This is a genomic window from Mycobacterium sp. E183 (assembly GCF_001667735.1).
In the GTDB taxonomy this organism is placed as follows: domain Bacteria; phylum Actinomycetota; class Actinomycetes; order Mycobacteriales; family Mycobacteriaceae; genus Mycobacterium.
Map to the genome: position 1 here is coordinate 1 of NZ_LZJN01000187.1, position 57,671 is coordinate 57,671.

Annotated in this window: 55 protein-coding genes and 1 pseudogene; 40 read left to right on the forward strand and 16 right to left on the reverse strand. The window is 69.8% G+C overall.

Annotation, left to right across the window (positions count from 1 at the left end; genetic code table 11):
- Positions 1-165: 165 nt before the first annotated feature.
- Entirely contained in the window at positions 166-927 is a 762-nt protein-coding gene (locus tag A5691_RS22350) for a hypothetical protein (RefSeq protein ID WP_067751451.1), read from the reverse strand.
- Between the two features lie 114 nt (positions 928-1,041).
- Between A5691_RS22350 and A5691_RS28830 the strand changes: the two are divergent.
- Positions 1,042-1,200, forward strand: a pseudogene (locus A5691_RS28830) (TetR/AcrR family transcriptional regulator); the annotation flags it as partial.
- Positions 1,201-1,641 carry a TetR/AcrR family transcriptional regulator gene (locus tag A5691_RS22355; RefSeq protein WP_231980956.1) on the forward strand — a complete coding sequence of 147 codons (441 nt, stop codon included), beginning with the start codon at positions 1,201-1,203 and terminating at the stop codon, positions 1,639-1,641.
- Positions 1,642-1,688: 47 nt separating this feature from the next.
- On the opposite strand, the gene A5691_RS22360 is transcribed toward A5691_RS22355, so the two are convergent.
- From A5691_RS22360 to A5691_RS22370, 3 genes are all read right to left on the reverse strand, one after another.
- Entirely contained in the window at positions 1,689-4,373 is a 2,685-nt protein-coding gene (locus A5691_RS22360; RefSeq protein WP_068015416.1) for a circularly permuted type 2 ATP-grasp protein, read from the reverse strand.
- Positions 4,373-7,705 carry a DUF2126 domain-containing protein gene (locus A5691_RS22365; RefSeq protein WP_067780813.1) on the reverse strand — a complete coding sequence of 1,111 codons (3,333 nt, stop codon included), beginning with the start codon at positions 7,703-7,705 and terminating at the stop codon, positions 4,373-4,375. Before A5691_RS22365 ends, A5691_RS22360 begins: the two co-directional genes overlap by 1 nt.
- A gap of 89 nt (positions 7,706-7,794) precedes the next feature.
- Positions 7,795-8,793, reverse strand: a complete 999-nt coding sequence (locus tag A5691_RS22370) for a hypothetical protein (protein WP_068266790.1) — start codon at positions 8,791-8,793, stop codon at positions 7,795-7,797.
- A 91-nt stretch (positions 8,794-8,884) separates the two neighbouring features.
- Here A5691_RS22370 and A5691_RS22375 point away from each other — a divergent pair, with 91 nt between their 5' ends.
- Both A5691_RS22375 and A5691_RS22380 read left to right on the forward strand, forming a co-directional pair.
- The gene (locus A5691_RS22375; RefSeq protein ID WP_067784187.1) at positions 8,885-10,237 is read left to right on the forward strand and encodes a replication-associated recombination protein A; all 1,353 of its coding nucleotides are present in this window, start codon (positions 8,885-8,887) and stop codon (positions 10,235-10,237) included.
- Positions 10,234-10,569, forward strand: coding sequence for a hypothetical protein (locus tag A5691_RS22380; protein WP_067752775.1), 336 nt, complete (start codon positions 10,234-10,236; stop codon positions 10,567-10,569). Before A5691_RS22375 ends, A5691_RS22380 begins: the two co-directional genes overlap by 4 nt.
- 82 nt (positions 10,570-10,651) lie before the next feature.
- On the opposite strand, the gene A5691_RS22385 is transcribed toward A5691_RS22380, so the two are convergent.
- Positions 10,652-11,275: a hypothetical protein gene (locus tag A5691_RS22385; protein ID WP_067752779.1), complete on the reverse strand. Its 624-nt coding sequence runs from the start codon at positions 11,273-11,275 to the stop codon at positions 10,652-10,654.
- 170 nt (positions 11,276-11,445) lie between these two features.
- Between A5691_RS22385 and A5691_RS22390 the strand changes: the two genes are divergently transcribed.
- The 10 genes from A5691_RS22390 to aroQ all read left to right on the forward strand — a co-directional run bounded on the left by A5691_RS22390 (position 11,446) and on the right by aroQ (position 21,009).
- The gene (locus tag A5691_RS22390) at positions 11,446-11,835 is read left to right on the forward strand and encodes a secondary thiamine-phosphate synthase enzyme YjbQ (protein WP_197499176.1); all 390 of its coding nucleotides are present in this window, start codon (positions 11,446-11,448) and stop codon (positions 11,833-11,835) included.
- Between the two features lie 111 nt (positions 11,836-11,946).
- Complete coding sequence (alaS, locus tag A5691_RS22395) at positions 11,947-14,640, forward strand: alanine--tRNA ligase (protein WP_068266792.1); 2,694 nt, start codon at positions 11,947-11,949, stop codon at positions 14,638-14,640.
- The gene (ruvX, locus tag A5691_RS22400; RefSeq protein WP_067752787.1) at positions 14,641-15,150 is read left to right on the forward strand and encodes a Holliday junction resolvase RuvX; all 510 of its coding nucleotides are present in this window, start codon (positions 14,641-14,643) and stop codon (positions 15,148-15,150) included. It abuts the gene before it with no gap.
- Positions 15,143-16,384 (forward strand): endolytic transglycosylase MltG, encoded by a 1,242-nt coding sequence (gene mltG / locus A5691_RS22405; protein WP_067752790.1) that lies wholly within the window; start codon positions 15,143-15,145, stop codon positions 16,382-16,384. The genes ruvX and mltG overlap by 8 nt, the downstream gene beginning before the upstream one ends.
- Complete coding sequence (locus A5691_RS22410) at positions 16,371-17,180, forward strand: shikimate dehydrogenase (RefSeq protein WP_369807410.1); 810 nt, start codon at positions 16,371-16,373, stop codon at positions 17,178-17,180. The genes mltG and A5691_RS22410 overlap by 14 nt, the downstream gene beginning before the upstream one ends.
- Positions 17,181-17,290: 110 nt before the next feature.
- Positions 17,291-17,710, forward strand: coding sequence for an A24 family peptidase (locus A5691_RS22415; protein ID WP_067752803.1), 420 nt, complete (start codon positions 17,291-17,293; stop codon positions 17,708-17,710).
- Between the two features lie 32 nt (positions 17,711-17,742).
- Positions 17,743-18,948 carry a chorismate synthase gene (gene aroC, locus A5691_RS22420; RefSeq protein ID WP_067752806.1) on the forward strand — a complete coding sequence of 402 codons (1,206 nt, stop codon included), beginning with the start codon at positions 17,743-17,745 and terminating at the stop codon, positions 18,946-18,948.
- Complete coding sequence (locus A5691_RS22425) at positions 18,948-19,484, forward strand: shikimate kinase (protein WP_068017943.1); 537 nt, start codon at positions 18,948-18,950, stop codon at positions 19,482-19,484. The genes aroC and A5691_RS22425 overlap by 1 nt, the downstream gene beginning before the upstream one ends.
- Positions 19,481-20,572 carry a 3-dehydroquinate synthase gene (aroB, locus tag A5691_RS22430; RefSeq protein WP_067784198.1) on the forward strand — a complete coding sequence of 364 codons (1,092 nt, stop codon included), beginning with the start codon at positions 19,481-19,483 and terminating at the stop codon, positions 20,570-20,572. Before A5691_RS22425 ends, aroB begins: the two co-directional genes overlap by 4 nt.
- A complete protein-coding gene (gene aroQ, locus A5691_RS22435) occupies positions 20,569-21,009 on the forward strand; it encodes a type II 3-dehydroquinate dehydratase (RefSeq protein WP_067752822.1) in 441 nt (146 codons plus the stop codon). The genes aroB and aroQ overlap by 4 nt, the downstream gene beginning before the upstream one ends.
- On the opposite strand, the gene A5691_RS22440 is transcribed toward aroQ, so the two are convergent.
- A complete protein-coding gene (locus tag A5691_RS22440; protein ID WP_067784200.1) occupies positions 21,006-21,689 on the reverse strand; it encodes a B-4DMT family transporter in 684 nt (227 codons plus the stop codon). The genes aroQ and A5691_RS22440 overlap by 4 nt on opposite strands.
- A 33-nt stretch (positions 21,690-21,722) precedes the next feature.
- Here A5691_RS22440 and A5691_RS22445 point away from each other — a divergent pair, with 33 nt between their 5' ends.
- From A5691_RS22445 to A5691_RS22470, 6 genes are all read left to right on the forward strand, one after another.
- Positions 21,723-22,841 carry a Xaa-Pro peptidase family protein gene (locus A5691_RS22445; protein ID WP_067784202.1) on the forward strand — a complete coding sequence of 373 codons (1,119 nt, stop codon included), beginning with the start codon at positions 21,723-21,725 and terminating at the stop codon, positions 22,839-22,841.
- A 50-nt stretch (positions 22,842-22,891) separates the two neighbouring features.
- A complete protein-coding gene (locus A5691_RS22450) occupies positions 22,892-23,113 on the forward strand; it encodes a hypothetical protein (protein WP_067752831.1) in 222 nt (73 codons plus the stop codon).
- A 139-nt stretch (positions 23,114-23,252) separates the two neighbouring features.
- Positions 23,253-23,816: an elongation factor P gene (gene efp, locus A5691_RS22455; RefSeq protein ID WP_067282552.1), complete on the forward strand. Its 564-nt coding sequence runs from the start codon at positions 23,253-23,255 to the stop codon at positions 23,814-23,816.
- Positions 23,813-24,310: a transcription antitermination factor NusB gene (gene nusB, locus A5691_RS22460; RefSeq protein ID WP_068017946.1), complete on the forward strand. Its 498-nt coding sequence runs from the start codon at positions 23,813-23,815 to the stop codon at positions 24,308-24,310. The genes efp and nusB overlap by 4 nt, the downstream gene beginning before the upstream one ends.
- On the forward strand, positions 24,307-24,711 hold the full coding sequence (locus A5691_RS22465; RefSeq protein WP_067752838.1) for an antitermination protein NusB: 405 nt from the start codon (positions 24,307-24,309) through the stop codon (positions 24,709-24,711). Before nusB ends, A5691_RS22465 begins: the two co-directional genes overlap by 4 nt.
- A gap of 68 nt (positions 24,712-24,779) precedes the next feature.
- Positions 24,780-27,632 (forward strand): aminotransferase class I/II-fold pyridoxal phosphate-dependent enzyme, encoded by a 2,853-nt coding sequence (locus A5691_RS22470; protein ID WP_068017949.1) that lies wholly within the window; start codon positions 24,780-24,782, stop codon positions 27,630-27,632.
- A 1-nt stretch (position 27,633) separates the two neighbouring features.
- Here the strand turns inward: A5691_RS22470 and A5691_RS22475 are convergent, their stop codons facing one another.
- Positions 27,634-27,903, reverse strand: a complete 270-nt coding sequence (locus A5691_RS22475; protein ID WP_068017951.1) for a hypothetical protein — start codon at positions 27,901-27,903, stop codon at positions 27,634-27,636.
- Between the two features lie 46 nt (positions 27,904-27,949).
- Positions 27,950-28,726, reverse strand: coding sequence for a hypothetical protein (locus A5691_RS22480; protein ID WP_067784049.1), 777 nt, complete (start codon positions 28,724-28,726; stop codon positions 27,950-27,952).
- A 296-nt stretch (positions 28,727-29,022) separates the two neighbouring features.
- On the opposite strand from A5691_RS22480, the gene A5691_RS22485 reads away from it, so the two are divergent.
- The 7 genes from A5691_RS22485 (at position 29,023) to A5691_RS22515 (ending at position 37,134) form a co-directional block, all read left to right on the forward strand.
- Entirely contained in the window at positions 29,023-30,279 is a 1,257-nt protein-coding gene (locus A5691_RS22485) for an MFS transporter (protein ID WP_067886995.1), read from the forward strand.
- Between the two features lie 191 nt (positions 30,280-30,470).
- Positions 30,471-31,205, forward strand: a complete 735-nt coding sequence (locus tag A5691_RS22490; RefSeq protein WP_067784051.1) for a GntR family transcriptional regulator — start codon at positions 30,471-30,473, stop codon at positions 31,203-31,205.
- Entirely contained in the window at positions 31,202-31,432 is a 231-nt protein-coding gene (locus tag A5691_RS22495; RefSeq protein ID WP_067752861.1) for a ferredoxin family protein, read from the forward strand. Before A5691_RS22490 ends, A5691_RS22495 begins: the two co-directional genes overlap by 4 nt.
- Positions 31,433-31,446: 14 nt before the next feature.
- Entirely contained in the window at positions 31,447-32,835 is a 1,389-nt protein-coding gene (locus A5691_RS22500) for an ABC transporter substrate-binding protein (RefSeq protein WP_067886982.1), read from the forward strand.
- Positions 32,832-33,689 carry an ABC transporter permease gene (locus A5691_RS22505; protein ID WP_067886984.1) on the forward strand — a complete coding sequence of 286 codons (858 nt, stop codon included), beginning with the start codon at positions 32,832-32,834 and terminating at the stop codon, positions 33,687-33,689. The genes A5691_RS22500 and A5691_RS22505 overlap by 4 nt, the downstream gene beginning before the upstream one ends.
- Entirely contained in the window at positions 33,686-34,438 is a 753-nt protein-coding gene (locus A5691_RS22510; protein WP_067752871.1) for an ABC transporter ATP-binding protein, read from the forward strand. The genes A5691_RS22505 and A5691_RS22510 overlap by 4 nt, the downstream gene beginning before the upstream one ends.
- Positions 34,435-37,134 (forward strand): fumarate reductase/succinate dehydrogenase flavoprotein subunit, encoded by a 2,700-nt coding sequence (locus A5691_RS22515; RefSeq protein ID WP_068017953.1) that lies wholly within the window; start codon positions 34,435-34,437, stop codon positions 37,132-37,134. Before A5691_RS22510 ends, A5691_RS22515 begins: the two co-directional genes overlap by 4 nt.
- A 64-nt stretch (positions 37,135-37,198) precedes the next feature.
- Here the strand turns inward: A5691_RS22515 and A5691_RS22520 are convergent, their stop codons facing one another.
- The 4 genes from A5691_RS22520 to A5691_RS22535 form a co-directional block, all read right to left on the reverse strand.
- Complete coding sequence (locus A5691_RS22520; RefSeq protein WP_067752877.1) at positions 37,199-37,738, reverse strand: GNAT family N-acetyltransferase; 540 nt, start codon at positions 37,736-37,738, stop codon at positions 37,199-37,201.
- 1 nt (position 37,739) lies between these two features.
- The gene (locus tag A5691_RS22525; protein WP_068017956.1) at positions 37,740-38,945 is read right to left on the reverse strand and encodes a serine hydrolase; all 1,206 of its coding nucleotides are present in this window, start codon (positions 38,943-38,945) and stop codon (positions 37,740-37,742) included.
- A gap of 4 nt (positions 38,946-38,949) precedes the next feature.
- A complete protein-coding gene (locus A5691_RS22530; RefSeq protein ID WP_067752883.1) occupies positions 38,950-39,315 on the reverse strand; it encodes an STAS domain-containing protein in 366 nt (121 codons plus the stop codon).
- A gap of 79 nt (positions 39,316-39,394) precedes the next feature.
- On the reverse strand, positions 39,395-40,027 hold the full coding sequence (locus A5691_RS22535) for a class I SAM-dependent methyltransferase (protein ID WP_082950454.1): 633 nt from the start codon (positions 40,025-40,027) through the stop codon (positions 39,395-39,397).
- Positions 40,028-40,230: 203 nt separating this feature from the next.
- On the opposite strand from A5691_RS22535, the gene A5691_RS22540 reads away from it, so the two are divergent.
- The 8 genes from A5691_RS22540 (at position 40,231) to pyrF (ending at position 49,684) form a co-directional block, all read left to right on the forward strand.
- Positions 40,231-40,662 (forward strand): cellulose-binding domain-containing protein, encoded by a 432-nt coding sequence (locus tag A5691_RS22540; RefSeq protein ID WP_067752889.1) that lies wholly within the window; start codon positions 40,231-40,233, stop codon positions 40,660-40,662.
- A 293-nt stretch (positions 40,663-40,955) separates the two neighbouring features.
- Positions 40,956-41,528 carry a bifunctional pyr operon transcriptional regulator/uracil phosphoribosyltransferase PyrR gene (gene pyrR, locus A5691_RS22545; RefSeq protein WP_067752892.1) on the forward strand — a complete coding sequence of 191 codons (573 nt, stop codon included), beginning with the start codon at positions 40,956-40,958 and terminating at the stop codon, positions 41,526-41,528.
- Positions 41,525-42,481: an aspartate carbamoyltransferase catalytic subunit gene (locus A5691_RS22550; protein WP_067752895.1), complete on the forward strand. Its 957-nt coding sequence runs from the start codon at positions 41,525-41,527 to the stop codon at positions 42,479-42,481. Before pyrR ends, A5691_RS22550 begins: the two co-directional genes overlap by 4 nt.
- Positions 42,478-43,770 carry a dihydroorotase gene (locus A5691_RS22555; RefSeq protein WP_068017961.1) on the forward strand — a complete coding sequence of 431 codons (1,293 nt, stop codon included), beginning with the start codon at positions 42,478-42,480 and terminating at the stop codon, positions 43,768-43,770. The genes A5691_RS22550 and A5691_RS22555 overlap by 4 nt, the downstream gene beginning before the upstream one ends.
- Entirely contained in the window at positions 43,767-44,276 is a 510-nt protein-coding gene (locus A5691_RS22560; RefSeq protein ID WP_067753082.1) for a transporter, read from the forward strand. The genes A5691_RS22555 and A5691_RS22560 overlap by 4 nt, the downstream gene beginning before the upstream one ends.
- Positions 44,273-45,403 (forward strand): glutamine-hydrolyzing carbamoyl-phosphate synthase small subunit, encoded by a 1,131-nt coding sequence (gene carA / locus A5691_RS22565; RefSeq protein ID WP_067783398.1) that lies wholly within the window; start codon positions 44,273-44,275, stop codon positions 45,401-45,403. Before A5691_RS22560 ends, carA begins: the two co-directional genes overlap by 4 nt.
- Positions 45,404-45,494: 91 nt before the next feature.
- Positions 45,495-48,860, forward strand: a complete 3,366-nt coding sequence (gene carB / locus A5691_RS22570) for a carbamoyl-phosphate synthase large subunit (protein WP_067753085.1) — start codon at positions 45,495-45,497, stop codon at positions 48,858-48,860.
- Positions 48,857-49,684: an orotidine-5'-phosphate decarboxylase gene (pyrF, locus tag A5691_RS22575; protein WP_067752904.1), complete on the forward strand. Its 828-nt coding sequence runs from the start codon at positions 48,857-48,859 to the stop codon at positions 49,682-49,684. Before carB ends, pyrF begins: the two co-directional genes overlap by 4 nt.
- A 14-nt stretch (positions 49,685-49,698) precedes the next feature.
- Here pyrF and A5691_RS22580 read toward each other — a convergent pair whose 3' ends face one another.
- The gene (locus A5691_RS22580) at positions 49,699-50,121 is read right to left on the reverse strand and encodes a molybdopterin-binding protein (RefSeq protein WP_067752906.1); all 423 of its coding nucleotides are present in this window, start codon (positions 50,119-50,121) and stop codon (positions 49,699-49,701) included.
- Positions 50,122-50,585: 464 nt separating this feature from the next.
- Between A5691_RS22580 and mihF the strand changes: the two genes are divergently transcribed.
- The 5 genes from mihF (at position 50,586) to metK (ending at position 54,588) form a co-directional block, all read left to right on the forward strand.
- Positions 50,586-50,900 (forward strand): integration host factor, actinobacterial type, encoded by a 315-nt coding sequence (gene mihF, locus A5691_RS22585; RefSeq protein WP_007171927.1) that lies wholly within the window; start codon positions 50,586-50,588, stop codon positions 50,898-50,900.
- Between the two features lie 48 nt (positions 50,901-50,948).
- On the forward strand, positions 50,949-51,620 hold the full coding sequence (gmk, locus tag A5691_RS22590; RefSeq protein WP_156675676.1) for a guanylate kinase: 672 nt from the start codon (positions 50,949-50,951) through the stop codon (positions 51,618-51,620).
- 65 nt (positions 51,621-51,685) lie between these two features.
- Positions 51,686-52,012 carry a DNA-directed RNA polymerase subunit omega gene (gene rpoZ / locus A5691_RS22595; RefSeq protein WP_067752911.1) on the forward strand — a complete coding sequence of 109 codons (327 nt, stop codon included), beginning with the start codon at positions 51,686-51,688 and terminating at the stop codon, positions 52,010-52,012.
- 20 nt (positions 52,013-52,032) lie between these two features.
- Positions 52,033-53,280: a bifunctional phosphopantothenoylcysteine decarboxylase/phosphopantothenate--cysteine ligase CoaBC gene (coaBC, locus tag A5691_RS22600; RefSeq protein WP_067783404.1), complete on the forward strand. Its 1,248-nt coding sequence runs from the start codon at positions 52,033-52,035 to the stop codon at positions 53,278-53,280.
- A 96-nt stretch (positions 53,281-53,376) separates the two neighbouring features.
- Positions 53,377-54,588 (forward strand): methionine adenosyltransferase, encoded by a 1,212-nt coding sequence (metK, locus tag A5691_RS22605; RefSeq protein ID WP_067752917.1) that lies wholly within the window; start codon positions 53,377-53,379, stop codon positions 54,586-54,588.
- On the opposite strand, the gene A5691_RS22610 is transcribed toward metK, so the two are convergent.
- From A5691_RS22610 to A5691_RS22620, 3 genes are read right to left on the reverse strand one after another with little or no spacing between them, the layout of a single operon-like run.
- On the reverse strand, positions 54,581-55,144 hold the full coding sequence (locus A5691_RS22610) for a pyridoxamine 5'-phosphate oxidase family protein (RefSeq protein WP_067752920.1): 564 nt from the start codon (positions 55,142-55,144) through the stop codon (positions 54,581-54,583). The genes metK and A5691_RS22610 overlap by 8 nt on opposite strands.
- 55 nt (positions 55,145-55,199) lie before the next feature.
- Complete coding sequence (locus tag A5691_RS22615) at positions 55,200-56,693, reverse strand: NAD(P)/FAD-dependent oxidoreductase (RefSeq protein ID WP_068017970.1); 1,494 nt, start codon at positions 56,691-56,693, stop codon at positions 55,200-55,202.
- A gap of 9 nt (positions 56,694-56,702) precedes the next feature.
- The gene (locus A5691_RS22620) at positions 56,703-57,668 is read right to left on the reverse strand and encodes an alpha/beta hydrolase (protein ID WP_067752927.1); all 966 of its coding nucleotides are present in this window, start codon (positions 57,666-57,668) and stop codon (positions 56,703-56,705) included.
- Positions 57,669-57,671 lie beyond the last annotated feature (3 nt).

Here is a 57,671-nt window from a genome sequence, read left to right on the forward strand (position 1 = left end):
CCCCACCTCGACCGCGGCCAACCCCGCACCAACACCTACCACCACCCCGAACGCTTCCTCCGCGACACCGACGACGACGAACCCGTTTGACGTAACGACCCGTTTCGCCCGGCTCCGCCGCGCTCGCGATCGCTGGATTTTAGTTAGGTCGACCCGTCAAGCGAGCTAAAACTTCACGGCAAGATCCTGGCGAGCCAACCTGCGAACACCCCAGAAGTAGGTGACGAGTGGCATGGTGCACCACAAGAGGTTCAGAACCACGAACTTGACCCACATCTCGGCTGGGCTTGTCATGCTTTGCAGATTGTTAGCGATCTCCACCCCGAAGTAGACCGCAGGCAGCGTGACCTCAACGATCATCCCACCCATGATGAATGACAGCTGAATGCTGGTGAAGCGCTTACCATTCCGGAAGAACTGCACCATGGCATACGCCTCGAAGAGTCCAATGAAGAAGGCGATCCACTCAAGGACGACGATGAGCGGGTCGCCGTTCAGGTACCGCGCGTCGCCTCCGAGCAAGATGGGTGACCACATGTACGTCCACAGCGCGCCATGCTGCACGCCGTTTCTGATCTGATCGAAGAACAGGAGCCACGGCAGTTCCCAGATGAATCGTGGAATCAGGGCGATGAAGACCCAGACGATCACCATCGCGCCTAAACGGTCCCACTTCGTGCGGTCACGTTGACCTGGAAGCGGAAGCCACGGGAGCGCAAGGGCCGTCGAGAAACAGCCCACGACGAAGACGACCAACGTGGTGGACGCGACGACGTGGGACACCCCAGCATGGAATTCGAGGTACCAGAAGACGATCTGGATGACGAAGAAGAACGCCAGGACGCCCAAGAGCGACTTTTGCAGTGACGAGAGTCCGCCCTCGGCCGGGTAAGCGTTCGTGTTGTCGGCGCTGATCGTCTGAGACATGAGGTGGGCTTTCGGGTGAGGTAAGCTGAACGCCGAAAGCATGGCATACGCCATGTTTTAATCGCAAGGCTACTGACCTAGGGTGCTGTGAATGAGCCAGCGCGGATCACAGACATGACTGGGCGCAGACGAACCGCCCCGCGCCGTCCGAGCACCGGGCGACAGCAGCGCGGGGACCGGACCCGCGAGTTACTCATCGACGAAACGGTTCGGTGCATTCGCGAGGAAGGCTTCTCCGCGGCTAGTGCCCGGCACATCATTGAGCGCGCCGGCGTGAGTTGGGGTGTCATTCAACATCACTTCGGGGACCGCGATGGTCTGCTAACTGCGGTGATCGAAGATGCCGTTGACCGTCTCGTCGCCTCGCTGGAGGTGTTGGCCGGTGAGCAGGTCATGGACACCCAAGACCTGGTGCGGGCAGCATGGGACGCCTTCGCCAATCCAAAGGCCATGGCGGGGTTGGAGATTCTCATCGCAACCAAGGACTTGCGTGACGGCCTTGATGAGCACCACTTGAAGCGTCTCGGCGCGGCCCTAGCGGCATTGATCACACGTTTGAATACCGGGGCCAACCGTGAACATGCCGTTGCGTTGGGCCTGCTGCTGTGGACAACACCGGTGGCGATGATGATTGCCGAGATGTTCGCCACGCCTCCGCTACGCCCAACGGATGCCCAAAAGGCGGTTGCCGATCTAATCGATGCGCATCGCTGAGCGCGGATCTGACGACGAACCCGTGTGACGCAATGAACCGCGTCGCCTTAGGCTGGCATCACCCGGCGTACGTCGGGGCCCCACAGCGGCTGCACGGCGGGCAGCGCCAGCTGCGTGGTGGTGATGACCTCGGCCAGCTCGCGCAACTGCGTGTGCACCGAATCGAGTAGCTCGGCCAGCTCCGTGCGCAGCCCGTCCTCGCTGACCTCTTCCAGCTCGGCGGGATGCGAGCGGCGCAACAGGGTGCCGATCTCGTCCACCAGCCGCTCCGGCCGCGACGATCCCGATGCACCCGGCAGGTCTTTGAGGTTGGCCCGCAGCCGCTCGACCTGGTACAGCAACGAGCGCGGGTTCTGCGCGTCGAACAGCATCAGCTCGGCCACGGCGGCGACGCTCACCTTGCCCACGGTGCGGCGTCGGTAGATCACCGAGGACTCGCACGCCACCAGCGTCGCCTCGATGATCGTCTGCTCGGCGATGGCGCCGCGGACGGCGGTCAGCGTCGCCCGCAGCAGCGCGGTCAGCCACAGGCCGCGTTCGATGCGCTTGCCGATGTCCATCATCGACCAGCCCACGTCGCGCACCATCGACTCACCGGCCACACCCGCAAGGGTCAGCATCCCGGCCAGCGTCTGCACCTGAGCCGACGCGAGGAGCGCGTCGGCTTCGGCGAGCGAGTCCGGCGGCTCGCGACGCTGCGCCAGCGCTCGTTCCACCCCGGCCAGCACCATCCAGGTGTCGTTCGACATCTGGTCTCGCACCGCCCTGGCGGCCAGCGCCAGACCTTCCACCGACTGCACCAGGGACCCGGGGCGATCGGGGTCCACGGTCAACGACCACAACGTCGAGGGCGCGACTGCGATCATTTCGGCTGCGTCCCTGGCACTCTCGTCGGTCCAGTCGTCGGCGCTCGTGTCGGTCCCGGTGATCAGGCCCAGCGCGGCCATCAGCACCGGCACACACGCGCTCTCCTCGGTGTGCTGCTGATGCCGGTACACGTGGAACCTGTCGCGGGCGACCAGCAGCAGCCGCGCCATGTTCTCCGCGCGCTCGCCGTAGCGGCCGATCCAGAACAGGTCGGACAGCACGCGCGGCGAGCTGACGCCCCAGGTACCGGCCGCGGACTTCGCCGGTGGCGGCGGGGACGGCAGACTCACCGCCTCGGCCCGCGCACGCTCCGTCGGGCGGACCCAGACATCCTTAGCGGCAACGGTTTCCAGCGTGTACGCGGCGGGACCGGGTGCCAGCACGTAGCCGACCCCGCCAATCATGGGGGCGTACCCGCTGCGCTGGGCGACGTTGAACAACCGGATCCCGACGCCGGCCGACGACAACACCCCGGCGTGGTCGGTGGGCGCCGACGAGAACTGTGGCAGCTCCTGGCCGATCCACTGCCACGGCATCTTCTCGATCCGGCCGGCCAGTTGTGTCAGCTGATACGACGAAAGCGTCGGCCCGACAAGGGCTTTCCCGCCGACGGTAGACTTCACCAAAAGCGACGACAGGTTCGCCAGCAGGTGCGAGCGTTCGCTGGCGATGCCGCCCCAATAGACCGGCGCGGTGTGCAGCAGCGGGGCCTCGGACAGCAGGCGCTCGGACAGCTGGGGCAGAAACCGCAGCAGCCCGGGGTTTTCCAGGATGCCGCTGCCAAACGTGTTGACCACGGTCACCGTCCCGCGGTGGCACGCCTCCACCAGACCGGCCACCCCGAGCCGGGAGTCGGCGCGCAGATCCAGCGGGTCGGCGTAATCGGCGTCCACCCGACGCAGGACGACGTCGACCCGTTTCAAGGTGCCCAGCGAGCGCATCCACAATTTGCCGTCGCGCACCACCAGGTCCGCGCTCTCCACCAACGGGAAACCCAGGAGCGTGGCCAGATACGCCTGATCGAAGGCGGTTTCGGAAAAGATACCCGGGCTGAGCACCACCACCACGGGATCCTGGGCAACGTCGGGCGCGGCATCGATCAGCGCCAGCCGCAAGGCCTGGGCGAACGGCGTCGTCGGTCGCGGTGCGATCCGCTCGTAGAGGTCGGGGACCGAGTGCGCGACGACGCGCCGGTCGGCCAGCGCGTAGCCGGCGCCGGACGGCGCCTGCGTCCAGTCGGCGTTGACCTGAAAGGCTCCGTCCGGCAGCCGGCTGACGTCACAGGCGTGCAGGAAAAGCTGGTGATGCCCGGGTATTTCGATGCCGTTGGCGGCCCGCACGTAGCCCGGATGGGCGAACAGCAGCTCCGGCGGCAGCACGCCCTCGGTGAGCAGGCTGCGCGATCCGTACAGGTCGGCGAGCACGGCGTCGAGCAGGCGGGACCGCTGCACCAGACCGGCCTCCAGCAACTCCCATTCCGCGGCGGACAGCACGATCGGCAGCGTGTCGAGGATCCACGGCCGAGGCTCCAGGCCGTGCCCGCCGGGTTCGACGTCGGTGTAAGTGATGCCGTCGCTGTCGATCAGGCTGCGCACCACCGACCGCAGCCGGTCCAGCCCCGCCCGGCCGCGCTCGGCGATGGTGTCGGCCAGCTCCGCCCAGGCCGGTCGGACGTTCCCGTCCTGATCGACGAATTCGTCGTAACCGGCGGCGGGGCCGTGCCGCAGATCGAACAGCGCCTCCTGGGCGCGTGCGGCGCGATACCCGGCAAGCAGGCGGTCCGCGTCTTCGTAGCGGTCCTCGTGGCGCCCGCCAGCGGCCGCCGGGGGTGCACCGGTGCCGAATGTCATGTCCGCAAACGCCATTACTGCTGAACGGTACGCACGCGGCGCAGGTCTAGGATGCCCGGCGCGCCGATGTCGGTGAAGATGCGTGCCTGCTTTTCCCGGATGTCCGACAAGTCGAGCTTGCCGGGGGTGAAGCCGGTGGCCTCGAACCGGCGGGCGCGGCGCGCCTCGGCCTCGACGGCGTTGACGGGCGGTTCGTCGTAGGCCCGCCCGCCGGGGTGCGCGACGTGATAGGTGCACCCGCCGCGCGACGTGCCCGTCGTCAGGTCGATCAGCTCGAACTGCAGGGGGACGTCGGTGCTGATCGTCGGGTGCAGCGCGCTGGGCGGCTGCCACGCCTTGAACCGGACCCCGCCTACGTGGATGTCGGGGTTGTCGGTGGCCAGCAGCGGCACCGGGTAGCCGTTGACCGTCACCACGTAACGGTGGCGGTCCGCGCCGATGATCCGGATCTGGATGCGCTCGACCGACGAGTCGACGTAGCGGGCGGTGCCGCTGGCCGTGGCCTCCTCGCCGAGGGTGTTCCACGGTTCGATCGCCCCGCGCAACTCGATCTCGACGCCGTCGAACACCGCGGTGCCGATGCGCGGGAAGCGGAACTCGGTGAACGGGTCCAGCCAGCTGGTCTCGAACGCGATGCCGTCCGCGCGCAGGTCGGCGGCGACATCGGCGATGTCGTGAATCAGGAAGTGCGGCAACAGGTATCGCCCATGTAGGTTGGCGCCGTGGCGGATCAGCGGGGCGCGCAGCGGCTCGTCCCAGAACCACGCCACCAGCGAGCGCACCAGCAGCGATTGCACCATCGCCATGCGCAGATGCGGGGGCATCTCGAACCCGCGCAACTCCAGCAGGCCGAGCCGGCCGCGGGGGCTGTCGGGGCTGTAGAGCTTGTCGATGCAGAATTCGGCGCGGTGGGTGTTGCCGGTGATATCGGTCAGCAGGTGGCGCAACGCGCGGTCGATCACCCACGGCCGGGGGGCGTTGCCCCCGAAAGGTCCGGAGAGCCGGGTGATTTCGGCGAACGCGATCTCGAGCTCGTAGAGGGCCTCGGCGCGGCCCTCGTCGACGCGTGGTGCCTGTGAGGTGGTGCCGACGAACCGGCCGGCGAACAAATAGGACAGCGACGGGTGTCGTTGCCAGTACGTCAGCAGCGAGACCAACAGGTCCGGGCGCCGCAGCAGGGGCGAGTCCGCGGGGGTGACGCCGCCCAGCGTGATGTGGTTGCCGCCGCCGGTGCCGCCGTGGGTGCCGTCGACGTCGAACGACTCGGTGGACAGCCGGGCCAATCGCGCTTGCTCGTAGAGGGTTTCGAGCTGCTGGCTCTGTTCGGCGAAGCTGGCGGTGGGCGCGACGTTGACCTCGATGACGCCGGGGTCCGGGGTGATCGTGGTCGACCTCAGCCGGGGGTCCGGCGGGGGATCGTAGCCCTCGATCACGACCGGGCAGTCAGCCTTGGCCGCGGCGGCCTCGACGCGGGCGATGAGGTCGACGAAGTGTTCCAGTGCCTCGGTGGGCGGCATGAAAAGGTAGAGCAGCCCGTCGCGCACCTCGGCGACCATCGCGGTGGGCGGGGCGGTGTCGGAGTCGTCCACCACCGCCTGGTCCGATTCCGTCGTCAGCGCGTCGCCGGCGGCGTGGGGATCGGCGTCGAACGACGGGCGCGGCGGGCGCCAGCTGATCGCGTCCAGGGGCAGGCGCAGACCCGCCGGAGAATCGCCGTGCAGCAGCACGATTCGGCCCCGGCGCAGCCGCCAGTCCGCGCTGGCCCACCCGGCGCCGTCGTCGCGGCGGTGCAGCGGCAGCACGAAAGCCGCCGGGGCCGTTACGGATTCGTCGAGGCGGCCCAGCAGCGCCGCGCGACCGGCGGGGGTGTCCTCCTCGAGGTCGTCGGCCGGGTCCACCGGGTCGCCCTGCGGTTGCCGGACTTTTTCCGCCAGCCGGTGCAGCGGGTCCTCGTAGGCGGGCCGCACCTGCGAAAGTGGCAGCCCCAGCCCGTCGGCGAGGCCGGCGAGCACCTGGCGGGCGGCCTCACCGTCGACTGCTTCCGGCCGGTCCCCCCACGGGTCGGCCAACAGCGCGCCGTCGTTCCACAGCGGCCGCCCGTCGGTGCGCCAGTAGAGCGCAATCTGCCAGCGCGGCAACGGTTCGCCCGGATACCAACGGCCCTGCCCGCGCTGGATCAACCCGTTCGGCGCCCACACCTCCTTGAGGCGCGCGGCCAGGTCGGAGGCGCGCTGCCGCTTGTGCGGCCCGTCGGCGGCGGTGGTCCACTCCTTGGCGACCTGATTGTCCACCGAGACGAAGGTCGGCTCACCGCCGATGGTCAGCCGCACGTCGGCGGCGGCCAGCCGTTCGTCCACGCGCCGGCCGACGTCGCAGATCGTCTGCCACGCCTCGTCGGTGTAGGGCAGCGTGACGCGGGGGTCCTCGTGGATGCGGGTGACGGTGTTGGAGAACTCCAGCACGGATTCGCAGGGCTCGGTGCCGCCGCTGATGGGTGCCGCGGACGCCGGGTGCGGCGTGGCGGCCAGCGGGATGTGGCCCTCGCCGGCGAACAGCCCCGACGTCGGGTCCAGCCCGATCCAGCCCGCGCCCGGGATGTACACCTCGGTCCAGGCGTGCAGGTCGGTGAAGTCGGCGGCGGGGCCCGACGGCCCGTCGAGCGCCTCCACGTCCGAGGCGAGCTGCACCAGATATCCCGACACGAAGCGGGCGGCCAGGCCGAGCTGGCGCAGAATCGACACCAGCAGCCACGCGGAGTCGCGGCACGAGCCCACCCCGGTGCGCAGCGTGTAATCAGGTGTCTGGACACCGGGTTCCATCCGCAGGCTGTAGGCGACGTCGGCGTTGACCGCGTGGTTGAGCGCGACCAGCAAGTCGATGGTGCGCGTGCCCTCGTCCACCGAGAAGTTCTCCACCCACGCCCGCGTGAGCTCACCCGGCCCCGATCCCTCGCCCGCTTCGTCGACGGGGCGCAGGTAGGGCTCCAGGTCGTCGGCCAGATCCTTGGGATAGGTCAGCCCGGCCCGTCCGGTGGAGGGGGCCCAGGTCTCGGCCCAGTCCTCGATGAAGAAGTCGAACGGGTTGATCACCTTGAGGTCGGCGATGAGTCCCACCGTGATGGTCAGCCGGCGCATCGGATTCGGAAAAACAAGCCGCGCAAGGAAATTGCCTACCACGTCCTGCTGCCAGTTGATGAAGTGCTCTTCCGGCTCGATGCGCAGCGAGTAGGCCTCGAGGGGCGTGCGGCAATGGGGCGCCGGTCGCAGCCGAACGACGTGCGGGAACACCCGGACCGGCCGGTCAAAGGTGTAGCTGGTGCGGTGCTCCAGCGCGACTTTGATGCTCATAACAAGGTGATTGCATCACAAGCGCCACAAGGCCGCAGCGCACCACAGCCGCGGCTAACAGCGCCGTAACTTCGGGCGTGGCTTTGAGGTCAGACCTGCTGCGGCCCGGGCGGCGGGCCCGGCTGGTAGCCCGCTTGCGGCACGGGAACAACCTGGCCGCCGGTCAGCTTGCGGTAGGCGTAGGTCAGGATCAGCGCGTCGAGCGGCGCCGTCACCAGCAGGCCGACCCCGCACGCCAGCGCCCCGGCGAAGATCAGGGCCATCACCACCAGCCACACCAGCAGCGCGTTGGCGAAATTCGACCCCACCAGCGAGAAGCTGGAGGTGAAGCCCTTGATCGCCGACTCCGAACGATCGACGACGAACAGGATGGTGAACTGCACGAACAGGCTCAGCACCAGGCCCGGAACGAAGCACAACGAGTAGCCGATCGAGGTGAGGACACCGACGATCAGCGCGGCCAGGAATGCCATCCCCAGGTTGCGGGGCCTGAAGAACGACGCGATGGTCACCGGCCGCCCGTCGGCGATGTCCAGGCAGCCGGACAGGAAGCCGGCCTGGGCGAACGCGGTGACCAGGTAGGTCAGCAGGGTGCCGATGATGAAGACGACCAGGGCGGCGCCGGTGAGGTTGGTCGTGAAATAAAAGCCGTAGTCGTCACTGGTCGCCGTGTTCGGCGACATGTTCTGGCCCGCGATGTTCACCCCGGTGGCCACGCCGAACAACAGGCCGTACACCAGCGCCGGCACGATCAACACCAGCGCGTTCTTGGTGAACGTGTTCCAAGCCCAGCTGAAGGCGTCACCGACGCTGAACCCCGGGGCGGCGGGTGCCCCATAGCCGGGCTGGGGGTAGCCGCCGTACCCCGGCGGGGGCGCGCCATAGCTGGGCGGCGGGCCGTAGCCGGGCGGCGGGGTGCCGTAGCCCGGGGGCGGGCCGTAGCCGGGTGATTGCGGGGGAGGTACGCCGTAGCCGGGTGATTGCGGGGGAGGCGCGCCGTAACCGGGCGGGGGCGGATAGCCCGGAGGGTTGTGCTCGCTGCCGTACGGGTCGGCCGGGGTGCCTGGATATTCGGGAGGCTGGCTCATGTCCGTCCTAGCTGTTGACTCAACCTGTGGGCACGCGCACACGGGAACTTAGCAAAGATGTCGGGGCGGCGCCCGGATTCGTTTTCGTGGTATGCCTGATGCCGTGTCCGACGGTCTTTTTGACCTGCCCGGCGCGGCGCCGACGAGCGATCACGGCCTGGGCGTGTCGGCCGGTGCGCCGCTGGCCGTGCGCATGCGGCCGGCCTCGTTGGACGAGGTGGTCGGCCAGGAGCACCTGCTGGCGCCCGGGTCGCCGCTGCGCCGCCTGGTCGAGGGATCCGGCGTGGCGTCGGCCATCCTCTACGGCCCGCCCGGCAGCGGCAAGACGACGCTGGCCGCGCTGATCTCCCAGGCGACCGGTCGCCGGTTCGAGGCGCTGTCGGCGCTGTCGGCCGGGGTCAAAGACGTGCGCGCCGTCATCGACCAGGCGCGGCAGGCGTTGTTGCGCGGCGAGCAGACGGTGCTGTTCATCGACGAGGTGCACCGCTTCTCCAAGACCCAGCAGGACGCCCTGCTGTCCGCCGTGGAGAACCGGGTGGTGCTGCTGGTGGCCGCGACCACCGAGAACCCGTCGTTCTCGGTCGTGGCGCCGCTGCTGTCCCGCTCGCTGATCCTGCAGCTGCGCCCGCTCAGCGCCGACGACATCCGCGCCGTGGTACAGCGGGCGATCGACGATCCGCGCGGACTGGACGGCCGGGTCGCGGTGACGCCCGAGGCCGTCGACCTGCTGGTGCGGCTGGCCGCCGGCGACGCCCGGCGGGCGCTGACCGCGCTGGAGGTCGCGGCCGAAGCCACCGAGTCGGTGAGCGTCGAGACCATCGAGCAGTCGCTGGACAAGGCCGCGGTGCGCTACGACCGGGACGGCGACCAGCACTACGACGTCATCAGCGCCTTCATCAAGTCGGTGCGGGGCTCGGACGTCGACGCGGCGCTGCACTACCTGGCCCGCATGCTCGTCGCGGGGGAGGACCCGCGGTTCCTCGCGCGGCGGCTGATGATCCTGGCCAGCGAGGACATCGGCATGGCCGACCCCAGCGCGCTGCAGATCGCGGTGGCGGCCGCGCAGACCGTGCAGCTGATCGGCATGCCCGAGGCGCAGCTGACGCTGGCCCACGCCACCATCCACCTGGCCACCGCGCCCAAGTCGAACTCCGTGACCACCGCGCTCGCCGCGGCGATGGACGACATCAAGGCGGGCAAGGCGGGCCTGGTGCCGCCCCACCTGCGCGACGGGCACTATTCCGGCGCGGCGGCGCTGGGACACGCGCAGGGGTATCGGTATTCGCACAACGATCCCGACGGTGTCCTGGCCCAGCAATATCCGCCGGACGAGTTGGTGGACGTGGACTACTACCGGCCGACCGGCCGCGGCGGTGAGCGGGAGATGGCCGGGCGGCTGGAGCGGTTGCGGGCGATCATCCGGGGAAAGCGGGGGCGGTCATGAAAACCTTCACCGACGACGAGATGGGCCGGCTGCTGGCCACCACCCAGCCCTACAGCGTCGTCATCCTCAAGCAGGGGCCGCGGTTCGGCGACGAGACGACACCGGGGACCGTCTGGGAGCACGGGCGGCGCAACTTCGGGCTGCGCGACGACGGCGTCATGCCCATCGTGTTGCCGGTCACCGACGGCTCCGAGGTCTGCGGGATCGCGGTGTTCGCGGCCTCGGTCGACGACACCGCCGCGATCATGGCCGACGACCCGGGTGTGGCCGCGGGCGTCTTCACCTTCGAGGTGCATCCCTGCCGGGGATTCCCGGGCGACGCGCTGCCCTGAACGCATCGAGCGTCACGCTGGCGTGACACTGGTCGGCAGCCGCCACGCTGGCGTGACACTCGGCGAAAGAAGCGTGCTAGCGCTAGACCAGCTCGGGCACCCGCAGGTGGGCGATCGCCAGCTCGAATTCGGCGACGTCGATCACCTCGGCGCCCAGCTCCCGGACGCGCCTGCTCCGCAATTCGTTCGCCCGGTCGCTGTTGCGGGCCATCGCGTCCATCGAGTCGAACGTCGAGCACGACACCGCCCGACGGCACGCCGGATGGTCGACCAGCAGGCTGGCGCTGCAGAACCCGTCGAGCTCCTCGAGCTCCGGCAGCACCGACGAGCGGTAGAAGTCCAGGGACCGGGTGAGCTGGTCCGGCACCACCTTGAGCCAGGTGGCCCGCACGCAGGCACCCTGCCGCGACGGATGGTCGCGGTGCAGCAAAGCGATGTCCCACTCCTCGACCCGCGCGCTGCCGTCGAACATCAGCGCGGCCTGATCGCGAATCGGGGCGACCCGTTCGGCGCTGGCGCGCATCGCGTCGATGCTGTCCCACGAGCTGGTGGCGATGCAGGTCCCGGACTGCCGGTCGACCAACAGCGACAGCCCGACACACCCCTCGATCTCGGTGAGGGCGGGCATGACAACATCGCGAACGTGCGCGATCCCGATGTCGACCGACAAGGGTTGCGCCTGGATGGTGGTGGAGCGTGCGTACACGGCCGACCTCCTCTGTAGGGCTTATATCCAAGGAGCCCGTGGCGCCACCGGCCCCACCAGTTACCTTCCTCCTGCCCAATGCGCCCCGCAATGCCCAAATGTGGTCGCGCTCACAATCGATTGGCTGCCCGCAACGTGTGCGCCGTAGGCTGGTTCGGATGCATACCGACGTGCTGGACGTGGACACAACACGACGCCGCATCGTCGATCTGACCGAGGCGGTGCGGGGCTTCTGCTGGTCGAGGGGCGACGGGTTGTGCAACGTGTTCGTCCCGCACGCCACCGCGGGCGTCGCCATCATCGAAACGGGGGCCGGCTCCGACGAAGACCTGCTCGACACGCTGGAACGGCTGCTGCCGCGCGACGACCGGTATCGGCACTCGCACGGCTCGCCGGGCCACGGCGCGGATCACGTGATGCCGGCGCTGGTCGCGCCGTCGGTGACCGTGCCGGTCTCCGGGGGCGAGCCGATGCTGGGCACCTGGCAAAGCATCGTGCTGGTCGATTTGAACCGGGACAACCCACAACGCTCGGTGCGGCTGAGCTTTCTGGAGGGTTAGCGGCCCGGTAGCCAGCTACTCCAGCGAATACGCTGGAATAGACGTTCACGCGACAAAGCAACACGCGACAAAGCAACACGCGACAAAGCAAAAGGAAGAAGCGGACTCAAAGTGCAGACACACGAGATCAGGAAGCGGTTTCTTGATCATTTCGTGAAGGCGGGCCACACCGAGGTGCCGAGCGCATCGGTGATCCTCGACGACCCCAACCTGCTGTTCGTCAACGCGGGCATGGTCCAGTTCGTGCCGTACTTCCTGGGAGCGCGCACGCCGCCGTACTCGACGGCCACCAGCATCCAAAAGTGCATCCGCACGCCCGACATCGACGAGGTGGGCATCACCACCCGCCACAACACCTTCTTTCAGATGGCCGGCAACTTCTCGTTCGGCGATTACTTCAAGCGCCGCGCCATCGAGCTGGCGTGGACTCTGCTGACCAACGGGTTGTCCGAGGGCGGCTACGGCCTGGATCCCGAAAGGATCTGGACGACGGTCTATTTCGACGACGACGAGGCCGTGCAGCTGTGGCAGGAGATCGCCGGGCTGCCGGCCGAGCGGATCCAGCGCCGCGGCATGGAAGACAACTACTGGTCCATGGGCATCCCCGGCCCGTGTGGCCCGTCGTCGGAGATCTACTACGACCGCGGCGAAGAGTTCGGGGTCGGTGGCGGCCCGGTGGCCAACGAAGACCGCTACATCGAGATCTGGAACCTCGTGTTCATGCAGAACGAACGCGGCGAGGGCACTTCCAAGACCGACTTCGAAATCCTCGGCCCGTTGCCCCGCAAGAACATTGACACCGGCATGGGCGTCGAGCGGGTCGCGTTCATCCTGCAGGGCGTGCACAACGTGTACGAGACCGACCTGCTGCGGCCCGTCATCGACGCGGTGGCCGCCCGCGCGCCGCGCGGATATGACGTGGGCAACCACTCCGACGATGTGCGCTACCGGGTGATCGCCGACCACAGCCGCACCGCGGCGATCCTGATCGGCGACGGCGTCACGCCCGGCAACGACGGTCGCGGCTACGTGCTGCGCCGGCTGCTGCGCCGGGTGATCCGTTCGGCCAAGCTGCTCGACATCGACGGGCCCATCGTCGGCGAGTTGATGACCACCGTGCGCGACGCGATGGGGCCGTCGTATCCCGAACTGGTCGCCGACTTCGACCGGATCAGGCGCATCGCCGTCGCCGAGGAGACCGCGTTCAACCGCACGCTGGCGGCCGGTTCCAAGCTGTTCGACGAGGTCGCCGGCACCACCAAAGAGGCTGGGGCCAAAGCGATCTCGGGCTCGGACGCTTTCACGCTGCACGACACCTACGGCTTCCCGATCGAGCTGACCCTGGAGATGGCCGCCGAGGCGGGCCTGCAGGTCGACGAGATCGGCTTCCGGGAACTGATGGCCGAGCAGCGCCGGCGCGCGAAGGCGGACGCCGCCGCTCGCAAGCACGCCCACGCCGACCTGAGCGCCTATCGGGAGCTGGTCGACGCCGGCCCGACGGAATTCACCGGCTTCGACGAATTGTCCTCCGAGGCAAAGATTCTGGGCATCTTCGTGGACGGCAAGCGGGTCCCGGTCGTCACGCACGGCGCCGAGGGCGCGCAGCAAGTCGAACTGGTGCTGGACCGCACGCCGCTCTACGCCGAGTCCGGCGGGCAGATCGCCGACGAGGGCACCATCAGCGGGACCGGCGCAGGCGCGAGCGCCCGCGCGGCGGTCACCGACGTGCAGAAGATCGCGAAAACCCTGTGGGTGCATCGGGTCAACGTCGAATCCGGGGAGTTCGTGGAGGGCGACACCGTGGTCGCCGCGGTCGATCCGGAATGGCGCCGGGGCGCCACCCAGGGCCACTCGGGCACCCACATGGTGCATGCCGCGCTGCGACAGGTGCTGGGCCCCAACGCCGTTCAGGCGGGATCGCTGAATCGCCCCGGCTACCTGCGGTTCGACTTCAACTGGCAGGGTCCGCTGTCCGACGAGCAGCGCACCCAGGTCGAAGAGGTCACCAACCAGGCCGTCCAGGCCGACTTCGAGGTGCACACGTTCACCGAGCAGCTGGAGAAGGCCAAGGCGATGGGCGCAATGGCGATGTTCGGCGAGGCCTACCCGGACGAGGTGCGGGTGGTCGAGATCGGCGGGCCGTTCTCGCTCGAGCTCTGCGGCGGGACCCACGTGCACAACTCCGCTCAGATCGGGCCGGTGACCATCCTGGGCGAATCGTCGGTCGGCTCCGGCGTGCGCCGGGTGGAGGCCTACGTCGGGCTGGACTCCTTCCGCCACCTGGCCAAGGAGCGCGCGCTGATGGCGGGGCTGGCCTCGTCGCTGAAGGTGCCGTCCGACGAGGTGCCCGCCCGGGTGGCCGGACTGGTGGAGCGGCTCAAGGCGGCCGAGAAGGAACTCGAACGCGCACGGCTGGCGAGCGCGCGCGCCGCCGCGACCAACGCGGCGGCCGGCGCGGAGCGTATCGGTAACGTCCGTGTGGTGGCGCAACGCATGTCGGTGGGGATGACGGCCGGCGACCTGCGCTCCCTGGTGGGCGACATCCGCGGCAAGCTGGGCAGCGACCCCGCCGTGGTGGCGCTGATCTCCGAGGGCGAGGGGGGCAGTGTGCCGTACGCGGTCGCCGCCAACCCCGCCGCCCAGGACCTCGGGCTCCGCGCCAACGACCTGATCAAGCAGCTCGCCGCGACGGTCGACGGCCGCGGCGGAGGCAAGCCGGACCTGGCGCAGGGTTCCGGAAAGGACCCCAGCCGCATCGACGCGGCGCTGGAGGCGGTCCGCTCCGAGATAGCGCGGGTCGGCTGAGTGGTCCCCGCACAGCATCGCGTGCCCGACCGGCCCGGCGACCCTGACCAGGATCCCGGCCGGGGGCGGCGGCTCGGCATCGACGTCGGCAGCGTGCGCATCGGCGTCGCCAGCAGCGACCCCGACGGCATCCTGGCCACCCCGGTGGAAACCGTGCGCCGTGACCGCTCCGGCAAGCACGTGCGCCGACTGGCCGAGCTGGCCGCCGAACTCGGCGCGGTCGAGGTGGTCGTCGGGCTGCCACGCACGCTGGCCGACCGCACCGGCCCGTCGGCGATCGACGCGATGGAGCTGGCCGACACGCTGGCCCAGCGGATCGCCCCCACGCCCGTGCGCCTGGCCGACGAGCGCCTGACCACCGTGAGCGCGCAGCGCTCGCTGCGCGCGGCCGGCGTCCGCGCCCGCGAACAGCGGGCCGTGATCGACCAGGCGGCCGCGGTGGCCATCCTGCAGAGCTGGCTCGACCAGCGCCGCGCCGCCCTGACGGCGGGGGAGCCCGCCGATGGTTGACAGCGCACGACGGCAACGCGCCGAGCCCGAGGCGGTCGGCACGTCGCGGAAGCGCAGCCGCGTCGCCCGGAACCGGGCCGAACGGGGCCGACGCCAGCGGCGGTTCGCCGGCAAGATCGTGCTCGCGGTCGTCGCCGTCGTCGTGCTGGTGGCCGTGTTCGTCGGCGCCAAGCTGTGGCACACGGTGTTCGGAGCCGGCGACGACTACGCCGGAAATGGCAAGCAGGACATCGTGATTCAGATCAAGGACGGTGACTCGACCACCAACGTCGGGGAGACGCTGCAGCACGAGCAGGTGGTCAAGACCGTCCGGGCATTCGTCAACGCCGCGCACGGCAACAGCAAGATCTCCTCGATCCAGCCCGGCTTCTACCGAATGCGCACCGAGATCCCGGCGGCCGACGCCGTCGCACGGCTGGCCGATCCGAACAGCCGGGTGGGCCGGCTGGTCATCCCGGAGGGCCGTCAGCTCGACGACACCACCGACATGAAGACCAACGTGGTGACCCCGGGGATCCTGACGCTGATCTCCCGCGCCACGTGCGTGACCCTCGACGGCAACCAGCACTGCGTCGCGGTGGAGGAGCTGCGGGCGGCGGCGACCAACAGCGCGCCCGCCGCGCTCGCGGTGCCGCCGTGGGCCGTCGAACCCTTCACCGAGCTCGGCAAGGACCATCGCCGGATCGAGGGGCTGATCGCGCCGGGAACCTTCAACGTGGACCCGTCCGCCTCTGCCGAGACCATCCTGTCGAGCCTGATCAGCGCCGGGGGCGTCGAGTACATGAAGTCCGGGTTGGTGGACACCGCCCAGTCCATGGGCCTGTCGCCGTACGACATCCTGGTGGTGGCCTCGCTGGTGGAGCAGGAATCCAAGTCGCAGGACTTCGCGAAGGTCGCGCAGGTGATCTACAACCGCCTGCACGCCCACCACACGCTGGAATTCGACTCGACGGTCAACTACCCGCTGGATCGCCGGGAGGTGGCCACCACCGACGCCGACCGCGCCCAGAAGACGCCGTGGAACACCTACGTGTCGCAGGGGCTGCCCGCGACGGCGATCTGTTCGCCGGGCGTCGACGCGCTGCGCGCCGCCGAGCATCCCGAGCCCGGCGACTGGCTGTACTTCGTCACCATCGACGCCCAGGGGACGACGCTGTTCACCAAGGATTATCAGCAGCATCTGGCCAACATCGAGCTGGCTAAGCGCAACGGTGTCCTCGATAGCGCGCGCTGAGGGCGGACCCCGGAAAGCGGCGGTGCTCGGCAAGCCGATCGCCCACTCGAAGTCCCCGCAGCTGCACCTGGCCGCCTACCGGGCGCTGGGCCTGCTGGACTGGACCTACGACCGCATCGAATGTGACGGCGAGCGGCTGCCGGCCGTCGTCGGCGGCTTCGGGCCCGAGTGGGTCGGGGTGTCGGTCACCATGCCGGGCAAGTTCGCGGCGCTGCGCTTCGCCGACGAGCGCACCGAGCGGGCCGAACGGGTGGGGTCGGCCAACACCCTGGTCCGCACGCCCGCCGGCTGGCGGGCCGACAACACCGACATCGACGGCGTCGCGGGGGCGCTTTCGTCGGCCACCGGGCCCGCGCTGGTGTGCGGGTCGGGCGGCACCGCGCCGGCGGCCGTCCTGGGCCTGGCGCAGCTGGGCGTCCCCGCCATCACCGTCGTCGCGCGCAACCCCGACAAGGCCGCCCGGCTGGTGGAGTTGGGCACCGGAATCGGGGTCCGGACGCGGTTCGTGAACATCGACGACGACGGCCTAGGGACCGCGGTGGCCGCCGCCGAGGTGCTGGTCAGCACGATCCCCGCCGACGTCGCGGCGCGGTACGCGGGCACCCTCGCCGCGATCCCGGTCCTGCTGGACGCCGTCTACGACCCGTGGCCCACGCCGCTGGCCGCCGCGGTGGCCGCCGCCGGCGGCCGCGTGATCAGCGGCCTGCAGATGTTGTTGCACCAGGCGTTCACCCAGGTCGAGCTATTCACAGGGCAACCGGCGCCGCGAGAGGCCATGGCCGCCGCTCTGGGCTAACGTCCCGCACGTCGGATGCCCCAGGTCAACAACCGAGCGTGGGGCCTAGGGACGACATCGCCACCGTTTTCGTACCTAGCCCCACACTCGCGGCGCACACAGGAGAACCCATGCGGCTTGGAGCGGTTGTGGCGGTGCTCGCGTGGCTGTTGCTGCTGAGCGGCTGCGACGTCCGCGAGCGCCGGTTGCCGAACGTGCTCACGCTGCCCGGGGCCGGGGTGATCCTGCTGACGGCAGCGGTGGCCGGGCGCGGCTGGGCCGCGCTGGCCGGCGCGACGGCGCTGACCGCGATCTATCTGCTGGTGCACTCGCTCGCCCCGGCCGGGATGGGCGCCGGGGACGTCAAGCTGGCGATCGGCCTCGGGGCGCTGGCGGGCTGTTTCGGGGTCGGGACGTGGTTCCTGGCCGCGCTGGCCGCGCCGCTGCTGACGACGGTGTTCGCGGCGCTGTGCGGCGCGCGGGCGGTGCCCCATGGCCCGTCGATGTGCCTGGCCACCGCCACCGCGATCGGCCTGTTTCTCGGGATTTAAGCCCGCGCCGGACCCCATGGGAGAATGGCCGGGTGTTGCGTTGGATCACCGCCGGGGAGTCGCATGGCCGTGCGTTGGTGGCCATGCTCGAGGGCATGGTCGCCGGCGTGGAGGTCACCTCCACCGATATCGCCGACCAATTGGCCCGCCGCCGGCTCGGGTACGGGCGCGGCGCGCGGATGAAGTTCGAGCGCGACGCGGTGACCGTGCTGTCCGGGGTCCGCCACGGCATCACGCTGGGCGGCCCCATCGCCATCGAGATCGGCAACACCGAGTGGCCCAAATGGGAGACCGTGATGGCCGCCGACCCGGTGGACCCGGCGGAGCTGGCCAACATCGCGCGCAACGAACCGCTCACCCGCCCGCGGCCCGGGCACGCCGACTACGCCGGCATGCTCAAGTACGGCTTCGACGACGCCCGCCCGGTCCTGGAGCGCGCCAGCGCCCGGGAGACCGCCGCCCGCGTCGCGGTGGGCACGGTCGCGCGGTCCTTCCTGCGCCAGGCGCTCGGCGTCGACGTGCTCTCCCACGTCATCGCGATCGGCCCGTCGGCGCCCTACGACGGCCCCCCGCCCCGCCCCGAAGACCTGCCCGCGATCGACGACAGCCCCGTGCGCGCGTATGACGAGGAGGCTGAGAAGTCCATGATCGCCGAGATCGAGGCGGCCAAGAAGGACGGCGACACCCTCGGCGGCGTGGTCGAGGTGGTGGCGACAGGCCTGCCGGTGGGCCTGGGCTCGTTCACCAGCGGCGACAACCGGCTGGACAGCCAGCTCGCCGCCGCGGTGATGGGCATCCAGGCCATCAAGGGCGTGGAGATCGGCGACGGCTTCGAGACGGCGCGCCGCCGCGGCAGCCGCGCGCACGACGAGATGTATCCCGGCCCCGACGGCGTGGTCCGCTCGACGAATCGCGCCGGTGGGCTGGAGGGCGGCATGACCAACGGCCAGCCGCTGCGGGTGCGGGCCGCGATGAAGCCGATCTCCACCGTGCCGCGCGCGCTGGCCACCGTCGACATGGCGACCGGCGACGAGGCCGTCGCCATCCACCAGCGCTCGGACGTGTGCGCGGTGCCCGCCGCGGGGGTGGTGGTCGAGGCCATGGTGGCGCTGGTGCTCGCCCGCGCGGCGCTGGAGAAGTTCGGCGGCGACTCGCTCACCGAAACCCGGCGCAACATCGAGGCGTATCAGCGCGCGGTCGCCGACCGGGAAGCGCCGGCCGCCCGGGGGACCGCTTGATGGCGCCCAGGGCGGTACTCGTCGGGCTGCCGGGTTCGGGCAAGTCCACCATCGGGCGGCGCCTGGCCAAGGCGCTCGGCGTCGAGTTCCTCGACACCGACGCGGCGATCGAGCAGCGGACCGGGCGCAGCATCGCCGACATCTTCGCCACGGACGGCGAGCAGGAGTTCCGCCGCATCGAGGAGGACGCGGTGCGTGCCGCGTTGGCCGACCATGACGGCGTGGTGTCGCTCGGCGGCGGCGCGGTCACCAGCCCCGGGGTCTGCGAGGCGCTCGCCGGCCACACGGTCATCTACCTGGAGATCAGCGCCGGCGAAGGCGTGCGGCGCACCGGCGGCGGCGCAGTGCGCCCTCTGCTCGCCGGCCCCGACCGCGCCGAGAAGTTCAAAGCGCTGATGGCCAAACGGGCCCCGCTGTACCGCCGTGTCTCGACGATCCGCGTCGACACCAACCGCCGCAACCCCGGGGCGGTGGTGCGCTACATCGTGTCCCGGCTGCAGACGCCGGAGAACGCTCACGCGGAGGCCACCACATGACCGCGCCCGTCACCGTCGAGGTGGCCGTCGAACCGCCCTACCCGGTGGTCATCGGCACCGACCTGGGCGACCGGCTGGTCGAACTGCTCTGCGACCGGCACCGGGTGGCGGTCGTACACCAACCGGTGCTGGCGCACACCGCGGAAGCGATCCGAAGCCGCTTGGCGGACAAGGGCGTTGACGCCCATCGCATCGAAATCCCGGACGCCGAGGCCGGCAAGGACCTACCGGTCGTCGGATTCCTCTGGGAAGTGTTCGGCCGCATCGGCATTGACCGCAAAGACGCGGTGGTGAGCCTGGGCGGCGGCGCCGCCACCGACGTCGCCGGGTTCGCGGCGGCCACCTGGCTGCGCGGCGTCGACGTGGTCCACATTCCCACCACGCTGCTGGGCATGGTCGACGCGGCCGTCGGCGGCAAGACCGGCATCAACACCGACGCGGGCAAGAACCTGGTGGGCGCGTTTCACCAGCCGCTGGCGGTGCTGGTCGACCTGGCGACCCTGGAAACGTTGCCGCACAACGAACTCGTCGCCGGGATGGCCGAGGTCGTCAAGGCCGGGTTCATCGCCGACCCGGTGATCCTCGACCTCATCGAGGCCGACCCGCAAGCCGCCGTGGACCCGACCGGTGACGTGCTGCCGGAACTGGTCCGACGCTCGATCGCCGTCAAGGCGAACGTGGTCGCCGCCGACGAGAAAGAGTCGGAGCTGCGCGAAATCCTCAACTACGGCCACACCTTGGCGCATGCGATCGAACGCAGGGAACGCTACGAGTGGCGCCACGGCGCCGCGGTGTCCGTGGGCCTGGTCTTCGCCGCGGAGCTGGCCCGCCTCGCCGGGCGCCTCGACGACGCCACCGCGCAACGCCACCGCACCGTCCTTTCGGCGCTGGGCCTGCCGGTCGCCTACGACGCCGACGCGCTGCCGCAGCTGCTGGAATACATGGCCCAGGACAAGAAGTCGCGGGCCGGTGTGCTCAGGTTCGTGGTCCTCGACGGGCTGGCGAAGCCGGGGCGGCTGGCCGGGCCCGACCCGTCGCTGCTGGCGGCCGCGTACGCGGGGCTGTCGGAGGAAGAAGGGGCCCGATGACCACCACCGTCAACGTCATCAACGGCCCGAACCTGGGCCGGCTGGGCCGCCGCGAGCCCGACGTCTACGGCGACACCACGCACGACGAACTGACCGCGCTCATCGAGCGGGAGGCCACCGCTCTCGGGTTGAAAGCTGTTGTGCGCCAAAGTGATAGCGAAGGGCAGCTGCTGGACTGGATCCATGCGGCCGCCGATGCCGGCGAACCGGTGATCCTCAACGCCGGCGGCCTCACCCACACATCGGTGGCCCTGCGCGACGCGTGCGCGGAGCTGCGAGCGCCCCTGATCGAGGTGCACATCTCCAATGTGCATGCCCGCGAGGAGTTTCGGCGCCACTCGTACCTCAGCCCCGTCGCGACCGGGGTGATCGTCGGGCTGGGAATTCAGGGCTACCTGCTCGCCCTGCGCTACCTGGCGGACGCCGCCAAGGCCTAGTCCTTCTTGGGTTCCTTGCCCGGCTTCGTGGCGTCGTCACCGCCGTCGGTGCGGATCACCTCGGTCTTCGGCTCGTGGTCGGCCGCGGTGTGGATCGTCTCGGTCGGCTCGTCACGCTCGGCCGTGGCGACCGAAGCGGTCCGCTCCTCGTGCTGGGCGCCCGCGGTGGGAATCTCACCGGTCGGCGCGTCGTCACCGCGCACCGCGGAGAACACGTCGGTGTCGGCGCGCTCCTCGTCCGCTCCCTTCTGCCGGGGCGGGGGATTGCGGTCCACCCGCCAACGGCCGATGGTCACGCCGATGATCCCCGGCAGGAACACGCAAAGGGCGGTGAACGCCGCGAACGTCGTCACCTCGTTGATCAGCCCACCCGTGTAGAGGCCGTTGTACACCAGCGAGATGAGCCAGGACACGGCCCCGCTGAGGATGCCGGCCACCAGGCCGGCCAGCAGCCACGTCATCGCCAGGTCGCGCCGCCGGTCCGGGTCGGGGTTCGCGATGGCGTCGGCCCGGCCGTCGACCACCCCCCATACGGCCACGCCGATGACGAACAGCAGGAGCAGCACCACGCTGAACAGCCCGGCCTGCGTCTGCCACGCGTTGATCAACGCGCCTTGAACCAAGCGAACGACAACCATCGCCGCGGCGTAGACCAATCCGCGCAGCATCCAGGACCTCATGGGCAATCAGCGTAGCGAGTACCGTCAAGGGTCGTGACACATTCTCAGCGTCGGGACAACCTGAAAGCGCAACTCGGTGCCAGTGGACTGGACGCGATGCTGGTCAGCGACCTGAACAACGTGCGCTACCTGTCGGGGTTCACCGGATCGAACGGCGCGTTGCTGGTCTTCGCCGACGATCGCGGCCCCGTGCTGGCCACCGACGGCCGGTACCGCACCCAGGCCGCCGAACAGGCGCCGGGGCTCGAGATCGCCATCGAACGTGCCCTCGGGCGCTATCTGGTCGGCCGCGCCGCCGCGGACGGGGTTTCGAAGCTGGGCTTCGAGAGCAATGTGGTGACCGTCGACGCCTTCGACGCCCTGACCAGCGAACTCGGCGAGCGCAGCGCGGCCACCGAGCTGATGCGCGCCGCCGGGACCGTCGAGGCGCTGCGGGAGATCAAGGACGACGGCGAGGTGGCGCTGCTGCGGCTGGCCTGTGAGGCGGCCGACGCCGCGCTCGCCGATCTGATCGAGCGCGGCGGCCTGCGGCCGGGCCGAACCGAACGCGAGGTGAGCCGGGACCTGGAGGCGCTGATGCTCGACCACGGCGCCGACGCGATCTCGTTCGAGACCATCGTGGCCGCCGGGCCGAATTCGGCGATCCCGCATCACCGCCCCACCGATGCGGTGCTGGCCACCGGTGACTTCGTCAAGATCGATTTCGGCGCGCTGGTGGCCGGCTATCACTCCGATATGACCCGCACGTTCGTGCTCGGCAAGGCCGCCGACTGGCAGCTGGAGATCTACCAGCTGGTCGCCGATGCCCAGCGGGCCGGCCGCGAGGCGCTGCGGCCGGGCGCGAGCCTGCGCGACATCGACGGCGCGGCGCGTCAGCTGATCGTCGACGCGGGCTACGGCGAGCAGTTCGGCCACGGCCTGGGTCACGGCGTGGGGCTGCAGATTCACGAGGCACCGGGAATCGGCGCCACGTCCACCGGCACCCTGTTGGCGGGTTCGGTGGTGACCGTCGAGCCCGGCGTCTACCTGCCGGGCCGCGGCGGCGTGCGCATCGAGGACACCCTGGTCGTGCCCCACGAGGAGGCGGCGGCCCGCGGGCACGCGCCGGAACTGCTGACCCGGTTCCCCAAGGAGTTGGCGGTCCTCAGCTAGGTCACGTGCGCCCTGTGGCCGGCGGGCGCCCCGGGGTAAAGTCGGGTGGCGTGAACGGGGTGGAGCCAATCGAACGTGGCCTGGCGCGCCTGCGGGACTTCCGGTGGGACCTGAACGCCCAGCCGCTGCGGGAGCTGCGGCTCGAGGTCGACATCGTGTATTTCACCGTCCCGGTGCCGTTTTCCGGCGGGAGGAAGCTCAGCGTTCCCTTCTTGACGATGATCAAGCGGGTACCCCCTTCGCCCACCGGGCCGGCCGAGACCGGCCCGTAACGCGAGAGCGGAAGGCAAGCTTCCCGCCGGTCATGGGCCACCCGACGCGGGGGCACCGGCCGACTCCCGCTCTAGACTGACGAACAAGTTGCAGACAGTCGGCGAACGACTGTCCATCCCCTAGGAGATACACCGAACCGTGGCAAGCACCGCCGATTTCAAGAACGGACTGGTGCTGGTGATCGATGGCCAGCTCTGGCAGATCGTCGAGTTCCAGCACGTCAAACCCGGCAAGGGACCCGCCTTCGTGCGCACCAAGCTCAAGAACGTGCTTTCCGGCAAGGTCGTCGACAAGACGTACAACGCCGGCGTGAAGGTGGAGACCGCCACGGTCGACCGGCGCGACACCACCTACCTGTACCGCGACGGCTCGGACTTCGTGTTCATGGACAGCCAGGATTACGAGCAGCACCCCCTGCCGGAATCGCTGGTCGGCGACGCCGCCCGGTTCCTGCTCGAGGGCCTGCCGGTCCAGGTGGCGTTCCACAACGGGGCGCCGCTGTACATCGAGCTGCCGGTGGCGGTCGAGATGGAGGTCACCCACACCGAGCCGGGCCTGCAGGGCGACCGGTCGAGCGCCGGCACCAAGCCCGCCACCGTGGAGACCGGGGCGGAGATTCAGGTGCCGCTGTTCATCAACACCGGGGACAAGCTCAAGGTGGACACGCGCGACGGCAGCTACTTGGGGCGCGTCAACGCGTGAGCAGGCCCGTCGGGGGACGCCATCAGGCCCGCAAGCGCGCCGTTGACCTGCTGTTCGAAGCCGAGGCCCGCGGGCTGGGCCCGGCCGAGCTCGTCGACGTGCGAACCGCGCTGGCCGAGACAAACCCCGACGTGGCGCAGCCGCAGCCCTACACGGTCGCGGCGGCCCGCGGGGTCGGCGAGCACGCCGCCCACATCGACGACCTGATCAGCTCGCACCTGCAGGGCTGGACGCTGGACCGGCTGCCCGCCGTGGACCGCGCCATCCTGCGGGTGGCGGTATGGGAGCTGCTCTACGCCGACGACGTCCCGGAGCCGGTCGCCGTGGACGAGGCCGTGCAGCTGGCCAAGGAACTGTCCACCGACGATTCGCCGGCCTTCGTCAACGGCGTGCTGGGCCAGGTCATGCTGGTGACGCCGCAGATCCGGGCGGCCGCCGCGGCGGTCCGGTCCAGCGCGGCGCACGCGCCGGAGAACGAGGAACCGCAGGGGTGACCCGGCTGGAGCTGCGCGCCGTCATCGCGGGCTTGCTGGCCGCGACCGTGGTGCTGGGCGCCGTCGTCTGCGCGGCCTTCGGGTGGACCATCGTCGCCTCGGCCCTGTCGATCTACGGGCTCGCGGTGGGCGCCTGGCTGTACCACTGCGTCGAACGGCTGATCGTGGCCCGCCGCATCAGCACGGTTCGCAGCGCGGCAAAGCCGCTGCAACCCCTGCTGCCGGTGATGGCGGCGATCATGGGCCTGACGCAGGCCGTGGTGCGATCGCTGTCCGACGTCACCGAGCTGCCGGCACGTCGCTGGGATCTCCCGGTGCTGCGCTGGGTGGACGGCACGCGCGCCAACCGGCGCGTGGTGGACGCCGACGACGGTGACGACGGGATCACCGAATCGACCTGAGGCGAAACGATCACGTGGGCGGCGCGGCGGGGTGAGAATACAAGTCGCTCAGAAGAACAGGTGAGATCATGACTCGATACACCACCCAGCCGCGACGACTCCGCGTCTCCGCGCTCGCGGCGGTGGCCAACCCGTCCTACGCCCGCATCGACACCTGGAACCTGCTCGACGACGCGTGCCGCCACCTCGCCGAGGTCGACCTGGCCGGGCACGACAAGACGCACGACGTGGCCCGGGTGAAACGGTTGATGGACCGCATCGCCGCCTACGAGCGGTATTGGCTGTACCCGGGCGCGGCGAACCTGGCGACCTTCCGCGCGCACCTGGAGAGCCTGTCCACGGTGCGGCTCACCGAAGAGGTCTCGATGGCCGTGCGGCTGCTGAGCGAATACGGCGACCGCGCAGGGCTTTTCGACACCTCCGCGCCGCTGGCCGACCAGGAGCTGGTGGCCCAGGCCAAGAAACAGCATTTTTACACCGTGCTGCTCGCCGACGACGCCCCCGCGACGGCCCCCGACTGCCTGGCCGAATGCCTGCGGGCGCTGCGCAACCCCTCCGACGACGTGCAGTTCGAAATCCTGGTGGCGCCCAGCGTCGAGGACGCCATCGCCGCCGTCGCCCTGAACGGCGAGATCCAGGCCGCGATCATCCGCGACGACCTGCCGCTGCGCTCCCGAGACCGGCTGCCGCTGATGAACACCCTGCTCGGGGCCAACGAGGACGTGGACATCCCCGACCGCGCCAACGACTGGGTGGAGTGCGGCGAATGGATCCGCGAGCTGCGGCCCCACATCGATCTGTACCTGCTCACCGACGAGTCGATCGCGGCCGGCGACGACACCGAGCCCGACGTATACGACCGGACGTTCTACCGGCTCAACGACGTGACCGACCTCTACAGCACCGTGCTCGCGGGGCTGCGGAACCGTTTCTCCACACCGTTTTTCGACGCGCTGCGCGCGTACGCGGCGGCGCCGGTGGGGCAGTTCCACGCGCTGCCGGTCGCGCGCGGTGCCAGCATCTTCAACTCGAAGTCCTTGCAGGACATGGGCGAATTCTACGGCCGCAACATCTTCATGGCCGAGACCTCGACCACCTCCGGCGGCCTCGACTCGCTGCTCGACCCGCACGGCAACATCAAGAAGGCGATGGACAAGGCCGCGCACACGTGGAATTCCAACCACACGTATTTCGTCACCAACGGCACCTCGACGGCCAACAAGATCGTCGTGCAGTCGCTGACCCGGCCGGGCGACATCGTGCTGATCGACCGCAACTGCCACAAGTCGCACCACTACGGGCTGGTGCTGGCCGGGGCGTACCCGCTGTACCTGGACGCATACCCGTTGCCGCAGTTCGCCATCTACGGGGCGGTGTCGCTGCGCACCATCAAGCAGACGCTGCTCGACCTCGAGGCGGCCGGCCAACTGCACCGCGTGCGCATGCTGCTGCTGACCAACTGCACCTTCGACGGGGTGGTCTACAACCCGTTGCAGGTCATGCAGGAGGTGCTGGCGATCAAGCCCGACATCTGCTTCCTGTGGGACGAGGCGTGGTACGCCTTCGCCACCGCGGTGCCGTGGGCACGGCAGCGCACCGCCATGGTGTCGGCCGAGCGCCTCGAGCAGATGCTGGCCTCCCCGGAATACGCCGCCGAATACCGGAAATGGGCGGCCGAAATGGAACGGGTGCAAAACGGGGGGGACCGGTCCGACTGGGTGGACCGCGCGCTGCTGCCCGACCCCGCCAAGGCGCGGGTGCGGGTCTACGCGACGCACTCGACGCACAAGTCGCTCTCGGCGCTGCGGCAGGCGTCGATGATCCACGTCCGCGACCAGGACTTCAATGCCCTGAACCGGGATGCCTTCGGTGAGGCGTTCCTGACCCACACCTCGACGTCGCCGAACCAGCAGTTGCTGGCGTCGCTGGACCTGGCGCGCCGCCAGGTCGACATCGAGGGTTTCCAGCTGGTCCGGCAGACCTACGACATGGCGCTGGTGTTCCGGCATCGGGTGCGCCGAGACCGGTTGATCAGCAAGTGGTTCCGCATCCTCGACGAGTCCGACCTGGTGCCCGAGGAATTCCGGGCGTCGTCGGTGAGCTCGTACCGCGAGGTCAGGCAGGGCGCGCTGGCCGAATGGAACGAGGCGTGGCGCTCCGATCAGTTCGTGCTGGATGCGACGCGGGTGACCCTGTTCGTCGGCAAGACCGGGATGAACGGGTATGACTTCCGCGAGAAGATCCTGATGGAGCGATTCGGCATCCAGATCAACAAGACGTCGATCAACAGCGTGCTGTTGATCTTCACCATCGGCGTCACGTGGTCCAGCGTGCACTACCTCCTGGACGTATTACGCAGGGTCGCAACCGATTTCGACCGCGCCGAGAACGCGGCCAGCGTCGCCGACCGGGCGTTGCAGGAGCGTCACGTCGAGGAGATCACCCAGGACCTGCCGCACCTGCCCGACTTCAGCGAGTTCGACGTCGCCTTCCGGCCCGTCGACGCGTGCGTCTTCGGTGACATGCGGTCGGCCTTCTACGCCGGCTACGAGGAGTCCGATCGCGAGCACGTCCTGATCGGCATGGCGGGGCGGCGGCTGGCCGAGGGCAAGACGCTGGTGTCCACCACGTTCGTCGTGCCCTACCCGCCGGGATTCCCGGTGCTGGTGCCCGGGCAGGTGGTCTCCAAGGAGATCATCTACTTCCTGGCCCAGCTCGACGTCAAGGAGATCCACGGGTACAACCCAGACCTCGGGCTGTCGGTCTTCACCGAGTCCGCGCTGGCGCGGATGGAGGCGCAGCGCAACGCGGCGCTGGCCGCGGTCGGTACCGCCTATCCGTCTTTCGAGTTGCCGTCGGACGCCACCGGCATGAACGGGGCCCGCAACGGTGATCGCGCCGCCGTGAGCGAAGACGCCTGAGTTAGCCGGCCTGCCGGCCCGGATCCGACGTGGGCTGCGCGGGCCAGCCGAGCTCCCCTCGCAGGAGCCCGCGCGCGATCGCGTCGTGCCGGGCCGGGCTGCCGGCCGGAGCGCTCGTGGGGCAGGTGCAATTGAGGGTGTTGAACGGGCTGGGATCGGCGTTGGCCGGCGCGGCCGCCAGTAGGGTGGAGCCGAGGACCGTGGCGGCGAAAATCAGCAGTTGGGTGAGCGCGCCGTTCTGACGACGCGCGGGGCGTGCGGTATCAGACATGACAACTTAAGCGTAGGTCGCGGAGCTGGGAAGCCGCTGAGAGCGGTCAGGCGTCTTCCCGGGCCGCACTGGGGTGGCGTCCCGGCCGCTGCGGCAGCACGACGAGCAGGGCCACGATGACCGCGGCGAGCACCGCCGAGGCCAGCGGGCGGCTCAGGGCCAGGCCGCCGTCGGCCACCGGCTTGTCGATGAAGTCGCCGACCGTCGCGCCCAGCGGCCGGGTCAGGATGAACGCGACCCAGAACAACGCGACGCGCGAGATGCCGGTCCAGTAGTAGAGGGCGATCACCACGGCCAGGCCGGCCGCGAACACCAATGCGCCACGCTCGTAACCGAATCCGCGGGTGTCGGCCAGCCAATCGCCGAGCGCGGTGCCCAGGGTCTGCGAGAAGGTGATAGTCGCCCAATAGAAGGCCTCGACCTTCGGCGTCGACACGGTGGTGACCGATACGGTCCCCTCCGTCCAGCGCCAGAGGCCCAGGGTGGCCATCAGGCAACCCAACAGCAGCAGCGACCCTCCGGTGTACCCGATGCCCAGCGACCGGTCGGCGAAGTCGGCCAACGTCGTGCCGAACGTCGTCGACGCCACGATCGTCGCCCAGTACAGCGACGCATGGAAGCGCTTGGCCAGGATCTGTGCGGCAACCAGCACCACCAGCGCGACACCGAAGAGCGCGACCCCGGCGGCATAGCCCCAGTTCAGCGTCATCGTGACGGTATCGCCGCCGGTCTCACCCAAGGTGGTGGCCAAGATCTTGATGATCCAGAACCCCAGGGTTACCGCCGGAACCTTGGTCAACGCCTGCCGCGAAACGTCACTCATCCACAGTCCAGTTCGTGTCGGTGGTCATGCGCTTCGAGGGTAGCCGCGCTGAGAAAACGCCGTATTGACGCATAAGAAAAGGCTATGTTCACGCTGTGAATCGCCCTGGTGACGAGGTGGTTGCACCGCGTGGCCAAATGATCACGCACACAACGCAATTCGCAAATTCTGTCCCCTTGGACCGGACGTGAATGCTGAGCTCTTGTTATCAAATACCTTAGCGTTCAATAAGTTACGGTGTCGCCGCGGCGCCGAGGTGCCCGGCGAACGATGAAGCCCGTGCCACCATGGATTGCATGCTTACCGAGGCCGGCGGCGCACACCAACTCGGCGCGGGCGCGCGCTGGTCGGTCATGGCCGTCTCCCTGGGGGTTACGGCGACCTCGTTCCTGTTCATCAACGGCGTTGCGTTCCTGATCCCTTCGCTGCAGGGGCGCAGGGGCATTTCGTTGACCGAAGCGGGCCTGTTGTCATCGATGCCGAGTTGGGGCATGGTCGTCACGCTCGTGCTCTGGGGCTGGGTGCTGGACCGCGTCGGTGAGCGGGTCGTGCTGACCGCCGGTTCTGCGCTCACGGCGGTGGCGGCGTACGCGGCGGCGTCGGCCCACTCGATGGTGGCCGTCGGGGTCTTCCTGTTTCTCGGGGGGATGGCCGCCGCCAGCTGCAACACCGCCGGCGGCCGGCTGGTGTCCGCCTGGTTCCCGGCGCATCAACGGGGCCTGGCGATGGGCATCCGCCAGACCGCGCAACCGTTGGGGATCGCCCTGGGTGCGCTCGTGATACCGGAGCTGGCCGAGCGCGGTCCCCGTTCCGGGCTGATGTTCCTCGCGCTGATGTGCACGGTGGCCGCGATGGCCAGCGCGCTCGGGATCGTCGATCCGCCGCGAAAATCCCGCAAGATAGCCACCGAGGCCGAGCTGGCCAGCCCGTATCGCGGATCGTCCGTGCTCTGGCGAATTCACGCGGTGGGCGCCCTGCTGATGGTGCCGCAGACGGTGACCGTGACCTTCATGCTCGTGTGGCTGATACACCACCACGGGTGGTCGGTCGCCGCCGCCGGCGGCCTGGTCACCGTGTGTCAATTGCTGGGCGCGGCGGGCCGAATCGCCGTCGGGCGCTGGTCGGACCGCGTCGGCTCGCGGATGCGGCCGGTCCGCACCATCGCGGTCGGCGCCGCGCTGACCCTGTTGCTGCTCGCCCTCACCGACGGCACCGGTTCGGGTTACGACGTGTTGCTCATGGTCGTCATCTCGGTGCTCGCGGTGCTCGACAACGGGCTCGAGGCCACCGCCATCACCGAGTTCGCCGGACCGTTCTGGAGCGGGCGCGCGTTGGGTCTGCAGAACACCACCCAACGGCTGACGGCCGCCGCCGGGCCCCCGCTTTTCGGTGCGCTGATCATGGCCGCCGGATACCCGCCGGCCTGGGCGCTGTGCGCGTTGTTTCCGTTGGCGGCCGTGCCATTGGTGCCCGCGCGGTCGCGCCCTGCCGGATCGCAAGGTGTACCGCCGGGGCCCGGCCGCGATCCCGAGATGGTCAGCGCTTCGCGATAGCCCGTGCCCCAAACGGTTCCGCTCACCGCGATCGGAACCACGACGGCGGCGCCGGGGTGGCGCAATGGTGCGCCGGCTCCCGGTTTTGGCTGGTCGCCGATGAAAGCGCCCCGGCGCAATGCCCCGAGGCGCCGGCGGGGGCCCTCGTCGCTTGGCCGAAATGCGCCCCTGAGCCGCGTTAGCGTGGCCGCGTGGCGCAACCGATCAGCAGCGAGCCCAGGGCCGACCGCGCCCGCCGGGTCGCCGACGTGTTGCGCCAACAGATCCACGCCGACGCCTATCCCGCCGGGTTGCCGGCCGAACACGACCTGGCGGCCGAATTCCTGGTGTCGCGCAACACCGTTCGTGAGGCGCTTGCGCTGCTGAAGCACGAGGGGTTGATCGAGCGCGGGCCCAAGGTCGGCACGCACGTCGCCCAGCGCAAGTACTCGCACGGGCTGGACGCGTTGCTGGGGCTGAAGGAGACTTTCAAGAACCTGGGTGAGGTGCGCAACGAGGTGCGCGCCGCAATGCCCGTCGCCGCGCCGCCGTCGGTGGCCCGCCGGTTGGGGCTGGCGCCCGGCGAACAGGCGGTCTTCATCGAACGCCTGCGCTACCTCGGCGACCTGCCGCTCAGCCTCGATCTGACCTACCTGGCCCCGGGTATCGGGGAGCAGGTGCTGCGCCATCCGCTGGAGACCAACGATGTGTTCGCGCTCATCGAAGAGGTCAGCGGGCAGCGGCTGGGCTCGGCGTCGCTCGCGCTGGAGGCCATCCCCGCCGACGCGCATTCGGCGGCCACCCTGCAGGTGCCCGACGGGGCCGCACTGCTCATGCTGGAGCGGCTCACCAGTCTCGCCGACGGCACACCCGTTGACTTGGAGTACATCCGGATGCGTGGCGATCGAATCACCATGCGCGGCAGCCTGACAAGGAGCGATACATGACGCTGGTCAACAACACCCGGGCCGACGTGCCGGTGACGATCGACGAGTCGTTGTGCATCGACGGCTGCACCCTGTGCGTCGAGGTCTGTCCGCTGGACGCGCTGGCGATCAACCCCGACACCGGCAAGGCATTCATGCACGTCGACGAGTGCTGGTACTGCGGCCCCTGCGCGGCTCGGTGTCCGACCGGCGCCGTCACCGTGAACATGCCCTATCTCCTCCGCTGAAACCCGATGCCATCATGAAAAAGCATGCCCTCCGGCTGCTTTCGGTGGCGAGCGCGCTGGCCGTGTTCGCCAACGGGTGCTCGCTGGAATCGTTCTCGCAATCCTCCGGCGTGGTCAACGTCGTGGTGGGATACCAGTCGAAGACCATCAACACGGTGACCGCCGGCACGCTGCTGCGTGCGCAGGGCTACCTCGAGCGGCGGCTCGCCGACATCACCACCCGCACCGGCACCAGATACGCCGTGCGCTGGCAGGATTACGACACCGGCGCCCCGATCACCGCCCAGATGCTTGCCGAGAAGATCGACATCGGATCGATGGGCGACTACCCGATGCTGATCAACGGGTCCAAGACCCAGGCCAACCCGCTGGCCCGCACGGAAATGGTGTCGGTCACCGGCTACAACCCCAAGGGCGCGCTGAACATGGTTGTGGTGGCGCCCGATTCGCCGGCGACCGCGCTCGCCGACCTGGCCGGCGCCAAGGTGTCGGCCAGTGTGGGCTCCGCGGGCCACGGCACGTTAGTGCGTGCGCTGGGCAGGGCCGGCATCACCGGCGTCGAGGTACTCAACCAGCAGCCCCAGGTTGGCGCGTCCGCACTGGAATCGGGTCAGGTGAACGGGCTTTCGCAGTTCGTCGCGTGGCCCGGGCTGCTGGTGTACCAGGGCAAGGCCAAGCTGCTGTACGACGGGGCCGAGCTGAACCTGCCGACGCTGCACGGCGTGGTGGTGCGACGCGCATATGCGTCCTCGCACCCGGAGGTGCTGGCGGCGTTCCTGCAGGCGCAACTGGACGCCACCGACTTCCTCAACGATAAGCCGCTCGAGGCGGCGCGCATCGTCGCCCAGGCCAGCGGTCTGCCGCAGGAGGTGGTGTACCTCTACAACGGCCCCGGCGGGACGTCGTTCGACACCACGCTCAAGCCGTCGCTGATCGGCGCGCTGAAAAGCGATGTGCCCTACCTGAAATCGATCGGTGACTTCGCCGACCTCGACGTGGGGAAGTTCGCGGTGGACGATCCGCTGCGCGCGGTGTTCGCCGCCCGCGGGCTGGACTACGCCGCCACCCGGGCGCGGGCCACCAACCCGTCCCTGCTCTCCGGCGACCCCGCGCTGACCAGCGAGCTGTGGTTGGACGGCGCCGACACGACGCAGACGGTCGCGAACCCCACCGGCTTGCTGCGGGCGGTCGCCGAGGCCACCGCCCGCGGCGGGAAAATCCGCGCGGCCTACGTTCCCGACGCCGAGCTCGGCACCCGGTGGTTCGCCGACAAGGCGGTGTGGGTGAAAGACGGCCGAAACTATCTGCCGTTCGGCACGCAGGCCGGGGCGCACCGGTACCTGGGGGCCCACCCGGGCGGCGTCGTGATGAATTACCAGCAGGCACTGGGAGGTTCGGTATGACCGTCGAAGCAGTGGCCGACCGGGCGCCCGGCGTGATCCCGACGCCCGCGCTCGCGCATACGCGGCGGCGCACCTCCGCCTGGGGGTCGCGGCTGCTGCGGCTGGCGTCGGTGCTGGCCGCAATCGGGTTGTGGCAGTTGCTCACCGCGGGCAAGGTGCGGCTGCTGCTGCGGTTCGACACGTTGCCCACCGTCACGCAGATCGTGCACGCGCTGCAGCGGCGGCTCGGTGCCGGCGAGTACTGGCTCGACCTGGCGCAGTCGTTGATCCGCATCCTCACCGGCTTCGGGTTGGCGGCCGTGATCGGCGTGGCGACCGGTGTCCTGCTGGGCCGTTCGCGCCTGTTCGCCGACCTGTTCGGTCCCCTGGCCGAGTTGGCGCGCCCCGTCCCCGCGATCGCGATCGTGCCCGTGGCGATCCTGCTGTTCCCGACCGACGAGGCGGGCATCGTGTTCATCACGTTCCTCGCCGCCTACTTCCCGATCATGGTCAGCACCCGGCACGCCGTGCGGGCGCTGCCGACCCTGTGGGAGGACTCGGTGCGCACGCTGGGCGGTGGCCGGTGGGCGGTGCTGACCCAGGTGGTGCTGCCGGGCATCTTGCCGGGCGTGTTCGGCGGCCTGTCGGTCGGCATGGGCGTGGCCTGGATCTGCGTCATCTCCGCCGAGATGATCTCGGGCCGCCTCGGCGTCGGCTACCGCACCTGGCAGGACTACACCGTGCTGGCCTACCCGCAGGTGTTCGTCGGCATCATCACCATCGGCGTCCTCGGGTTCGCCACGTCGGCGGCCGTCGAGTTGGTCGGCCGGCGGGTGACGCGCTGGTTGCCCCGAGCACAGGAAGGCTTGCGATGACCACTGCGGCACAAACCGGAACCAGTCTTGAGCTCGAAGCGGTTCGGTTGTCCTACACCGGGACTCCGGTCATCGACGGGCTGAGCCTGACGGTGCGCCCCGGGGAGATCCTGGTGCTGACCGGGCCGTCGGGCTGCGGCAAGTCGACGCTGCTGCGCGCCCTGGCGGGGCTGCTGCGGCCCGACGCGGGCCGGGTGCTGGCCGACGGCGCGGAGGTCACCACCACCTCGGGTGACCGCGGCATGGTGTTCCAGGACAACGCGCTGCTGCCGTGGCGAACCGTGCGGTCCAACATCGAGCTGGCGCTGCGGCTGCGCGGCGAGCCCCGGGCCACCCGTCGCGCGCAGGCCGAGCGCTGGATCGACGAACTCGGGCTCGCCGGTTTCGGCCACTTCCTGCCCAAAAGCCTCTCCGGCGGGATGCGCCAACGGGTCCAGCTCGCCCGCGGCCTGGCGGGTGCGCCCCGCGCGGTGATGATGGATGAGCCGTTCGGCGCGCTGGATACTCAAACCCGGGCGGCCATGCAGCGGCTGTTGATCGACACCTGGCGCACCCATCCCACGACGATCGTCTTCGTCACCCACGACGTCGACGAGGCGCTCGCGCTGGGGGACCGGATCGTCGTGCTGGGCCGGGCTGGGGAGCCGCCCCGCGCATCCATCGACGTGCCTGATCCGCGCGGAGAGCTGCCGAGGGACGGGTTGCGCGCCGAAATCATTGCCGCCCTGGGCAACTTGGTGGCGGCATGATGGAGATCCCGGACCCGGCGACCCCCCTCCGCCTCGACTGCGACGTGCTGGTCATCGGCGGTGGGACCGCCGGCACCATGGCGGCGCTGTCGGCCGCCGAGCACGGCGCCCAGGTGCTGCTGTTGGAGAAGGCCCACGTCCGGCACTCCGGCGCGCTGGCGATGGGCATGGATGGCGTGAACAACGCCGTCATCCCGGGCAAGGCCGAACCCGAGGATTACGTCGCCGAGATCACCCGCGCCAACGACGGAATCGTCAACCAGCGCACCATCTATCAGACCGCCAGCCGAGGATTCGCGATGGTGCAGCGGCTGGAACGCTACGGGGTGAAGTTCGAGAAGGACGAACACGGCGAGTACGCGGTGCGCCGGGTGCACCGCTCCGGCTCCTACGTGCTGCCCATGCCGGAGGGCAAGGACGTCAAGAAGGCGCTGTACCGGGTGCTGCGGCAACGGTCGATGCGCGAGAAGATCCGCATCGAGAACCGGCTGATGCCGGTGCGGGTGCTGACGTCCGATGGCCGCGCCGTCGGCGCGGCGGCGCTGCACACCCGCACCGGTGAATTCGTCGCGGTCGGGGCGAAGGCGGTGATCCTGGCCACCGGAGCGTGCGGGCGGCTGGGGCTGCCCGCGTCGGGCTATCTGTACGGCACGTACGAGAACCCGACGAATGCCGGCGACGGGTACGCGATGGCCTTCCACGCGGGTGCGGAGCTGTCGGGAATCGAGTGTTTCCAAGTCAACCCGTTGATCAAGGATTACAACGGGCCGGCCTGTGCGTACGTCGCGAACCCGTTCGGCGGCTACCAGGTCAACGCACACGGTGAGCGGTTCGTGGACTCCGACTACTGGTCGGGTCAGATGATGTCGGAGGTGAAGAGCGAGATCGATTCCGCCCGCGGGCCCATCTACCTCAAGGTCTCCCACCTGCCCGACGAGACGCTGACCGCGCTGGAGAACATCCTGCACACCACCGAACGGCCGACGCGGGGCACCTTCCACGCCAACCGCGGCCACGACTACCGCACCCACGACATCGAGATGCACATCTCCGAAATCGGTTTGTGCAGTGGGCATTCGGCTTCCGGGGTCTGGGTCGACGAACACGCCCGCACCACGGTGCCCGGGCTGTACGCCGCCGGCGACCTGGCCTGCGTCCCGCACAACTACATGATCGGGGCGTTCGTCTTCGGCGATCTCGCCGGCACCGACGCGGCCGCGGCCTGCGCGGAAAGCACTGCGCCGCAGGAGCTTCCGGGCGAGCAACTGCGCGACGCGCACGAGCTGATCTACCGCCCGCTGCGGCATCCGGACGGCCCGCCGCAGCCGCAGGTCGAATACAAGTTGCGCCGGTTCGTCAACGACTACGTGGCACCGCCCAAGACGGCGGCCAAGCTGTCGATCGCCGTGCGCACCTTCGACCGCATGCGGGCCGAGATCGCCGAGATGGGGGCTCGCAATCCGCACGAGCTGATGCGAGCCGTCGAGGTGTCGTTCATCCGGGACTGCGCCGAGATGGCCGCCCGATCGTCGCTCACCCGCACCGAATCGCGCTGGGGCCTCTACCACGACCGCGCCGACCTGCCCGGCCGCGACGACAGCGAGTGGGGCTACCACCTCAACCTGCGCAAGGGCGCCGACGGCGAGATGGTGTTCCTGAAGCGGCCGGTCGCCCCGTACTTCGTGCCGGTGCCGGAACTGGACGGCCTGCCGCCCGCAGACCAGACCGTGCGGGCGGTCGAGGAGCCGCCGCTCGTCGGCGGCCAGGCCCCGGCCACCACTGCGTCCCGGATCGCTTCGGCCGCAACGTCATTCGAGCCGCCCTCGCCGCGCATCGCCGAAGTCCTGGCCCTCGAGGAGCCGACGATCGCCGGGCTGCGGCCGTACCTGAGCGACCCCGACCCCGGCGTGCGCCGGACGGCGGTGGCCACCCTCACCGAACACATCCCCGAGGGCTATGCGCCCGCGTTGGTCGCCGCGCTGGACGACGCCGACGCCGCCGTGCGCCGCACCGGCGCCGAGGGGATCCGCGAGCTCGTCGAGGTGCTACCCGAGCCCGACGCCGTCCAGCCGCGGCTCAGCTCGGGCGACGTGGTGGTGCGGGCGGCCTCGCTCTACGTGCTGGCCGCGCGCCGGGTCGGCGACCCCGAGGACTACCGCCGCGCGCTCACCGATCCCGACCACCGGGTGCGCATCGAGGCCGTGCGGGCGCTGGTGTCCGTCGACGACGTGGCCGGGGTGGTCGCCGCCACCGGTGACGAGAGCCGCGAGGTGCGGATCGTCGCGGCCGCCGGGCTGGCCACGCTGCGCGGCGGCGGCGAGGCGGTCAGCGCGCTGATCACCGACCCGGACCCGTTGGTGCGCGCGGCCGCGCTGGCCGCGCTCGGTGAGCTTGGTTGCCGCCCAGCGGATCTCGCCGCCGTGAAAGCGGCGTTGCGGGCCCCGGCGTGGCAGGTGCGGGAGGGGGCGGCGCGCGCGCTGGCGGGCGCGCCGGCCGACGTCGCGGTGCCGGCGCTGGCCGAGGCGCTCGCCGACGCCCATCTCGACGTGCGCAAGGCGGCCGTGCTGAGCCTGACCCGCTGGGCCGGCGAACCCGCCGCGCGCGATGCGCTGAGCATCGCCCTCAAGGACGGCGACGCCGACGTGCGGGCCTACGCGCGCCGCGCGCTCGACCACGCGCGATCGACTGTGCGCTGAGGGCTTTCAGTGTGCGCTCAGGGCGGCGACACGCCGGTAAGCCCCGCCTTGGCCGCACACCCGTTCAGCGCAGGATCCTCGCGTAGAGCAGGCTGTCCTGCGGTTCGAGCCCCAGGTTGGGGTAGACCGCGTGGCGGGCCAGGCGCCCCTCCAGCACGAACCCGGCGCGCTCCAGCAACCGGGCCGAGCGCTCGTTGTCGACGTTGCACGTGGCCCACACCCGATACACGGCCCGGTCGCTGTCGAGCGCGGTCAGCAGCATGTCGAGCACCTCGCCCATCAGGCCCTTGCCCCACCATCGGCGGCCGAGGCAGTAACCGATCTCCACCGAGTGCGGCACCGGGCGCCGGCAACTGGTCAGCCCGACCACTTCACCGCTGTGCCGCAATTCGATCGCCCACGTCCGCTCGTCAGGGGTGGCGTTGAGCTTTTCGGTGATCACCCGCCGCGTCGCCGCCACGTCGGGATGCGGCGCCCACATCAGGTACCTGGTGACCTCGGGATCGCGGGCGACCCGCTGGAACAGCGCGCCGGCGTCCTCGAGCACGGGCCTGCGCAGCACGAGGCGGGGTCCGGTGATGCGGTCGGGCGGATAATCGACCACGTCAGAGGCCGAGCGCTTGATAGGTCCGCCGGACGAATTTCGGTTGCGCCGATTGCAGTTTCGCCAGCGACGTGTTGCCGGCGATCGCCGCCGCCACGTCCGCGGACATGTCGGGCAGGTTCTGCACCAGGTACAGCAGAACCAGGTCGGCGGTCGGGTCGGCCTGCCACCACGTCCCGTAGGCGCCCGGCCAGCTGAACGTCCCGAGCCCGCCCGGCCCGAACAGCGGCGCGCTGCGGGCGGGGTCGGTAACCACCGACAGGTTCAGTCCGAAGCCGCGGCCGACCCAATAGGGCGCCCCGAGGAAGTCGTGGCGCTTCTGTTCGTCGGTGAGCCGCTCGGTCCGCATCAGCCGGGCCGACTCGGGGGAGAGCACCCGCACGCCGTCGATCGTCCCGTCGCCCAGCAGCATCCGCACGAAACGCAGGTAGTCATCGGCGGTCGACCACAGCCCGCCGCCGGCGTTGCAGAAGGACGGCGGCTTGATGTGTGGCGGCCCCATCGCGTCATGGTGCAGCCGGCCCTGCCCGTCGAGCCGGTACATGGTCGCCGCGCGGCGGCGCGCGTCGGGGGACACGAAGAATCCGGTGTCGGGCATGCCGACCGGACCCAGGACCCGTTCGTCGAGCACCTCGTTGAACGGTTCGTCCTCGATGCGCGACGCGATCACGCCGAGCAGGTCGATGGAGTGGCTGTAGGTGAGCCGGTCACCGGGCTGATGCACCAGCGGCAGCTTGGCCAGCTCGGCGAGCCAGGCGTCCGGGCCCTGGTTGAACGGCAGCCGCACGTAGGCCTTCGCGATCGGCCCGGACACCGAGAAGCCGTAGGCCAGGCCGCTGGTGTGGGTGAGCAGGTCCTCGATCAGGATGGCGCGCCCGAGCGGGTGCGTGCGGTCGAGCGGGCCGTGCGGGTCGTCGAGCACCCGCACGCCGGCCAGCTCCGGCGCCCAGCGCACGACCGGGTCCTTCAGCGTCAGCTTGCCCTCGTCGACCAGGCTCATCACCGCTGCGACGGTGACCGGCTTGGTCATCGACGCGATCCGGAACAGCGTGTCGCGCTGCATCGGCAGGCCGGCGTCCACGTCGCGGTAACCGATTTCGTTGACCTGCAGGACTTCTCCACGCTGCCAGACCAGCGTCAGCGCGCCGGCGAGCAGCCCCGCGTCGACCACTTCGCGAATGGAGGCCGCATTGACGTCGAGATTCACCCGGTCAGGTTAGCTCCGGGCCGCGGGGAGCCCCGGCCAAGGCCTCGTCCACGGTGGGGTAGAGGTCGATGAACTCGTCGAGCCCGACGATGCGCAGCGGCCGGCTGGTGGCCGAACCGTCGGCCGCGACGCGCAGCGAGGTCGGGCTGTTCTCGGTCAGCCGATGTACCTCGACCAGCACGGTGATGCCCGCGGAGGACAGGAAGTCGACCTCGGTGAGGTCGATGACCAGCACCGCGGGCGTGCCGGCCAGGGCAACGTCGATGTGGGTGGCCAGCGACGGTGCGGTGATGATGTCCACCACGCCGCTGACCTGCAACACCACCGCATCCCCGGCTTCGCGGCGGGTTACCCAGAACTCCTCGCTCACGCTCCGAACGTACTTTCTTCTCGGCGGCGGCCGACCACCCGGGCCGAAAACCCGCGGTCGCGACGAGCGGCCGGTTCGGTCAGCGCCGTCGCGCCCGGACGTACCAGAACGCCATCTCGACTTCGGCGCCGTCCACTTCCCGGCGCATCGTCGCGGGCTGAAGCGACTCGATGTCCCACCCCGCGCCGCCGAGCACGTCCCGCAGCGTCTGCTCCGAGACCGCCGGCCGGGGCCAGCGCTCGTCGGGGGCGTTCGCGTCCGAGAAGCAGCTCATCAACAACGTGGCGCCCGGTCTGGTCGCCCGGTGTACCGCGGCGGCGTAGCTGCGTTTGCCGTCGTCGTCGAGGCAGTGGAACATGCCGCTGTCGATCACGGTGTCGAAGGCGTCGGAATAGCCCTCCAGCTTGGTGGAGTCGGCCACCGCGAACGTGACGTCGGCTCCGGCGTCATTTGCACGGCGCTGGGCGGTCACCAGCGCGGCGGGCGAGATGTCCAGCCCGGTGACTCCGAAGCCGTTGCGAGCCAGATAGATGGCGTTGTCGCCGAGCCCGCAACCGATGTCGAGGACCTCGCCGTGGACCCAGCCGCCGTCGTGCCAGGCGACGACGCTGTCTTTGGGCGCCTTGGTATCCCAGGGGGGTGTGGCCATCGGTGGGATGCCTTCGCCGGGGCTTTCGCCGCGGTAGAGCGCGTCGAAGTCCATTCGCTGCATTCGGGAGAATCCAGAGCCCGTCATTTTCGCCAGGGTAGCGCGACACGGCGTCGCCGCGAGGCGGGCACGAACCGCCCCGGCCGCGTGGCAACGCGGCGTCGTATCGAGGCCAAAATTTCATGACGGTTTCGGTTGGGCAAAGGTACTGCAGCGTGCCGCGATGCGCCGGCCGATAACGCCCGCTTGCCTTTAATGTGGGCCGCATGGCCGAACTGAACAAATACGTGAAGCGCTGGCGCACAGCCCTTCACGTATCCGTGTCGGCATTGCTGGTCGCCACCTTCGGACTCGCCGTCACCCCGGCGGCTCATGCGGCCGCGCCCGCCTCGGCGACGCTGTCGGTGGAACATGCGTGGCAGACCGGTTTCATCGCCAACTTCACCGTCACCAACTTGAGCCTGGTGCCGCTCACCGATTGGCGGATTGACTTCGACATGCCGGCCGGACAATCCGTCCTGCACACCTGGAACAGCAACATCACCCAATCGGGCACCCACTTCACCCTTACCCCCGCGAACTGGAATCGCAGCATCGCACCCGGCGGTTCGGCGACGGGCGGCATGAGGGGCGCGCTGACCGGTTCCTTCACACCCCCGTCGAATTGCGTGCTCAACGGGCAAGTTCCCTGCACCTAGGGGCGGTCTCGCGGCCCTCGCCGCGGTAGAGCCGGAGTCCGTTCGCCCCTCCCGGGCGACGGCTGAGCCCGTCATACCCACGCCGTGAAGCGCAACGAGTTGTCGCTACGAGGCGGGCACAGCGGGCGCCGACTCCCGGCGAGACGCCTGGGACGGGTGGGGCACGGCGGGCGATCCGGGATTGCGCACTCGTGCCCCGCGCCGGCGCTCCGCCAGAGAGGTGTTACGCTGCCGGGCAGTCGACATCCTTTAACGATCCGTCCCGCGAGGCGGAGAAGGAGGTCAAGTCTCGCATGGGTGCTGTGGACGAGAGCGGCTCAAGCCGCGGGTCCCGGGAACTGATGTCGGCGGCCGACGTGGGCCGCACCATTTCCCGTATCGCACATCAGATCATCGAAAAGACCGCGCTGGACGGACCCGACGCGCCGCGGGTGGTGCTGTTGGGCATCCCGACCCGCGGCGTGATCCTGGCCGAGCGGCTCGCCACCCACATCGCCGAATTCAGCGGCGTGGAGGTGGGCCACGGGGGCCTCGACATCACGTTGTATCGCGACGATTTGATGCAGAAGCCGCCGCGGCCGCTGGAGGCCACCTCGATCCCGGCGGGCGGCATCGACGACGCGCTGGTGATTCTCATCGACGACGTGCTGTACTCCGGGCGCTCGGTGCGTTCCGCGCTGGACGCACTGCGCGACGTCGGCCGCCCCCGGGTGGTGCAGCTCGCGGTGCTGGTCGACCGGGGCCACCGCGAACTCCCGCTGCGCGCCGACTACGTCGGCAAGAACGTTCCGACGTCGCGCAGCGAGAGCGTGCACGTGCTGCTCAGCGAGCAGGACGGGCGCGACGGGGTGGTGATCTCCCGATGACCCGGCACCTGCTGGCCGCCGGCGACCTGAGCCGCGACGAGGCCACCGCCATCCTCGACGACGCCGACCGCTTCTCCCAGGCGCTGGTCGGCCGCGAAATCAAGAAGCTGCCCACGCTGCGCGGGCGCACCGTCATCACGATGTTCTACGAGAACTCCACCCGCACCCGGGTTTCGTTCGAGGTGGCCGGCAAGTGGATGAGCGCCGACGTGATCAACGTCAGCGCGGCGGGATCGTCGGTGGGCAAGGGTGAGTCGCTGCGCGACACGGCGTTGACGCTGCGCGCGGCCGGCGCCGACGCGCTGATCATCCGGCACCCGGCCTCCGGTGCCGCGCACCTGCTGGCCGAATGGACCGGCAGCGCGAACGACGGCCCGTCGGTGATCAATGCGGGCGACGGCACGCACGAGCACCCCACCCAGGCGCTGCTGGACGCGCTGACCATCCGCCAGCGCCTCGGCGGCATCGAGGGCCGGCGCATCGTGATCGTCGGCGACATCCTGCACAGCCGGGTCGCCCGTTCCAACGTCATGCTGCTCAACACCCTGGGCGCCGAGGTGGTCCTGGTGGCGCCGCCGACGCTGTTGCCGGTCGGCGTCGACGGCTGGCCGGTCACCGTCGCGAACGACTTCGACGCCGAGCTGCCCGCCGCCGACGCGGTGCTGATGCTGCGGGTGCAGGCCGAGCGCATGAACGGCGGCTTCTTCCCGTCGGTGCGCGAATACTCCTCGCGCTTCGGGCTTTCCGATCGCCGCCAGGCGATGCTGCCCGGCCACGCCGTGGTGCTGCACCCGGGTCCGATGCTGCGTGGCATGGAGATCGCGTCCTCGGTGGCCGACTCGTCGCAATCGGCCGTGCTGCAACAGGTGTCCAACGGTGTGCACGTGCGCATGGCGGTGCTGTTCCATGTGCTGGTCGGCGCCGAGTCGGCCGGAAGTGAGGGTGCGGCGTGAGCGTGCTGATCCGTGGGGTCCGGTTGTACGGCGAGGGCGACCGGGTCGACGTGCTCGTCGATGACGGCCAGATCGCCGAAATCGGCGCGGAGCTCGCGGTCCCCGACACGGCCGACGTCATCGACGCGACCGGGCAGGTGTTGCTGCCCGGGTTCGTCGACCTGCACACCCACCTGCGCGAGCCGGGCCGCGAATACGCCGAGGACATCGAAACCGGCTCGGCCGCAGCGGCTCTGGGCGGATACACGGCGGTGTTCGCGATGGCCAACACCAATCCCGTCGCTGACAGCCCGGTGGTCACCGACCACATCTGGCACCGCGGCCAGCAGGTCGGACTGGTCGACGTCCACCCCGTCGGCGCCGTCACCGTCGGACTGGCCGGCGCCGAGCTCACCGAGATGGGCATGATGGCGGCCGGGGCCGCGCAGGTGCGGATGTTCTCCGACGACGGCGTCTGCGTGCACGACCCGCTGGTGATGCGCCGCGCGCTCGAGTACGCCACCGGCCTGGGCGTGCTGATCGCCCAGCACGCCGAGGAACCCCGGCTCACCGTCGGCGCCGTCGCCCACGAGGGGCCCGCCGCCGCCCGGCTCGGGCTCTCGGGCTGGCCGCGGGCCGCCGAGGAATCGATCGTCGCCCGCGACGCGCTGCTGGCGCGCGACGCGGGCGCCCGGGTGCACATCTGCCACGCGTCCACCGCGGGCACCGTCGAGCTGCTGAAATGGGCCAAGGATCAAGGCATTTCGATCACCGCCGAGGTCACCCCGCATCACCTGCTGCTCGACGACAGCAGGCTGGCCACCTACGACGGGCGCAACCGCGTCAACCCCCCGCTGCGGGAGGCCGCCGACGCGGTGGCGTTGCGTCAGGCCCTGGCCGACGGCGTCATCGACTGCGTGGCCACCGACCATGCCCCGCACGCCGAACACGAGAAGTGCGTGGAATTCGCCGCGGCCCGCCCGGGCATGCTGGGCCTGCAGACCGCGCTGTCGGTCGTGGTGCACACCATGGTGACGCCCGGGCTGCTGACCTGGCGCGACGTCGCGCGGGTGATGAGCGAAAACCCCGCGCGCATCGTCGGGCTGCCCGATCACGGCCGCCCGCTGGAGGTGGGGGAGCCGGCCAACCTGACGGTGGTGGACCCGGAGGCCACCTGGACCGTCGCCGGGTCCGATCTGGCCAGCCGGTCGGCCAACACGCCGTTCGAGTCGATGGCCCTGCCGGCCACCGTGACGGCGACGCTGCTGCGGGGCAAGGTCACCGCTCGAGACGGGAAGTGCCCGGCATGAATTCAGGCACGCTGGTGGGGTCGCTGATCTTCGCGGCGGTGCTGGTGGTGGTGATCGCGGTGGTGATCCAGCTGATGATGCGCAGCTGGCGGCGTCGCTCGGAGCGGCAGGAGGAGCTGATCGGCGACCTGCCCGACGTGCCCGACCAGGTGGGCGCGGCGCTCATCACCACCCGGGGCCACTATTGCGGTTCCATGATGGCGCCGGGTTGGCACGAGCGGATCGCGGCCGGCGACATGGGTTTCCGCAGCAAGGCGGTACTGACCCGCTATGCCGGCGGGATCATGGTGGAACGCTTGCGCGCCCAACCGATTTGGATACCGAAAGACGCGATCACCGGTATCCGCATGGAGCGCAGCATGGGCGGCAGGGCCACGGCCCGGATCGGGATCCTGGCGATTCGGTGGCGGCTGCCGTCGGGAGCCGAGATCGACACCGGCTTTCGGGCGAATCACCGCGAGGAATACACCGAGTGGCTGGAGTCCCAGCAGGAGGGAGCCGCGTGAACAACAAAGCACTGCTCGTGCTCGAAGACGGCCGCGTGTTCACGGGCACGCCGTTCGGCAAGGTCGGCCAAACGCTCGGCGAGGCGGTCTTTTCCACCGGCATGTCCGGCTACCAGGAGACGCTGACCGATCCCAGCTATCACCGGCAGATCGTGGTGGCCACCGCTCCGCAGATCGGCAACACCGGCTGGAACACCGAGGACGCCGAGAGCCGTGGCGACAAGATCTGGGTCGCCGGCTACGCGGTGCGCGACCCGTCGCCGCGGGCGTCCAACTGGCGCGCCACCGGCACCCTGGAGGACGAGCTGGTGCGCCAGCACATCGTCGGGATCGCCGGCATCGACACCCGCGCGGTGGTGCGCCATCTGCGCACCCGTGGGTCGATGAAGGCGGGGGTGTTCTCCGGTGAGGCGCTTGCCGACCCCGCCGAGCTGGTCGAGCGGGTGCGCGGACAGCAGTCGATGCTCGGCGCCGATCTCGCCGGGGAGGTCAGCACGCCGGAGCGCTACATCGTGGAACCCGAAGGGCCACCGGGATCTTCGAGGTTCACGGTGGTCGCGCTCGATCTGGGGATCAAGACCAACACGCCGCGCAACTTCGCCCGCCGCGGGGTACGCAGCCACGTGTTGCCGTCGTCGACCACGTTCTCCCAGATCGCCGACATCTCACCCGACGGGGTGTTCTTGTCCAACGGCCCGGGCGATCCCGCCACCGCCGACCACGTCGTCGCGCTCACCCGCGAGGTGCTGGGCGCCGGAATCCCGTTGTTCGGCATCTGTTTCGGCAACCAGATCCTGGGCCGCGCGCTGGGGCTGTCCACCTACAAGATGGTGTTCGGCCACCGCGGCATCAACATCCCGGTGATGGACCACGCGACCGGGCGGGTGGCGGTGACCGCGCAGAACCACGGCTTCGCGCTGGAAGGCGAGGCCGGCCAGTCCTTCGACACCCCGTTCGGCCCCGCGGTCGTCAGCCACACCTGCGCCAACGACGGGGTCGTCGAGGGCGTCAAACTCGCCGACGGGCGGGCGTTCTCGGTGCAGTACCACCCGGAGGCCGCCGCCGGACCCCACGACGCGGAATACCTGTTCGACCAATTCATCGACCTGATGGCAGAGGGGCGCTGATGTACCTCGCCGCGAGCGTGCGCAGTTGTACGCGGTGCACGGCGTGTCGCCGTGGCAACACGCACCCTCGCGCAATGGAAGGGAGCAACTGATGCCGCGGCGCAGTGACCTCAACCACGTGCTGGTGATCGGCTCGGGGCCGATCGTCATCGGCCAGGCGGCCGAATTCGACTACTCCGGCACCCAGGCCTGCCGGGTGCTGCGGGCGGAGGGGCTGCAGGTCAGCCTGATCAACTCCAACCCGGCCACCATCATGACCGACCCGGAGTACGCCGACCACACCTACGTCGAGCCGATCACCCCGGCCTTCGTGGAGCGGGTGATCGCCCAGCAGGCCGAGCGCGGCAACAAGATCGACGCGCTGCTGGCCACGCTGGGCGGGCAGACCGCGCTCAACACCGCCGTCGCGCTGTTCGAGAACGGCGCGCTGGAGCGCCACGGCGTCGAGCTGATCGGGGCGGACATCGACGCCATCCAGCGCGGCGAGGACCGGCAGATGTTCAAGGACATCGTCGCCAAGGTCGGTGGTGAATCCGCCCGCAGCCGAGTGTGTTTCACCATGGAAGAGGTCCGCGAGACGGTCGAGGAGCTCGGGCTGCCGGTCGTGGTGCGGCCCAGCTTCACGATGGGCGGGCTGGGGTCGGGCATGGCGCGGTCCGTCGAGGAGGTCGACCGGATGGCCGGCGCCGGCCTGGCCGAAAGCCCCAGCGCCAACGTGCTGATCGAGGAATCGATCTACGGCTGGAAGGAATTCGAGCTCGAGCTGATGCGCGACGGCAACGACAACGTGGTCGTGGTCTGCTCGATCGAGAACTTCGACCCGATGGGCGTGCACACCGGAGACTCGGTCACCGTCGCGCCGGCGATGACGCTGACCGACCGGGAATACCAGCGGATGCGCGACCTGGGCATCGCGATCCTGCGCGAGGTCGGGGTGGACACCGGCGGCTGCAACATCCAGTTCGCGATCAACCCGGTCGACGGGCGGCTGATCGTCATCGAGATGAACCCACGGGTGTCGCGGTCCAGCGCGCTGGCCTCCAAGGCCACCGGTTTCCCGATCGCCAAGATCGCCGCGAAGCTGGCCATCGGGTACACCCTCGACGAGATCGTCAACGACATCACCAAGGAAACGCCGGCCTGCTTCGAACCGACGCTCGACTACGTCGTCGTCAAGGCGCCGCGGTTCGCGTTCGAGAAGTTCCCCGGCGCGGACCCCACCCTGACCACCACGATGAAGTCGGTCGGCGAGGCGATGTCGTTGGGCCGCAACTTCATCGAGGCGCTCGGCAAGGTGATGCGGTCGCTGGAGACCACCCGCGCGGGTTTCTGGACCAAGCCCGACCCGGACGGGGATGTCGCCGAGGTGCTGGACCGGCTGCGCACCCCGACCGAGGGCCGGCTCTACGACATCGAGCTGGCGCTGCGGCTGGGCGCGTCGATCGAACAGGTCGCCGAGGCCAGCGGCGTCGACCCGTGGTTCGTGGCCCAGATCGGCGAGCTGGGCAAGCTGCGCGCCGAGCTGGTGGACGCCCCGGTGCTCGACACCGACCTGCTGCGGCGGGCCAAGCACAGCGGGCTGTCGGACCGCCAGATCGCCTCGCTGCGGCCGGAACTGGCGGGGGAGAACGGAGTGCGTTCGCTGCGCGAGCGGCTCGGCATCCACCCGGTGTACAAGACCGTCGACACCTGCGCGGCCGAGTTCGAGGCCAAGACGCCGTATCACTACAGCAGCTACGAACTCGACCCGGCCGCCGAGACGGAAGTCGCGCCGCAGGCCGAGCGGCCCAAGGTGCTGATCCTCGGGTCGGGACCCAACCGCATCGGCCAGGGCATCGAATTCGACTACAGCTGCGTGCACGCCGCAACCACGTTGAGCCAGGCCGGCTTCGAGACCGTGATGGTCAACTGCAATCCCGAGACGGTGTCGACCGACTACGACACCGCAGACCGGCTGTACTTCGAGCCGCTGACGTTCGAGGACGTCCTCGAGGTGTACCGCGCCGAGCAGCAGTCGGCCGGCGCGGGCCCCGGCGTGGTCGGCGTCATCGTGCAACTGGGCGGCCAGACCCCGCTCGGGCTGGCGCAGCGCCTGGCCGACGCCGGGGTCCCCATCGTGGGCACCCCGCCGGAGGCGATCGACCTGGCCGAGGACCGCGGCGCGTTCGGCGACGTGCTGGCCGGCGCCGGCCTGCCCGCACCGAAATACGGCATGGCAACGACTTTCGCGCAGGCCCGCCGGATCGCCGAGGGCATCGGTTATCCCGTGCTGGTGCGGCCGTCATACGTGCTGGGCGGCCGCGGGATGGAGATCGTCTACGACGAGGAGACGCTGGAGGGCTACATCACCCGCGCCACCGAGCTCTCGCCCGAGCACCCGGTGCTGGTCGACCGGTTCCTCGAGGACGCGGTGGAGATCGACGTCGACGCGCTGTGCGACGGCGCGGAGGTCTACATCGGCGGCATCATGGAGCACATCGAGGAGGCCGGCATCCACTCCGGCGACTCGGCGTGCGCGCTGCCCCCGGTCACGCTGGGCCGCAGCGACATCGAGAAGGTGCGCCGAGCGACCGAGGCCATCGCCCACGGCATCGGGGTGATCGGGCTGCTCAACGTGCAGTACGCCCTCAAGGACGACGTGCTCTACGTCCTGGAGGCCAACCCGAGGGCGAGCCGCACCGTTCCGTTCGTGTCGAAGGCCACTGCCGTGCCGCTCGCCAAGGCGTGCGCCCGGATCATGTTGGGCGCCACCATTGCCCAGCTGCGTGACGAAGGCATGCTGGCGGCGTCCGGGGACGGTGCCCACGCGGCCTTCGACGCCCCGATCGCCGTCAAGGAGGCGGTCCTGCCGTTCCACAGGTTCCGCCGGATCGACGGGGCGGCCATCGATTCGCTGCTGGGCCCGGAGATGAAGTCCACCGGCGAGGTGATGGGGATCGACCGCGACTTCGGCACCGCCTTCGCCAAGAGTCAGACGGCCGCCTACGGCTCGCTGCCGGCCGAGGGCACCGTGTTCGTCTCGGTTGCCAACCGGGACAAGCGCTCCCTGGTGTTCCCGGTCAAGCGGCTGGCCGACCTGGGCTTCCGCGTCCTGGCCACCGAGGGCACCGCGGAGATGTTGCGGCGCAACGGAATTCCGTGTGACGAGGTCCGCAAGCACTTCGAGCCCCCGCAGGCGGGCCGCCCGGCCGCGTCGGCCGTCGACGCGATCAAGGCCGGCGAGGTGGACATGGTGATCAACACGCCGTACGGGAACTCCGGGCCACGCATCGATGGCTACGAGATCCGTTCGGCCGCGGTGTCGGTCAACATCCCCTGCGTCACCACGGTGCAGGGCGCCTCCGCCGCCATCCAGGGCATCGAGGCGGGCATCCGCGGCGACATCGGCGTGCGGTCCCTGCAAGAACTGCACAGCGTGATCGGCCTGGGCGCCGCGCCCGGCGAAGGCGCCCGGTGACGGGGTTCGGCGTCCGCCTGGCCGAGGCGAAAGCGCAACGCGGCCCGCTGTGCGTGGGCATCGACCCGCATCCCGAGCTGCTCCGCGCCTGGGATTTGCCGACCACCGCCGATGGACTGGCCGCCTTCTGTGACATCTGCATCGAGGCGTTCGCCGGCTTCGCCGTGGTCAAGCCCCAGGTGGCGTTCTTCGAGGCCTACGGCGCCGCCGGGTTCGCGGTGCTGGAACGCACCATCGAGGCCCTGCGTTCGGTCGGGGTGCTGGTGCTGGCCGACGCCAAGCGCGGGGACATCGGCACCACGATGGCGGCCTACGCCGCCGCCTGGGCCGGCGACTCGCCACTGGCGGCCGACGCCGTCACGGCCTCGCCGTACCTGGGATTCGGGTCGTTGCGGCCGCTGCTGGAAGCCGCCGCCGCTCACGACCGGGGCGTGTTCGTGCTGGCGGCGACCTCCAACCCGGAGGGCGCCACCGTGCAGCGCGCCGCGTTCGACGGCCGCACGGTGGCCCAGCTGGTGGTCGACCAGGCGGCGGTGGTGAACAAGTCGGCGACGCCGTCGGGGCCCGGGTACGTCGGCGTGGTGGTGGGCGCGACGGTGCTCGAGGCGCCCGATCTCAGCGCGCTGGGCGGGCCGGTGCTGGTGCCCGGGCTCGGTGTGCAGGGCGGACGGCCCGACGCGCTCGCCGGGCTGGGCGGGGCGGCCCCCGGCCAGCTGCTGCCCGCGGTGGCCCGCGAGGTGCTGCGGGCCGGGCCGGGCGTGGACGAACTGCGGGCGGCGGGCGAGCGGATGCTGGACGCCGTCGCCTATCTGGGCGCGCCGTAGGGCCGCCCCGGCGCTCAGTCGGACGCTAGGGCCGTACTTGGCCGCGCGGTCTCCACGATCACCGTGGTCGCCTTGACGACCGCCACGGCGACGCTGCCGGGCCGCAACTGCAGTTCCTCGGCGGCCTCGGTGCTCATCAGCGACACGACGGTGAACGGGCCGCACTGCATCTCGACCTGGGACATCACCTTGTCGCTGGTGACCCTGGTGACCAGCCCGACGAAGCGGTTGCGGGCCGAGCTGCCGATGCTGAGCGGGTCGGGCGGCGGGGCGGGGGCGTTGTTCCGGGAAAACCGGGCCAGATCTTCGCTGGCGATGACCTTGCGGCCCGCCGCGTCGTGGCTGACCGTCAGCGATCCCTGGTTGATCCAGCGCCGGACGGTGTCGTCGCTGACTCCGAGCAGTTCAGCGGCCTGACGGATCCGCAGGTTCGACACCGCTAGATGGTAACTCGCGGGGTATTAGCTGGCGGCCTTACCAGCGAAGGGCGTCGTCGCGCCACGCGGGGGCCGCGCGGGTGCGACACGCGCGACACGCAACGAAAAATGCGTGATCCCCGGCACGAGGCGTTTCGCCGCGCCGCGGCCGCCCTTGGCCGCCGCCCCGGCGGCCGGCCGGACGCCGGGCCCACTCGGTAAAACCGCAGCTCAGAGCCCATATTTCGGATCAGGGCCGGGCGCTCGCAAAGCGCAGGCGGGGCCCGGCCGGGCGGTCATCGCAGGCGTCCGCCGGACGGCATTTTCCGGCCACAGGCGGGGCTCATGCTGGGAGTTTGTCCCCTGAACCAGGGGGCCGGGTTAGATTTCGTCAGGAGGCCTGAGTACGGTCGTCTCCGCTGGCAGAAGAACCGGCGAGACAAAAAGAGATCGATTGAAATTGATTGATCAGATACGGAGGAATCGTGGCCCTTCCCCAGTTGACCGACGAGCAGCGCGCGGCCGCGTTGGAGAAGGCTGCTGCCGCACGTCGAGCACGAGCAGAGCTCAAGGACCGGCTGAAGCGCGGCGGCACCAACCTCACCCAGGTGCTCAAGGACGCCGAGACCGACGAAGTCCTTGGCAAGATGAAGGTTTCTGCGCTTCTCGAGGCGTTGCCCAAGGTGGGCAAGGTCAAGGCGCAGGAAATCATGACTGAGCTGGAGATCGCCCCCACCCGCCGCCTGCGCGGCCTCGGCGACCGCCAGCGCAAGGCCCTGCTGGAAAAGTTCGGCTCCTAGCCCGGCCCCGGCCAACCCGCGCTATGGGCCACCAGCCCAGGAGCGCCAGTGAGCGCTAGCGGGGGACCGGACGTCGAGCACGGCACGCGTCCCGCACCACCAGGTAAGGGGCGTGTGGTCGTGCTGTCCGGTCCCTCCGCGGTCGGCAAGTCGACAGTCGTCCGCTGCCTGCGCGAGCGAATTCCGGAGCTGCATTTTTCCGTCTCGGCCACGACGCGGGCGCCGCGGCCGGGCGAGGTCGACGGCGTCGATTACCACTTCGTCAGCCCGGACCGCTTTCAGCAGCTCATCGACGACGGCGCGCTGCTGGAATGGGCCGAGATCCACGGCGGACTGCACCAGTCGGGCACCCTGGCCGAGCCGGTGCGGACCGCCACTGCGGCCGGGATCCCGGTACTCATCGAGGTCGACCTGGCCGGCGCCAGGGCCGTCAAGAGGGCGATGCCCGAGGCCATCACGGTGTTCCTGGCGCCGCCCAGTTGGGAGGACCTGGAGGCCAGACTCGTCGGCCGCGGCACCGAAACGCCGGAGGCCATGCAGCGCCGCCTGGAGACCGCCCGCGTCGAGATGGCGGCCCAGGACGACTTCGACGAGGTCGTGGTCAACAGTCAATTGGAGTCCGCGTGCGCCGAATTGGTATCCTTGCTGCTAGGAACTGCGCCGAGTCCGCATGACCCGCCTGGCCAGACCAGGAGCCAGACCAGATCCAATCGAGATTGAGCATTCGAATCATCAGCGGTAGCCAATCCGTTTCGGGGCTCTGACCGCCAAGGAGTTTGACCTAAGTGAGCATTCCGCAGTCCGACGCGGCGCTGGCCGCCGTCCCCGACCGGTTCGACCCATCGGCCGGGGGGCAGGGCGCCTACGACACCCCGCTGGGCATCACCAACCCGCCCATCGACGAGCTGCTCGACCGCGTGTCGAGCAAGTACGCCCTGGTGATCTACGCCGCCAAGCGGGCCCGTCAGATCAACGACTACTACAACCAGCTCGGCGAGGGCATCCTCGAATACGTTGGGCCGCTGGTCGAGCCGGGGCTTCAGGAGAAGCCGCTGTCGATCGCGCTGCGCGAGATCCACGCCGACCTGCTCGAGCACACCGAGGGCGAGTAACAGGGCAGGGCCGGCCAACTGTGGACCGCAAACGGATTGTCGTCGGCGTCTCCGGTGGCATCGCCGCCTACAAGGCGTGCACGGTAGTTCGTCAGCTCTCCGAGGCCGGCCATCTGGTCCGGGTCGTGCCCACCGAGTCCGCGCTGCGGTTCGTCGGGGCCGCCACGTTCGAGGCGCTGTCCGGCCAGCCGGTGCACACCGGCATCTTCGAGAACGTCCCGGAGGTGCCGCACGTCCAGCTCGGCCAGCAGGCCGATCTGGTGGTGGTAGCGCCGGCCACCGCGGACCTGCTCGCCCGCGCGGTGCACGGCCGCGCCGACGACCTGCTGACCGCCACCCTGCTCACCGCGCGATGCCCGGTATTGTTCGCGCCGGCCATGCACACCGAGATGTGGTTGCACCCGGCCACCGTCGACAACGTGGCCACCCTGCGCCGCCGCGGGGCGGTGGTGCTGGAGCCGGCGTTCGGGCGGCTCACCGGGTCCGACAGCGGCTCCGGCCGGCTGCCCGAGGCCGAGGAGATCACCACGCTCGCCCAACTGCTGCTGGAACGCCACGACGCGCTCCCGTACGACCTCGCCGGCTGCAAGCTCCTGGTCACCGCGGGCGGCACCCGCGAACCGATCGACCCCGTGCGCTTCATCGGCAACCGCAGCTCCGGTAAGCAGGGCTACGCGGTGGCGCGCGTCGCCGCCCAGCGCGGCGCCGAGGTCACGCTGATCGCCGGGCACACCGCGGGCCTGATCGACCCGGCCGGCGTCGAGGTGGTCCACGTCAGCTCGGCCGAGCAACTCGGCGACGCGGTGGCCAAGCACGCGCCCGCGGCCGACGTGCTGGTGATGGCCGCGGCCGTCGCCGACTTCCGCCCCGCGCAGGTTTCCGCCGCGAAGATCAAAAAGGGCTCGAACGACCGGGAACAGCCACCGACGATCGAGCTGGTCCGCAACGACGACGTGCTGGCCGGTGCGGTGCGGGCGCGCGCCGGCGGCGAGCTGCCCAACATGCGGGCCATCGTCGGGTTCGCCGCCGAAACGGGCGACGCCAACGGCGATGTGCTGTTTCACGCCAGGGCCAAGCTGCGCCGCAAGGGTTGCGACCTGTTGGTGGTCAACGCGGTGGGCGACGGCAGGGCGTTCGAGGTGGACAGCAACGACGGCTGGCTGCTGGCCTCCGACGGCACCGAGTCGGCGCTGCAACACGGCTCCAAGACGCTGATGGCCAGTCGTATCGTGGATGCGATCGCCACGTTCCTGCACGGCGGCGGGTAATACGGTTCGATTTTGCTGTGGCGCGGGGCCAGGCGCCGGCCGGCCCGATGCCAGCCGATATAATTCGGTTAACTAACTATTCGGAAGGATTCGATTGTGAGCGAAAAGGGTCGCCTGTTTACCAGTGAGTCGGTGACTGAGGGACATCCCGACAAGATCTGTGACGCGATCAGCGACTCGGTCCTCGACGCCCTGCTGGCGCAGGACCCCCGCTCACGCGTCGCGGTGGAGACGCTGGTCACCACCGGTCAGGTGCACGTCGTCGGCGAGGTGACGACGACGGCGAAGGAGGCGTTCGCCGACATCACCAACACGGTCCGCGCGCGCATTTTGGACATCGGCTACGACTCGTCGGACAAGGGCTTCGACGGGGCGTCGTGCGGGGTGAACATCGGCATCGGCGCCCAGTCGCCCGACATCGCCCAGGGCGTCGACACCGCCCACGAGGCGCGCGTCGAGGGCGCCGCGGACCCGCTGGACTCCCAGGGCGCCGGCGACCAGGGCCTGATGTTCGGCTACGCGATCGCCGACACCCCCGAGCTGATGCCCCTGCCCATCGCGCTGGCCCACCGGCTGTCACGGAAGCTGACCGAGGTGCGCAAGAACGGCACGCTGGGATACCTGCGCCCGGACGGCAAGACCCAGGTCACCATCGCCTACGAGGACGACGTCCCCGTACGCCTCGACACCGTGGTCGTCTCGACGCAGCACGCCGACGGCATCGACCTGGAGAAGACGCTCGACCCCGACATCCGGGAGCACGTGCTCAAGAGCGTGCTGAGCGAGCTGGCGCACGACACCCTGGATTCGTCGTCGACCCGGGTGCTGGTCAACCCGACCGGCAAGTTCGTCCTCGGCGGGCCGATGGGCGACGCCGGCCTCACCGGCCGCAAGATCATCGTCGACACCTACGGCGGCTGGGCCCGCCACGGCGGCGGCGCCTTCTCCGGTAAGGATCCGTCCAAGGTGGACCGGTCGGCGGCGTACGCGATGCGCTGGGTGGCGAAGAACATCGTCGCCGCCGGGCTCGCGGAGCGCGTCGAGGTGCAGGTGGCCTACGCCATCGGCAAGGCGGCCCCGGTCGGCCTGTTCATCGAGACGTTCGGCACCGCGACGGTCGACCCGGTCAAGATCGAGAAGATCGTGCCCGAGGTGTTCGACCTGCGGCCCGGCGCGATCATCCGTGACCTGGACCTGCTGCGCCCGATCTACGCGCAGACCGCCGCCTACGGCCACTTCGGCCGCACCGACGTCGAACTGCCGTGGGAGCAGCTCGACAAGGTCGACGACCTCAAGCGCGCTATCTAGGCAGCGGGTGGTCGGCGTCCAGCGCCGGCAATCCATCGATGCTTCGCCGGTTGCGCCCTACCAGGCGAACGTAGGCCTCGCCGGGCGCCTTGCTGTGGTAGTCGTCGAGCACCGGGCGTTCGTCGACGAGCTCGTAGTACGGCACCGCGAACCCGCACGCGTCGGCGATTCGCTCGAGATCGACGACGATGACGGCGCGCACGCCCGCGTGCGGGTTCCCAAACTTGCCGACGAATTCGCCGAACTCGGCGTCGTCGGGGCGGACCACCCGTCCGGTGCCGAACAGCCGCAGGATGCGCGAGTTGCGGGTGAACGAGCAGAACATGATGGTGATGCGGCCGTTGTCACGCAAGTGCGCAATCGTTTCCACCCCGCTGCCGAACAGGTCCAGATAGGCCACGGTGTGATCGTCGATGACCGCGAAGGTGTCCCGATACCCTTTGGGGGACAGGTTGATTCGGCCTCCCTCGGACGGCGCGGTGGCGACGAAGAACATGGCCTGATCGTTGATGAACTCGGTGAGCGACTCGTCGAGACGCGGAAACTCCTTGGCCACGCGTGCAGCCTAGCGCCGGGTGGTGACAACCAGCACCGGGTTTTCGGTGCGTTCGCTAGGCGGAACTGCCGGTGAATCGGTAGTCGTCGAGGTCGAAGCGCCGGCTGCGCCAATAGGCCTCGACGGTGGTGGTGGGCCGCAGCGGGACGTCGCCGTTCTTGTCGAAGTAGTAGCTGTTCGCCAGTCGGCAGCTGTCCTGCCAGAAGATCTGCCGGTGCCGTCGGCGCAGCATCTCGGCGAAGTACCGGTCGTTGGCCTCGCCGGTGACCTCCACGCGCGTCGCGAGGTCGCGCTGCGCCCGTTTCAGGCACCGCACGATGTGGTGGGTCTGCGTCTCGATCAGCGCGAAATACGACGAGCCCACGTAGCCGTACGGGCCGAAAACCGTGAACAGGTTGGGGAAATCGGGCACGCTCACGCCCTCGTAGGCCTGCAGCCGGTGCTCGTCCCAGAACCGGCTCAACGACTTGCCGCCGCTGCCGGTCACCGCGAACGTCGGGACGTCGTCGGGATCCATCACCTTGAAACCGGTGGCCAGGATCAGCACGTCTATCTCATGGGCTTCGCCGTCGGTGGTGGCCACCGCCGTGGGCGTGATCTTGTCGATCGGCTCGGTGACCAGTCGCACGTTGTCGCGGTTGAACGTGGCCAGGTACTCGTTGTGGAAGCCGGGGCGCTTGCAGCCGACCGCGTAGCGCGGGGTGAGTTGGTCGCGCACCGTGGGGTCGTGCACCTGTTTGCGTAGGTAGGCCAGCCCCGCCGACTCCATCCTCTTGGCCAGCGGCACCACCGTGAAGTAGTGCGCGGAGATCGGGAAGGTGACTTCGACGAAGGCCTGGCTGAGCAGCCGCTGCACGATCTTGCCGCCCGGGATCCGCATCGCCCAGCGGGCCGGGGCCGGCAGCGCGACGTCCAGCTTGGGGAAGCACCAGATCGGGGTGCGCTGGAAAACGGTGAGCTGCTTGACAATCGGCGCGATTTCGGGAATGACCTGGACGGCCGAGGCGCCGGTGCCGATGATCGCGACGCGCTTGCCGCTCAGATCCTGGTCGTGATCCCAGCGCGCGGTGTGCATCGTGACACCGCCGAAGCTGTCGACGCCGTCGATGTCGGGCAGGTTGGGCACGGTGAGCACGCCGCACGCGCTGATCAGGAAGCGGGCGGTGACGGTTCCGCCGGGGTCGGTCTGCACCCGCCACAGGGACCGCTCGTCGTCGAACTCGGCGGATTGCACCTTGGTGTTCAACCGGATTCGCGATCGGATGCCGTACTTGTCGACGCAGTGTTCGGCGTAGGCCTTGAGTTCGCGGCCCCGCGCGTAGGTCCGCGACCAGTCCGGGCTCTGCTCGAAGGAGAACTGGTAGGAGAACGACGGGATGTCCACGGCGATACCGGGATACGTGTTCCAGTGCCACGTCCCGCCGACCCCGTCGCCCGCCTCGACGACGAGGTAGTCGGACAGCCCGGCGTTGTCGAGCTTGATGGCGGCGCCGATCCCGGAGAAGCCGGCGCCGACGATCAGCGTGTGGTAGTCGGGAGTGCTGCTCATCGTGACCGCCTAGGGGTGTAGCGCCTTCTTCAGCGCGGCCAGCCCGCGGTCGGTGGCAGCGGAGGCCGCGGGGATCACCAGGGCGAAGCTCGCGTAGCCGTGCACCAGGTTGGGCTCGTTGCTCAATTCCGCGGGCACGCCGGCGGCGTCGAGCAGCTCGGCGTAGCGGGCCCCGTCGTCGCGCAGCGGATCGTGTTCGGCGGTCGCGATGTAGGCGGGCGGCAACCCGGACAGGTCCGTCGCGTTCGCCGGGGCCAGGGTGGTGGGCAGCACCGTCGGGTCGCTGATGTCGATGTCGGGCAGATACCACGCCAGGAAGGCGTCGATCACGTCGCGGTCCAGGATGGGCGCGTTGGCGTTGTCGGTGTAGGACGGCAGCGACAGGTCGGCGGTGACGACCGGGTACCAGAGCAGCTGGAAGCTCAGCTCCGGCCCGGCGTTCGCGGTGGCCAGGTGCGCCATCACGGCGGCCAGGTTGCCGCCGGCCGAGTCGCCGGCGACGGCGATCCGGCCGGGGTCACCGCCCAGCTCCGCGGCGTTCTCGGCGACCCACTGCAGCGCCGCCCAGGAGTCGTGCACGCCGGCCGGGAACGGGTGCTCGGGGGCGAGCCGGTAGTCCACGGACACCACGATGGCCTCGGCGCCGACGGCGTGCGCGCGGGCCAGGGGGTCGTGGGTGTCGAGGTCACCGAGGCAGAAGCCGCCGCCGTGATAGAAGACGACGACGGGCAGCGGCTCTTCGGGTTCCAGGGGCGGCCAGTAGATCCGCACTCCGACGTCGCTGACGTCGCCATGTCCGATCGTGCGCTCCTCGACGCGCAGGTCGGGCAGCATCTCGGGTGGCACTTTGAGCATTCGCAGCCGCGAGCGCGCGGTCTCCACGCCGTCGGCTGCGGTGAAGGTCATCGGGAAGGCGTCGAGCAACGCCTTGAACGTCGGGTCGATCCCCGGTCGGGCGAAGGTGGGCTCCGTCATGGA

Bases quoted from the DNA above. Each gene is read 5' to 3' on its own strand.
- A5691_RS22370 (WP_068266790.1), bottom strand. From the start codon at position 8,793: ATGAGCCAGCCTCCCGAATATCCAGGCACCCCGGCCGACCCGTACGGC.
- A5691_RS22485 (WP_067886995.1), top strand. From the start codon at position 29,023: ATGCTTACCGAGGCCGGCGGCGCACACCAACTCGGCGCGGGCGCGCGC.
- A5691_RS22415 (WP_067752803.1), top strand. From the start codon at position 17,291: ATGCGGCTTGGAGCGGTTGTGGCGGTGCTCGCGTGGCTGTTGCTGCTG.
- A5691_RS22480 (WP_067784049.1), bottom strand. From the start codon at position 28,726: ATGAGTGACGTTTCGCGGCAGGCGTTGACCAAGGTTCCGGCGGTAACC.
- A5691_RS22380 (WP_067752775.1), top strand. From the start codon at position 10,234: ATGAAAACCTTCACCGACGACGAGATGGGCCGGCTGCTGGCCACCACC.
- A5691_RS22510 (WP_067752871.1), top strand. From the start codon at position 33,686: ATGACCACTGCGGCACAAACCGGAACCAGTCTTGAGCTCGAAGCGGTT.
- A5691_RS22440 (WP_067784200.1), bottom strand. From the start codon at position 21,689: ATGAGGTCCTGGATGCTGCGCGGATTGGTCTACGCCGCGGCGATGGTT.
- A5691_RS22350 (WP_067751451.1), bottom strand. From the start codon at position 927: ATGTCTCAGACGATCAGCGCCGACAACACGAACGCTTACCCGGCCGAG.
- A5691_RS22500 (WP_067886982.1), top strand. From the start codon at position 31,447: ATGAAAAAGCATGCCCTCCGGCTGCTTTCGGTGGCGAGCGCGCTGGCC.
- aroB (WP_067784198.1), top strand. From the start codon at position 19,481: ATGACCGCGCCCGTCACCGTCGAGGTGGCCGTCGAACCGCCCTACCCG.
- mltG (WP_067752790.1), top strand. From the start codon at position 15,143: ATGGTTGACAGCGCACGACGGCAACGCGCCGAGCCCGAGGCGGTCGGC.
- A5691_RS22425 (WP_068017943.1), top strand. From the start codon at position 18,948: ATGGCGCCCAGGGCGGTACTCGTCGGGCTGCCGGGTTCGGGCAAGTCC.
- A5691_RS22535 (WP_082950454.1), bottom strand. From the start codon at position 40,027: ATGCAGCGAATGGACTTCGACGCGCTCTACCGCGGCGAAAGCCCCGGC.
- A5691_RS22560 (WP_067753082.1), top strand. From the start codon at position 43,767: ATGAATTCAGGCACGCTGGTGGGGTCGCTGATCTTCGCGGCGGTGCTG.
- A5691_RS22505 (WP_067886984.1), top strand. From the start codon at position 32,832: ATGACCGTCGAAGCAGTGGCCGACCGGGCGCCCGGCGTGATCCCGACG.
- pyrR (WP_067752892.1), top strand. From the start codon at position 40,956: ATGGGTGCTGTGGACGAGAGCGGCTCAAGCCGCGGGTCCCGGGAACTG.
- aroQ (WP_067752822.1), top strand. From the start codon at position 20,569: ATGACCACCACCGTCAACGTCATCAACGGCCCGAACCTGGGCCGGCTG.
- A5691_RS22470 (WP_068017949.1), top strand. From the start codon at position 24,780: ATGACTCGATACACCACCCAGCCGCGACGACTCCGCGTCTCCGCGCTC.
- A5691_RS22475 (WP_068017951.1), bottom strand. From the start codon at position 27,903: ATGTCTGATACCGCACGCCCCGCGCGTCGTCAGAACGGCGCGCTCACC.
- A5691_RS22495 (WP_067752861.1), top strand. From the start codon at position 31,202: ATGACGCTGGTCAACAACACCCGGGCCGACGTGCCGGTGACGATCGAC.
- A5691_RS22540 (WP_067752889.1), top strand. From the start codon at position 40,231: ATGGCCGAACTGAACAAATACGTGAAGCGCTGGCGCACAGCCCTTCAC.
- A5691_RS22360 (WP_068015416.1), bottom strand. From the start codon at position 4,373: ATGGCGTTTGCGGACATGACATTCGGCACCGGTGCACCCCCGGCGGCC.
- A5691_RS22515 (WP_068017953.1), top strand. From the start codon at position 34,435: ATGATGGAGATCCCGGACCCGGCGACCCCCCTCCGCCTCGACTGCGAC.
- A5691_RS22375 (WP_067784187.1), top strand. From the start codon at position 8,885: ATGCCTGATGCCGTGTCCGACGGTCTTTTTGACCTGCCCGGCGCGGCG.
- A5691_RS22365 (WP_067780813.1), bottom strand. From the start codon at position 7,705: ATGAGCATCAAAGTCGCGCTGGAGCACCGCACCAGCTACACCTTTGAC.
- carB (WP_067753085.1), top strand. From the start codon at position 45,495: ATGCCGCGGCGCAGTGACCTCAACCACGTGCTGGTGATCGGCTCGGGG.
- A5691_RS22615 (WP_068017970.1), bottom strand. From the start codon at position 56,693: ATGAGCAGCACTCCCGACTACCACACGCTGATCGTCGGCGCCGGCTTC.
- A5691_RS22620 (WP_067752927.1), bottom strand. From the start codon at position 57,668: ATGACGGAGCCCACCTTCGCCCGACCGGGGATCGACCCGACGTTCAAG.
- A5691_RS22550 (WP_067752895.1), top strand. From the start codon at position 41,525: ATGACCCGGCACCTGCTGGCCGCCGGCGACCTGAGCCGCGACGAGGCC.